Raw genomic sequence first — 56,751 nt, 5'->3', positions numbered from 1 at the left:
TCGTGTGCTGCGCGTCGGGGCAGACCATCGAGCACTGACTGCGCAAGGCAGCAAAGGGCCGAGGGGCTGCTTCGACGCGGGCCCGATGGGCCGTCGCGACAGTGCGCTCATGAAGAATGGGCCGCGTGATGCAGGCGGCAGATGCCGGTGCGGACGAGGGTCCGGCGTTCCGGCAACGCCCCGGAGGGGCAACGAAACGAGAAAAGCGGGCCTGTCGGGCGGGCTTTCCTGTGGATGCAATTTCGATCGAGGCACCGGCCCGCATTATGCGGACGGACTTCTCTCAAAATCGAAAAGACAGAGATTGAATGTTGAAACAGGCGACATGATAGCACGATGACGGACGATCGTGCAAATTGACCGGAGTCGCCCGTCTGGTGGGGGCGCCGGCGCGGCCCGCTCGGGTATGATCGGCGGCGCGCGGCGCGGCCGTACCGCCCGTCGCGACCGGGCTGAATTCGCGAGGAACCGGATGACCGAACTGATGAGGATCGCGGCGCTGTTCGCCGCTACCGCGCTGGCCGAAATCGCCGGCTGCTATCTGCCGTGGCTCGTGCTGAAGGCCGGGCGCCCGGCCTGGCTGCTGGTGCCGGCCGCGCTGTCGCTCGCGCTGTTCGCGTGGCTGCTGACGCTGCACCCGAGCGCGGCGGGGCGCACTTACGCCGCGTACGGCGGCGTGTACATCGCGGTGGCGCTGATCTGGCTGCGGGTGGTCGACGGCGTCGCGCTGACCCGCTGGGACGTGGCCGGCGCGGTGCTCGCGCTCGGCGGGATGGCGGTGATCGCGCTGCAGCCGCGCGCGTAGGCGCGGCCGCACGCGCGGCGGGGCGGGTGCCGCGTCAGGCGGCTTGCGCGGCGTCCGCTGCTTCCGCGTCGCCGGATTGGCGCCACACGCAGGCGCCCTTGACCGACTTGTCGAGTTCGTCGAGCTGCGTCTGGTGCGCGGCCAACTCGTCGTCGCTTGCTGCGATGACCGGCAGATCGAGCGCCGCAAGCGACACGCGCTGGCCGTTCGCCGCACCGCCGTCGGCGCCCGTGTCGTCGAGCATGTCGATCACGAGGCTGTCCTGGCCGCGCGTCATCGCGAGATACACCTCGGCGAGCAGTTCCGAGTCGAGCAGTGCGCCGTGCAGCGTGCGGTGCGCGTTGCTGATGCCGAAGCGGTCGCACAGCGCGTCGAGCGAGTTGCGCTTGCCGGGGAACATCTGCTTGGCCTGCACCAGCGTGTCGATCACGCCGCCGCAATGCTCGGTGAACGGCGGCAGGCCGAGCCGCGCGAATTCGGCGTCGAGGAAGCCGAGGTCGAACGGCGCGTTGTGGATGATCAGCTCGGCGCCCTTCACGAAGTCGCGGATCTGGTCGACGACTTCCGCGAACTTCGGCTTGTCGCTGAGGAACTCGGTCGTGAGGCCGTGCACGGCCAGTGCGCCCGGATCGCTGTCGCGCTCGGGGTTCACGTAGATGTGCAGGTTGTTGCCGGTGAGCCGGCGGTTCAGCAGCTCGACGCAGCCGATTTCGATCAGGCGGTCGCCCGTGCGGGCGTTCAGGCCGGTGGTTTCGGTATCGAGAATGATCTGGCGCATGTCGGATAAATCGGGAAAGAGAGGGGGCGGCCCGGATTCAGGCCGCGAGCGATTCGACGCCGCGATTCGCGAGCGCGTCGGCGCGTTCGTTTTCGGGGTGGCCCGCGTGGCCCTTCACCCAGCGCCATTCGACGTCGTGCTGCACGACGAGCGCATCGAGCCGCTTCCACAGGTCGGCGTTCTTCACGGGCGTCTTCGCCGCGGTGACCCAGCCTTTCTTCTTCCACCCGTGGATCCACTCGCTGATGCCTTTCTGCACGTATTGCGAGTCGGTATGCACGATCACCCGGCACGGCCGCTTGAGTGCCTCGAGCGCGGCGATCACGCCCATCAGCTCCATGCGGTTGTTGGTCGTGTTCGGCTCGCCGCCGAACAGTTCCTTTTCTTGGGTGCCGTAGCGCAGCAGCGCACCCCAGCCGCCGGGGCCGGGGTTGCCCTTGCAGGCGCCGTCGGTATAGATGTCGATGGTGTCGGTTGTCATGAACGTTCTTGATGGGTGGTCGGGGAGGCCGCCGGCGTCAGGCCCGGTGCGAGCACGGGCTTCTTCATCCTGATCGGGCCGACGAGACGCATGCCGCGCACGCGCTTGACGGCCGTCACCATGTAGACGGCGCCGAAGATCGGCCACCAGCGGTCGCCGGCGGCCTCCATGAAGCCGTAGCGGGCCAGCCACTGATCGGTGGCGAGCGGCGGCCGGTAGCAGCCGAAGCGGCCGCGTTCGAGGTCGAAGCCGAGCAGCTTGATCCAGTCCTTGAGCCGGATGAACGCGATCTGGTCGCGCGTGGCCGGCACGAACGGGCGGTTCGCCATGCGCCCGAACGACTGTCGCATGCCCCACAGGCTGAGCGAGTTGAAGCCGGTGATCACGAGCTGGCCTTCCGGCATCAGCACGCGCTCGGCCTCGCGCAGCAGGCGGTGCGGATCGGACGTGAATTCGAGCGTGTGCGGCATCACGATCAGGTCGACGCTCTGCGACTCGAACGGCAGGTCGAGCAGGTCGCACCAGGTCGTGCTGCGATCGGCCGGCGCATGGGCCGCCGCGTGCGTTTCGCGCGCCCGCGGATACTGATACGGCGCGCTCGCGCCGCTCGCCGGATCGAGCACCAGGCCGCGATACGGCATGCGGTTCTCGCGCAGCGCGTCGAGCTGCGGCAAGCCGAGCTGCAGCGCGTGGAAGCCGAAGACGTCGGACACGATCCGGTCGAGCTGCGCCTGCTCCCAGCCCAGCACGTAGCGGCCGGGCGGCGAGTCGGTCCAGGCGGGCCAGTCTATAATTTGACGGTCAGACATAACGATGATTGCGCGCCCATGAACGAGCTGGAATACGTGCCGGTTCCGGCATTCGAAGACAACTATATCTGGCTCGTCTCGGACGGCTGCGATGCGATCGCCGTCGACCCGGGTGAAGCCGCGCCCGTACGCCGGGTTCTTGCCGAACGAGGCTGGCGGTTGACCGCTATTTTACTCACGCACCACCACGCCGACCACGTCGGCGGTGTCGAGGCGCTGCGCAATAGCCAACCGGCCGATGCTCCGCTCGCCGTTTACGGCCCCGCGGCCGAAGCGATCGACGTGGTCACGCGGCCGCTTTCGGGCGGCGATCGCGTGACGCTCGACGCACCGGCCGTCGCATTCGACGTGCTCGACGTGCCGGGTCATACGCGCGGCCATATCGCGTATTTCCAGCGGGTCGGGCAGGGCAACGCGGTGCCGCACGTGTTCTGCGGCGACACGCTGTTCTCGTGCGGCTGCGGCCGCCTGTTCGAAGGCACGCCCGCGCAGATGCTCGCGTCGCTCGACGCGCTCGCGGCGCTGCCGGGCGACACCCGTGTGCATTGTGCACACGAATACACGCTGTCGAACATCCGCTTCGCGCTCGCGTGCGAGCCCGGCAATGCGGCGCTCGCGGCGTGGCGCGACGATGCGCAGGCGCTGCGCGCGCGCGGCGTGCCGACGCTGCCCACTACGATCGCGCACGAGCGTGCCGTTAACCCGTTCATGCGGGCGGACAGCGCGGCGATCCATGCGACGCTCGAGGCCGAGCTGCACGAAACGGTGACGGATCGTCTGGCGGCGTTCACGCTGATGCGCGAATGGAAAAACCGGTTTCGATGACGTTTTCCGGAGGACTCCAAAGCTCAAGCGGTGTCTGTAAAAATTGCTCCAAATGTAGGATTTCGCTGAGTTTTCGGTGTTTTTATTGACGTGAAGCACGCACTTCCGTAGTATCGCCTGCAATTTCCAGCCGTCGGAAGCCGAGATTTTCATGCGACTTATATTGAGTGCGATGGTGGTGCTACTCCTCGCCGCGTGTGCGAGCCAGCCCCCTGTCGCCAACAACGCCGCCGATTCGCAGGCGACGTCCAACTACCTCCGTAAATCAGCCACCGCCAAAGAAACTGTCGACGTCGACAAGCAATCCGTCGGCGACCTGACCAGTGCAGACTCCGATCTCTGGGCGCGCATCCGTCGCGGCTTCCAGATGCCCGACCTGCAGAGCGATCTCGTCGACATGCAGACGACCTGGTACACGCAGCGGCCCGATTACGTGCAGCGCATGACCGAGCGCTCGCAGAAGTACCTGTATCACATCGTCGAAGAGCTCGAGGCGCGTCACATGCCGACCGAGCTCGCGCTGCTGCCGTTCATCGAGTCCGCGTACAACCCGCAGGCGCTGTCGGTCGCGAAGGCGGCCGGCATGTGGCAGTTCATGCCCGGCACCGGCCGCACGTACAACCTGAAGCGCAACATGTGGCAGGACGAGCGCCGTGACGTGCTCGCGTCGACGAGCGCCGCGCTCGACTACCTGTCCCGCCTGCACGACATGTTCGGCGACTGGTATCTGGCGCTGGCCGCGTACAACTGGGGCGAGGGCAACGTGCAGCGCGCGATCGCGCGCAACCAGGCGGCCGGCCTGCCGACCGACTACCAGAGCCTGCGGATGCCGAACGAGACGCGCAACTACGTGCCGAAGCTGCAGGCGGTGAAGAACATCATCGCGAGCCCGCAGCAGTACGGCCTGACGCTGCCCGATATCCCGAACCACCCGTATTTCGTGACGGTCACGACGTCGCGCGACATCGACGTGGCGGTGGCCGCGAAGCTCGCGAACCTGCCGCTCGACGAGTTCCGCTCGCTGAACCCGTCGTTCTCGAAGCCGGTGATCCTCGGCGCGACCGAGCCGCAGATCCTGCTGCCGTTCGACAACGCGTCCGCGTTCGAGAAGAGCCTGAAAGCCTACAGCGGCCAGCTGTCGTCGTGGACCACCTACACGGTCAGCGAGCGTGCGCGCCCGGCCGCGATCGCCGAGAAGATCGGCGTCGACGCCGATACGCTGATGTCGGTCAACAAGATTCCGGCCGGCATGCGCCTGAAGCCGGGCTCGACGATCGTCGTGCCGCGCGGCGACGACGACGACGAGGACATCAGTGCCGACGTCGCCGAAAACGGCGTGCTCGCGATGGAGCCGGACGTTCCCGATACGCGCAAGATGCTGATCCGCGTGCGCCGCAAGCAGTCGATGGCGGCGATCGCCGGCCGCTACGGCGTGTCGGTCGGTCAGTTGAAGGCGTGGAACCGTACGCACCGCGATCTCGCGATGCCGGGCCAGGCGCTCGTGCTGCACGTGCCGGTCGGCCGTGCGGTGCCGGCGGAACCCGGTCCGGAACGGATCGCGACGTCGACGGGTGGTGCGCACATCGAGCGCGCGAGCCTGGCGGTGGGCGGCAAGTCGCACGGCGGCAAGCGCGGCGCCGCCAAGTCGTCGGCGAAGCCGGCGAAGGCCGCGCCCGCGAAAGCCGCCCCCGCGAAAGCCGCGCCGGCCAAGACCGCCGCGCACAAGGGCAAGAAGAAGTAAGCGCGGGGGTGCGCACGGCGTGGCGGCCGGTAACGCCCGCACGATTGCGCTATCATCCGACGAATTCGACGAAACGCCGTCACCGAGGTGACGGCGTTTTCGTTTGCGCGCGGCGCGGCGGCGCTGCGTCGCGCGTCTTCATATGACAAGGGGAAGCGATGTCGTCGGTGCAGGTGAGGGTGCTCGCGCTGTTTTCGGTCGGGTATTTCGTGTCGTATGTGTTTCGCGGCGTCAATCTGGGCTTCGCGCCGTTCGTCACGCACGAGCTCGGGCTGTCGGCCGCCGATCTCGGCCTGCTCACCAGCCTCTATTTCCTCGGCTTCGCCGGCGCGCAGATTCCGGCCGGCGTGATGCTCGACCACTTCGGCCCGCGCCGCGTGACGGCCGGCATGCTGCTGTTCGCGGCGGCCGGCGCGGCCGTGTTCGGCGCGGCGCACGGCATCGGCGCGATGATGGTCGGCCGCCTGCTGATCGGCGTCGGCGTATCGGTGTGTCTCGGCGCGGCGTTCAAGGCGCTCGCGCAGCATTTTCCGGTCGGCCGGCTGCCGCTCGTCAACGGCCTCGTGATGGCCGTGGGCGGTCTCGGCGGCGTGATGGTCGGCTCGCCGCTGACCTGGCTGCTCGGCTGGACGAGCTGGCGCGCGATCTGTTTCGGCCTCGCGGCGCTGACGGTGGTCGTGGCGGCGTCGATCGGCTTCGGGGCGCCCGACGCGCAGCGGGCACGCCATCAGGGCGGGCTCGTCAGCCAGTTCAAGGGCACGTGGCACATCCTGAGTAGCCGCGCGTTCTGGAAGATCGCGTCGTTTTCCGTCGTCACGCAGGGCGTGTTCTATGCGATGCAGTCGCTGTGGGTCGGCCCGTATCTGCGCGATGTCGGCGGGTTCGATGCGCCGCATGCCGCGCGCCTCGTGTCGGTGCTCGGCTTCGCGATGATGGCCGGCTGCGTCGGCTTCGGCGCGGCGGCGCGCGTGCTCGAGCGGCGCGGCGTGTCGGTCTACGCCACTTGCGGTATCGGCATGGCGCTGTTCGTCGCGACGCAGTTCGCGATCGTCGCGCGCGTGCCGTTGCCGCCGGCCGGGCTGTGGGCCGCCTATGGCATGTTCGGCGGCGTGGGCATCCTGACCTACGCGGTGATGGCCGGCCATTTTCCCGCCCATCTGATCGGCCGCGCGAACACGACGCTCACGCTCGTGATCTTCCTGCTGATCTTCGCGTTCCAGATCGGCGTCGGCGCCGTGCTGTCGCACTGGCCGGCGGTCGACGGCCGTTATCCGGCGGCCGCGCACTTCACCGCCTGGGGCGTGCTGCTCGCGCTGCAGCTCGCGAGTGCGGTCTGGTACGCGTGGCCCGCGCGCGGCACTGGCCAAGCGCACTGATCCGGCGGTACGCTGGCGGCTAGGGCGGCCCCGGAAACGGGGCCGTAGCACGTCGCGCCGCGCCGCGGGGTGCGGCGCGACCGCGATCGGACGGCCATATCAATTGAAGATAGGCCCATTTTCAGGCTATAATTTGAAAGTTTGTGCTGATCAACCTCGCACCCTAGCGCCTACCTCATACATCCCGTTCATCCGCCGCACGCCGCCTGTCGGGCGATGCCGCGAAGCCTCGTGCGCCATGCGCCGGGTTCGCGTCTCGACAACGCAGGCCGCGTCCAGCTAGCGACCGCGCGCGCCCACGCAGCGCGGCGCTCGCGCGGCAGGGTAAACAGGTCGGCAGCAGGGTGTTCCCCAAGGAGCCTCCCGTGTTGCCGTCTTTTTCTCCCGCCTTGCTTGCACTCGCCGACGGCACGGTCTTTCGTGGTTATTCGATCGGGGCCGAAGGCCATACGATCGGCGAAGTCGTGTTCAATACCGCGATCACCGGCTATCAGGAAATCCTGACTGATCCGAGCTACTCGCGCCAGATCGTCACGCTCACCTATCCGCATATCGGCAACGTCGGCGTGAACGCCGAAGACGTCGAAGCCACGAAAGTCCATGCCGCCGGCCTGATCATCCGCGATCTGCCGACGCTCGCATCGAACTTCCGCATGGACCGCACGCTCGGCGATTACCTGCGCGACGAAGGCGTCGTCGCGATCGCCGGCATCGACACCCGCAAGCTGACCCGCATCCTGCGCGACAAGGGCGCGCAGAGCGGCTGCATCCTGACGGGCTCCGACGACGAAGCGAAGGCGATCGAGCTCGCGCGCTCGTTCGAGGGCCTCGCCGGCATGGATCTCGCGAAGGTCGTGTCGACCGCCAAGCCGTTCGAGTGGAAGCAGACGGAATGGCGTCTCGAAGGCGGCTACGGCATGCAGGAAGCGCCGAAGTATCGCGTCGTCGCGTACGACTTCGGCGTCAAGTACAACATCCTGCGCATGCTCGCGGAGCGCGGCTGCCACGTGACGGTGCTGCCCGCCCAGGCCAGCGCGGCCGATGCGCTCGCGCTGAATCCGGACGGCGTGTTCCTGTCGAACGGCCCCGGCGATCCGGAGCCGTGCGATTACGCGATCGCGGCCACGAAGGAGTTCATCGAGCGCGGCGTGCCGACCTTCGGCATCTGCCTCGGCCACCAGATCATGGGCCTCGCGGTGGGCGCGAAGACGCTCAAGATGAAAACGGGCCACCACGGTGCGAACCATCCGGTGAAGGATCTCGGCGACGGCCGTGTCGTGATCACGTCGCAGAACCACGGCTTCGCGGTCGACGCCGATTCGCTGCCGGCCAACGCGCGCGTGACGCACGTATCGCTGTTCGACGGCACGCTGCAGGGCTTCGAGCTGACCGACAAGCCGGCGTTCTGCTTCCAGGGCCACCCGGAAGCGTCGCCCGGCCCGCACGACATCGGCTACCTGTTCGACCGTTTCACCGCGCTGATGGACGCGGCGAAGCAGCGCAACGCTTAACGTCATCGACGCAACCGAAGGACGGGAGATTCGCATCATGTTCGGCCACGCACTCGGCATCACGGATATCTGGACCTACGTGTTCGGCGTGATCTTCATCATCCTGCTGCCGGGGCCGAACTCGATGTACGTGCTGTCGCTCGCCGCGCAGCGCGGCGTGAAGGCCGGTTATCGCGCGGCCTGCGGCGTGTTCGTCGGCGACACCGTGCTGATGGTGCTGTCGGCCGCGGGCGTCGCGTCGCTGCTGAAGGCGAACCCGCTGCTGTTCTCCGTCGTCAAGTACGGCGGCGCCGCGTACCTGCTGTACATCGGCATCGGGATGCTGCGCGGCGCGTGGAGCAAGCTGCGCGCGCGCGGCGATGCGCCGGTCGAGGCGCCGCAGGCGGACGACGGCGAGCGGTCTTTCGACAGGCCGTTCCGCAAGGCGCTGATCGTGAGCCTGCTGAATCCGAAGGCGATCCTGTTCTTCATCTCGTTCTTCATCCAGTTCGTCGACCCGGCATTCCCGCATCCCGCGCTGTCGTTCGTCGTGCTCGGGGCGATCGCGCAATGCGCGAGCTTCCTGTACCTGAGCACGCTGATCTTCGCGGGGGCGCGGCTCGCCGAGCATTTCCGTCGCCGCCGCAAGCTCGCGGCAGGCGCGGCGAGCAGCGTGGGCGGCCTGTTCATCGGTTTCTCGGTGAAGCTTGCGCTCGCGACCATGAGCTGAGCGCCGCCGGCCGACCCACGACAACGATTACTTATTGAATTCACAAGCCATGCCAAAACGCACAGACATCAAGAGCATCCTCATCATCGGCGCCGGCCCGATCATCATCGGCCAGGCGTGCGAGTTCGACTATTCGGGCGCGCAGGCTTGCAAGGCGTTGCGTGAGGAGGGCTACAAGGTCGTTCTCGTCAACAGTAACCCGGCGACGATCATGACCGACCCGAATACGGCCGACGTGACCTACATCGAGCCGATCACGTGGGAAGTCGTCGCGCGCATCATCGAGAAGGAGCGCCCGGACGCGATCCTGCCGACGATGGGCGGCCAGACCGCGCTGAACTGCGCGCTCGACCTGCACCACCACGGCGTGCTCGAGAAGTTCGGCGTCGAGCTGATCGGCGCGTCGCCGGAAGCGATCGACAAGGCGGAAGACCGCCAGAAGTTCAAGGACGCGATGACCAAGATCGGTCTCGGCTCCGCGAAGTCGGGCATCGCGCACTCGATGGAAGAAGCGACCAAGGTGCACGCCGAGATCATGGCGGCCACCGGCGGCAGCGGCTACCCGGTCGTGATCCGTCCGTCGTTCACGCTCGGCGGCTCGGGTGGCGGCATCGCGTACAACCGCGAGGAGTTCGAGGAGATCTGCAAGCGCGGTCTCGACCTGTCGCCCACGCGCGAGCTGCTGATCGAAGAGTCGCTGCTCGGCTGGAAGGAATACGAGATGGAAGTCGTGCGCGACCGCGCCGACAACTGCATCATCGTCTGCTCGATCGAAAACCTCGACCCGATGGGCGTGCACACCGGCGACTCGATCACGGTCGCGCCTGCACAGACGCTCACCGACAAGGAGTACCAGATCCTGCGTAACGCATCGCTCGCGGTGCTGCGCGAGATCGGCGTCGACACGGGCGGCTCGAACGTGCAGTTCTCGATCAACCCGAAGGACGGCCGCATGGTCGTCATCGAGATGAACCCGCGCGTGTCGCGTTCGTCGGCGCTCGCGTCGAAGGCCACCGGCTTCCCGATCGCGAAGGTCGCCGCGAAGCTGGCGGTCGGCTACACGCTCGACGAGTTGAAGAACGAAATCACCGGCGGCCAGACGCCGGCGTCGTTCGAGCCGACGATCGACTACGTCGTCACGAAGATCCCGCGTTTCGCGTTCGAGAAGTTCCGCGAAGCCGATTCGCGCCTGACCACGCAGATGAAGTCGGTCGGCGAAGTGATGGCGATCGGCCGCACGTTCCAGGAATCGTTCCAGAAGGCGCTGCGCGGCCTTGAAGTCGGCGTCGACGGCCTCGACGAGAAGTCGACCAACCGCGACGAGATCGCGATCGAGATCCACGAGCCGGGCCCGGATCGCATCTGGTACGTCGGCGATGCGTTCCGCATCGGCATGACGGCCGAGGAAATCTTCGCGGAAACCGCGATCGACCCGTGGTTCCTCGAGCAGATCGAGCAGATCATCCTGAAGGAAAAGGCGCTCGGGGGCCGCACGCTCGCGTCGCTGACGTTCGACGAGCTGCGCTACCTGAAGCAGAGCGGCTTCTCCGACCGCCGCCTCGCGAAGCTGCTCGGCGCGACGCCGGAAGACGTCCGCAAGCGCCGCGTGGAACTGAACGTGCGCCCGGTCTACAAGCGCGTCGACACGTGCGCGGCCGAGTTCGCGACGAAGACGGCCTACATGTACTCGACCTACGAGGAAGAGTGCGAGGCGCAGCCGACCACGAACAAGAAGATCATGGTGCTGGGCGGCGGCCCGAACCGGATCGGCCAGGGCATCGAGTTCGACTACTGCTGCGTGCACGCGGCGCTCGCGATGCGCGAGGACGGCTATGAAACGATCATGGTCAACTGCAACCCGGAAACGGTGTCGACCGACTACGACACGTCCGATCGCCTGTACTTCGAGCCGCTGACGCTCGAGGACGTGCTCGAGATCGTCGACAAGGAAAAGCCGGTCGGCGTGATCGTCCAGTACGGCGGCCAGACGCCGCTGAAGCTCGCGCTCGACCTCGAGGCGCACGGCGTGCCGATCGTCGGTACGTCGCCGGACATGATCGACGCGGCCGAAGACCGCGAACGCTTCCAGAAGCTGCTGCAGGACCTCGGCCTGCGCCAGCCGCCGAACCGCACCGCCCGCGCCGAAGACGAAGCGCTCGCGCTGGCCGACGAAATCGGCTATCCGCTCGTCGTGCGCCCGTCGTACGTGCTCGGCGGCCGCGCGATGGAAATCGTCCACGAGCCGCGCGACCTCGAGCGCTACATGCGCGAGGCCGTGAAGGTGTCGAACGATTCGCCGGTGCTGCTCGACCGCTTCCTGAACGACGCGATCGAGTGCGACGTCGACTGCATCTGCGACGGCGAAACCGTGTTCATCGGCGGCGTGATGGAGCACATCGAGCAGGCGGGCGTTCACTCGGGCGACTCGGCGTGCTCGCTGCCGCCGTACTCGCTGTCGAAGGAAACCGTGACCGAGCTGAAGCGCCAGACGGGCGCGATGGCGAAGGCGCTGAACGTGGTCGGCCTGATGAACGTGCAGTTCGCGATCCAGCAGGTGCCGCAGGCGGATGGGTCGAAGCAGGACATCATCTACGTGCTCGAAGTGAACCCGCGCGCGTCCCGCACGGTGCCGTACGTGTCGAAGGCGACCAGCCTGCCGCTCGCGAAGATCGCGGCGCGCGCGATGGTCGGCCAGAAGCTCGCGCAGCAGGGCGTGACGAAGGAAATCGAGCCGCCGTATTTCAGCGTGAAGGAAGCGGTGTTCCCGTTCGTCAAGTTCCCGACCGTCGATCCGGTCCTCGGGCCCGAAATGCGCTCGACGGGCGAAGTGATGGGCGTCGGCCAGACGTTCGGCGAAGCGCTGTTCAAGTCGCAGCTCGCGGCCGGTTCGCGCCTGCCGGAGTCGGGCACGGTGCTGCTGACCGTGATGGACGCGGATAAACCGAAGGCCGTCGAAGTCGCGCGCATGCTGCACGACCTCGGCTACCCGATCGTCGCGACCAAGGGCACGGCTGCCGCGATCGAAGCGGCCGGCGTGCCGGTGAAGGTCGTGAACAAGGTGAAGGACGGCCGTCCGCACATCGTCGACATGATCAAGAACGGCGAGATCGCACTCGTGTTCACGACGGTCGACGAGACGCGCCAGGCGATCGCCGATTCGCGTTCGATCCGCATGAGCGCGCAGGCGCACAAGGTCACGTACTACACGACGATGTCGGGCGCGCGCGCGGCCGTCGAGGGCTTGCGCTACCTGAAGGATCTGGAAGTCTATGATTTACAAGGTCTTCACGCTCGCCTAAACTAAGCGGTCAGTTACCTGTCGAAGCAACACGTGCCGCGATTAGGCGGTGTTTCCAGTGCATCGGAAGCGCGCTTAATCGCGGTGATTTTTTTTATAGCCGTTTTTAGCGATTGAGCCGTTTATGAGCACCATTCCGTTGACAAAGCGTGGCGCAGAGCAACTGCGCGATGAATTGCAGCGCCTCAAGTCCGTCGAGCGGCCGGCCGTGATCAACGCGATCGCGGAGGCCCGCGCACAGGGCGACCTGTCCGAAAACGCCGAATACGATGCCGCGAAGGAAAAACAGGGCTTCATCGAGGGGCGCATCGCCGAACTCGAATCGAAGCTGTCCGCCGCGCAGGTCATCGACCCCACGGTGCTCGACGCCGATGGCCGCGTGGTGTTCGCCGCGACGGTCGAGCTCGAGGATCTCGAGTCGGGCGACACCGTCAAGTACCAGATCGTCGGCGACGACGAAGCCGACATCGATCACGGCCTGATCTCGGTCAGCTCGCCGATCGCGCGCGCGCTGATCGGCAAGTCCGAAGGCGACGTCGCGGCCGTGCAGGCGCCGAGCGGCGTGCGCGAGTACGAAATCATCTCGGTCAGCTACATCTGAAGCGGGGCGACGTGATGCCGCATCGCGTGTTCCGTCTGCTGTCGGCCGTGTGGGTCGGCAGCCTGCTGACGATCGGGTATGCGGTCGCGCCCGTGTTGTTCAAGACGCTGGAGCGGATGACGGCCGGTTCGGTGGCCGCCCAGCTGTTTCGCATCGAGGCGATCCTCGGCGTCGTGTGCGGCGTGCTGTTGCTCGCGTTGTCGAACCAGCAGGTGCGGCGCGGCAGCAGCGAATATCGCCGCGTGCGCTGGATCGTCGCCGCGATGGTCGTGTGCGTGCTGGTCGGGTATTTCGCGCTGCAGCCGTTCATGAACGCGCTGCGGGTGGCCGCGATGGATGCGGGCACCGATATCGCGAATTCGCCGTATGCGAGCCGCTTCGGGATGCTGCACGGCGTCTCGAGCGTGTTCTATCTCGTCGAGAGTGTGCTGGGGCTGATGCTGATCTGGCGTCTGCCGGCGCGCGACGCCTGAGCGGCGCGCCGGGGCAGGGCGGCACGGGAATCCGTGCCGCACCGGCGTGTTACTTGTCCTGGAACGGCCGCTTGGTGCTGGCCTGGCGCTTTTTCGCACGCTTCACGGTGCCGCCTGCGGTCACGCGCTCGTTGCCGCGCACGGTGACCTTGACCGGCCGCGGACGGCGCACGGGGCTCGCGTTCGGCGACACCTTGACGACCTTGACGGTGCGCGGCGCACGACCCTTGCGGTCGTCGGCGGCTTCGGCCGCGCTCGGCAGCGCGCCGGCACGACGGCCGCGGGTCGGGGCCGTAACCGCCGCCTCGGGCTTCCAGATCACCAGCAGCTTGCCGATGTGCTGGATCGGCGCCGCGTTCAGGCGGTCGCAGATCTCGTCGTAGATCGCGACGCGCGTGTCGCGTTCGTCGCCGAACACGCGGATCTTGATCAGTTGGTGCGCGTCGAGGTGCACCTTGATTTCCTTCAGTACGGCGTCGGTCAGCCCTTCGGCGCCGATCAGCACGACGGGCTTGAGCGCATGGGCCTGGGAGCGCAGCGCGGAGCGCTCGGCGGGAGAAAGCGAAAGGGCGGGCATGGAAATGTCGAAATCTTAATAAGGGCGCGCCGACTGGATAGCGATCGCGGAACGTTACCGCGTCAGCCGTGCGCCGAAACCACGTAAAATCGCGGCTTGGGCCTGAAAAGGGGCCGCAGCCGCGCGAAGAAGACGCGTATTATCCGCTAAAAGCGCGGCTTCACGAAGCAATTGGCAGCAATCTCTCTCTCGAATGGCAAAAAACCGCTTCAACCAGCACTGGCTGCACGACCACATCAACGACCCGTACGTCAAAATGGCGCAGCGGGAGGGCTATCGCGCGCGCGCCGCGTACAAGCTGAAGGAAATCGACGAGCAGGACAAGCTGATCCGTCCGGGCCAGGTGATCGTCGATCTCGGCGCGACGCCGGGCAGCTGGAGCCAGTATGCCCGCAACAAGCTCGCGCAGGGCAAGAAGCGCGACGCGGCGCGCGAAGGCGGCATCGACGGCACGATCGTTGCGCTCGACATCCTGCCGATGGAGCCGATCGCCGACGTCCACTTCCTGCAGGGCGACTTCCGCGAGGACGACGTCCTCCACCAGCTCGAAGAAGTGCTCGAAGGCCGCGCGGTGGACCTTGTTATTTCCGACATGGCCCCCAACCTGTCCGGGGTGGCCTCGGCGGACGCGGCGCGCATCGAGCATCTCTGCGATCTGGCGCTCGAATTCGCGCAGAACCATCTGAAGCCGGACGGTGCGCTGCTCGTGAAGTGTTTTCACGGCAGCGGCTACAGCCAGATCGTCGAGAAGTTCAAACAGCAGTTTAAGGTCGTCGCGCCGCGCAAGCCCAAGGCATCCCGCGACAAATCGTCCGAAACGTTCATTTTGGGTCGGCAACTGAAGCACCCGCGCTGATGCGCAAACGGGCTCCGGCCCTTGCCAGACAAGCGAAGCGCTATCGCGGCGGTTGTCAATGCTTATGGCAGGGGTGGTCGGACTGGATTAGAATGACCGAGGGGCGCCGCAAGGAAAATGTAGGCGCTCGTCTACGAGTGAAGGAGTGGTGCTTTGAACAACAATATGTTTTCGAAGGCAGCGGTGTGGCTGGTGATCGCACTGGTGCTGTTTACGGTGTTCAAGCAGTTCGACAAGCCCCGCGTCCAGGAAGGCGTGTCCTATTCGCAGTTCATGGACGACGCCAAGAACGGCAAGGTCAAGAACGTCATCGTTCAGGGGCGCAACCTCACCGTCACTCCGGCTGATGGCCAGAAATACCAGATCGTGTCGCCCGGCGACATCTGGATGGTCGGCGATCTGATGAAGTACGGCGTGCAGGTCAGCGGCAAGGCCGACGACGAGCCGAACGCGCTGATGTCCGCGCTGTATTACCTCGGGCCGACGATCCTGATCATCGTGTTCTGGTTCTACATGATGAGGCAGATGCAGGGAGGCGGCAAAGGCGGCGCATTTTCGTTCGGGAAATCGCGTGCGCGGCTGATCGACGAGAACAACAATGCGGTGAACTTCTCCGACGTCGCGGGCTGCGACGAAGCGAAGGAGGAAGTGTCCGAGCTCGTCGATTTCCTGCGCGATCCGCAGAAATTCCAGAAACTGGGCGGCCGCATTCCGCGCGGCGTGCTGCTGGTCGGCCCTCCGGGTACCGGCAAGACGCTGCTCGCTCGCGCGATCGCGGGTGAAGCGAAGGTGCCGTTCTTCAGCATCTCGGGTTCGGACTTCGTTGAAATGTTCGTCGGTGTCGGTGCGGCCCGCGTGCGCGACATGTTCGAGCAGGCGAAGAAGCATGCGCCGTGCATCGTGTTCATCGACGAAATCGACGCGGTCGGCCGTCATCGCGGCGCCGGCATGGGCGGCGGCAACGACGAGCGCGAGCAGACGCTGAACCAGATGCTCGTCGAGATGGACGGCTTCGAGGCGAACTCGGGCGTGATCGTGATCGCCGCGACCAACCGTTCCGACGTGCTCGACAAGGCACTGCTGCGTCCGGGCCGTTTCGACCGTCAGGTGTATGTGGGCCTGCCGGACATCCGCGGCCGCGAGCAGATCATGCGCGTGCACCTGCGCAAGGTGCCGATCGCGAACGACGTCGACGCGGCGGTCATCGCGCGCGGCACGCCGGGCTTCTCGGGCGCCGATCTCGCGAACCTCGTGAACGAGGCGGCGTTGTTCGCCGCACGTCGCGGCAAGCGCATCGTCGAGATGCAGGATTTCGAGGATGCGAAGGACAAGATCTTCATGGGTCCGGAGCGCAAGTCGGCCGTGATCCGCGAGGAAGCGAAGCGCGCAACCGCGTATCACGAGTCGGGCCACGCGGTGATCGCGAAGCTGCTGCCGAAGGCCGACCCGGTGCACAAGGTCACGATCATCCCGCGCGGTCGCGCGCTGGGCGTCACCTGGCAGTTGCCGGAGCATGACAACGAGACGTATTCGAAGGATTACCTGCTGGACCGCCTCGCGATCCTGTTCGGCGGGCGGGTGGCCGAAGAGCTGTTCATGAATCTGGTCAGCACCGGCGCATCGGACGACTTCAACAAGGCCACGCAGACGGCGCGTGCGATGGTTGCGCGTTTCGGCATGACCGATGCACTCGGGCCGATGGTCTACGTCGACGACGAGAACGATGCGTCGCCGTTCGGCCGCGGCTTCACGCGCACGATTTCGGAAGCGACGCAGCAGAAGGTCGACTCGGAAATCCGCCGCGTGCTCGACGAACAGTACAACCTCGCGCGTCGCCTGCTTGAAGAGAACCGCGACAAGGTCGAGGCGATGACGGCCGCGCTGATGGAGTGGGAGACGATCGACGCCGATCAGATCAACGACATCATGGAAGGCCGTCCGCCGCGCTCGCCGAAGAGCTCGCCGGCTGTCGGCGGCGATTCGTCGGGCGGCGGCAGCGCCGAGGTCAAGCCCGGCAGCGCGCCGGCGCCGGCTACGCCGGCGGCATAATCTCCGCTTTAGCACCGTTCACGGGCTGGTGTGGCTTCACACCGGCCCGTTTTGCATTCATCCACGCTAGTTGCTCGTGTCCGATTCCGCAGTGTCCCCGTTCATTCCCGCGCCGCTCCGGTGCGGCCGCTTCGAACTGACGTTCGAACGCCCGCTCGTGATGGGCATCCTTAACGCCACGCCCGATTCGTTTTCCGACGGCGGCCGCTTCCTCGCGCGCGACGATGCGCTGCGCCAGGCCGAGCGGATGATCGCCGACGGCGCGGACCTGCTCGACATCGGCGGCGAATCGACGCGCCCCGGCGCGCCGCCCGTGCCGCTCGACGACGAGCTCGCGCGCGTGATTCCGCTCGTCGAGGCGCTGCGGCCGCTGAACGTGCCGCTGTCGATCGATACCTACAAGCCGGCCGTGATGCGCGCGGCGCTGGCCGCCGGCGCGGACCTGATCAACGACATCTGGGGGTTCCGCCAGCCGGGCGCGATCGACGCGGTGCGCGACGGCAATAGCGGCCTGTGCGCGATGCATATGCTCGGCGAGCCGCAGACGATGCAGGTCGGCGAACCCGACTACGGCGACGTCGTGACCGACGTGCGTGACTTTCTCGCGGCCCGCGCGCAGGCGCTGCGCGACGCGGGGGTGGCGGCGGAGCGCATCTGCGTCGATCCCGGCTTCGGGTTCGGCAAGGCGGTCGTCGACGACAACTATGCGCTGCTGGCCGCATTGCCGGACACGGCACCGGCGCGACCCGACGGGCGCGCTTATCCGATTCTCGCAGGCATGTCGCGCAAATCGATGCTCGGCGCGGTGATCGGCGGCAAGCCGCCGATGGAGCGCGTCGCGGCGAGCGTGGCGGCCGCGGTGTGCGCGGTCGAGCGCGGCGCCGCGATCGTGCGCGTGCACGACGTCGCGGCGACGGTCGATGCGCTGAAAGTATGGAAAGCCGTGCGCGCAGCCGCGCGGCAACGATAAGCAAGTCAGAAAGACGAAGGAGGAAGGATCCCATGGGACGTCGATATTTCGGCACGGACGGCATTCGCGGCACGGTGGGCGACGCGCCCATCACGCCGGATTTCGTATTGCGTCTCGGCTATGCGGCCGGCAAGGTACTGGCCAGCTCGGCCGACGTCGCGGCAGGCTCGCGTCCGACCGTGCTGATCGGCAAGGACACGCGCGTGTCGGGCTACATGCTCGAAGCCGCGCTCGAGGCCGGATTCTCGGCGGCCGGCGTCGACGTGATGCTGGCCGGCCCGATGCCGACGCCCGGCGTCGCGTACCTGACGCGTGCGCTGCGTCTGTCGGCCGGTGTCGTGATCAGCGCGTCGCACAACCCGTATCACGACAACGGGATCAAGTTTTTCTCGGCTGACGGCAACAAGCTGCCCGACGACACCGAAGCCGAGATCGAAGCGTGGCTCGACAAGCCGCTCGAATGCGCGCCGTCGGACGGGCTCGGCAAGGCGCGCCGCCTCGACGATGCCGGCGGCCGCTACATCGAGTTCTGCAAGAGCACGTTCCCCGCCGCGTTCGACCTGCGCGGGCTGAAGCTCGTGATCGATTGCGCGCACGGCGCCGCGTACCAGGTTGCGCCGCACGTATTCCACGAACTCGGCGCGGACGTCATTCCGATCGGCGTCGCGCCGAACGGCTTCAACATCAACGACGGCGTCGGCGCGACCGCGCCGGATGCGCTGGTGCGCGCGGTGCGGGCGAACCACGCCGATCTCGGCATTGCGCTCGACGGCGACGCCGATCGCCTGCAGGTCGTGGACGCGACCGGCCGCCTGTACAACGGCGACGAGCTGCTCTACGTGCTCGTGAAGGACCGGATCGCGACCGACGGCAAGGTCGACGGCGCGGTCGGCACGCTGATGACGAACCTCGCCGTCGAAGTCGCGCTGCAGCGCGAGGGCGTGAAATTCGTGCGGGCGGCGGTCGGCGACCGCTACGTGCTCGAGCAGTTGCGCGAGCACGGCTGGCAGCTCGGCGCGGAAGGGTCGGGCCACATCCTGTCGCTCGACCGGCACTCGACCGGCGACGGCATCGTGTCGGCGCTGCTCGTGCTGGCCGCGCTCAAGCGCAGCGGCCGCACCCTCGCGCACATGCTCGACGGCGTCACGCTGTTCCCGCAGAAGCTGATCAACGTGCGGATGAAGCCGGGCGCCGACTGGAAGGGCAGCGCGTCGATTCGCGCCGCGATCGATGCAGCCGAAGCCGCGCTCGCCGGCAGCGGCCGTGTGCTGATCCGCGCATCGGGCACGGAGCCCGTGCTGCGCGTGATGGTCGAAGCGCAGCAGGCGTCCGATGCCGTGCGCCATGCGGAGACGATCGCCGACGCGGTGCGCGCGGCGACGACCTGACCTGCGCCGGGGCGCGTGACGGTCCGACGGACCCGCGCGCCGGCTGTCGATGAATGTGCGTACGGCGCCCTCGGGCGCCGTCGTTTCGTCTGACGCAAAGGTTTGCCTTACCTAATAGAAGCAACGTTCGGCACACGCGCTGTTCCGATCGAATCGTGCATTCGACCCCGAAATCATGGCTCTTGCCGGGCGGGCTTCCCGTCCGGCTGACGGTGCGCTACGATGCGCCCGCACGCCCTTGGGAAAGGGCGTGCCTCCCGCCCTTTCCGAGCGACGCAATTCTTGCCGCCCGCGCCGCTCCCGCGCCTCGCCGCGCCACCCCCATACTCCCTTTCAACCAGTCATGTTACTGTCACGCCAGTTTCATCGATTGTCACATTACCGTCATGAGGAGCCCCTAACCTTCGCGGTGCCGTAGTCATCCGCTCACACACTGGAGGTCTCATGAAATTGATGCAAACCGCGATTGCCGGCCTGGCTGGCGCGCTTTTCGCCGTCGCCGCCCACGCTGCCGACATCACGGGCGCAGGTAGCACGTTCGCGATGCCGATCTATACGAAATGGGCTGCGGACTACCAGCAGTCCGGCGGTTCGAAGGTCAACTACCAGGGCATCGGCTCGTCGGGCGGCCTGAAGCAGATCGTCGCGAAGACGGTCGATTTTGCCGGTTCGGACGCACCGCTGAAGGACGAAGAGCTCGCGAAGGAAGGCCTGTTCCAGTTCCCGACGGTGGTCGGCGGCGTGGTGCCGGTCGTCAACGTGCCGGGCGTGAAGGCCGGCGAACTGACGCTGTCGGGCCCGGTGCTCGGCGACATCTACCTCGGCAAGATCAAGAAGTGGAACGACCCGGCGATCGTCGCGCTGAACCCGAAGGTCAAGCTGCCGGATACGGACATCGCCGTGGTCCGCCGCGCTGACGGTTCGGGCACGAGCTTCATCTGGACGAACTACCTGTCGAAGGTCAACGACGAGTGGAAGTCGAAGATCGGCGAAGGCACGACGGTCAACTGGCCGACGGGCACGGGCGGCAAGGGCAACGACGGCGTCGCGGCCTTCGTGCAGCGCCTGCCGGGCGCGATCGGCTACGTCGAGTGGGCGTACGCGAAGAAGAACAACATGACCTACACCGCGCTGAAGAATTCGACGGGCACGGTGGTCGAGCCGAAGACGGAAACGTTCAAGGCGGCAGCCGCAGGCGCGAACTGGTCGAAGTCGTTCTACCAGATCCTGACGAACCAGCCGGGCAAGGAAGCATGGCCGGTCGTCGGTGCGACGTTCGTGCTGCTGCACGCGAAGCAGGACAAGCCGGAGCAGGGCGCGGAAACGCTGAAGTTCTTCAGCTGGGCGTTCAAGAACGGCGAGAAGGCAGCCGACAGCCTCGACTACATCTCGCTGCCGGCGTCGGTCGAGACGGAAATCCGCAAGCAGTGGAAGACGAAGGTGACGGACGCTTCGGGCAAGCCGGTCGCCGCCGAGTAAGCCATCCAGCGGTTCGCTGCCCGACCGTGCCGGTCGGGCAGTGTGTGCGGTAAAGCCGGGCGTTACGGCGCCCGGCAATCAAAAGCAGGCACCCATGTCTGATATTTCATACACGTCCTCCCGATCGCCCGACAGTGCACAGCGCGCGCCGAGCCGTCTCGGGGATGTCCTGTTCGGCGGCCTTGCGCGGCTCGCCGCGATCGTGACCCTGCTGTTGCTGGGCGGGATCATCGTTTCCCTGATCATTGCGTCGATGCCGACCATCCAGAAGTTCGGCCTCGGCTTCCTGTGGCAATCCGAGTGGGATCCCAACTCGGACATCTACGGCGCACTCGTGCCGATCTACGGCACCATCGTGACGTCGATCATTGCGCTCGTCATTGCAGTGCCGGTCAGTTTCGGCATCGCGTTGTTCCTCACCGAGCTCGCGCCCGTGTGGCTGCGCCGTCCGCTCGGCATCGCGATCGAACTGCTCGCCGCGATTCCGTCGATCGTGTACGGCATGTGGGGGCTGCTCGTGTTCGCGCCGATCTTCGCCGAATACTTCCAGAAACCGATCGGCCGCCTGTTCAAGGACGTGTGGGTGCTCGGCCCGCTGACGTCCGGCGCGCCGATCGGCATCGGCATCCTCGCGGCCGGCGTGATCCTCGCGATCATGATCATCCCGTACATCGCGTCGGTGATGCGCGACGTGTTCGAGGTCACGCCGGTGCTGCTGAAGGAATCGGCATACGGAATCGGCTGCACGACCTGGGAAGTGATGTGGAAGGTCGTGCTGCCCTATACGAAGACCGGCGTGATCGGCGGCGTGATGCTCGGCCTCGGCCGCGCACTCGGCGAAACGATGGCCGTGACCTTCGTGATCGGCAACACCAACCTGCTCGACAGCGTGTCGCTGTTCGCGCCGGGCAACAGCATCACGTCGGCGCTCGCGAACGAATTCGCGGAAGCGCAGCCGGGCCTGCATACGTCCGCGCTGATGGAACTGGGCCTGATCCTGTTCGTGATCACGTTCATCGTGCTGTCCATCTCCAAACTGCTGCTGCTTCGTCTCGAGAAGGGAGAGGGCAAGAAATGAGCGAGCCCATCATGAATTTCCCGGGGCCGGACGGCGCCGCGCTCGACGCGATGCGCAACCGCCTGCAGCGCAAGCGCAAGGCCATCAACGCGATCGCGCTCGCCGCGTCGCTCGGCGCGATGGCCTTCGGCCTGGTGTGGCTCGTGTGGATTCTCTACACGACGGTGCACCTCGGCGTCGGCGGCCTGTCGCTGCAACTGTTCACCGAATCGACGCCGGCGCCGAACACGGAAGGCGGCGGTCTCGCGAACGCGATCGTCGGCAGCTTGCTGCTGTGCGGCTTCGGCACGCTGGTCGGCACGCCGATCGGTATCCTCGCGGGCGTCTATCTCGCCGAATACGGCCAGAAGAACCTGCTGGCGAGCACGATCCGCTTCATCAACGACATCCTGCTGTCGGCGCCGTCGATCGTCATCGGCCTGTTCGTGTACGCGATCGTCGTCGCGAAGTCGGGGCGCTTCTCCGGCTGGGCCGGCGTGATCGCGCTCGCGCTGCTGCAGATCCCGATCGTGATCCGCACGACCGAGAACATGCTGAAGCTCGTGCCGAACGCGCTGCGCGAAGCGGCCGTCGCGCTCGGCACGCCGAAGTGGCGCATGGTGCTGAAGATCACGCTGCGCGCGTCGGTCGGCGGGATCGTGACGGGCGTGCTGCTCGCGGTCGCGCGGATCGCCGGCGAAACGGCGCCGCTGCTGTTCACCGCACTGTCGAACCAGTTCTTCTCGTGGGACATGAGCCAGCCGATGGCGAACCTGCCGGTCACGATCTACAAGTTCGCGATGAGCCCGTTCGCGGAGTGGCAGTCGCTCGCATGGGCGGGCGTGTTCCTGATTACGCTCGGGGTGCTCGGACTGAACGTCCTGGCGCGCTCGATCTTCTCGAAAAAGTAACGGCGGAGCAATCCGATGAATATGGCAGAAAGCCACCTGAATCCCGTCGAGCGCAACGCTGCGCCCACCGGCACGCACGATGCGGCGAACGGCCGTCCGCTCGCGCCGCTGAACGCGAAGATCGAGGTCAACAACCTCAACTTCTTCTACAACAAGTTCCATGCGCTGAAGAACATCAACCTGCGCATTCCCGAAGGGAAGGTGACGGCGTTCATCGGCCCGTCGGGCTGCGGCAAGTCGACGCTCTTGCGCACGTTCAACAAGATGTTCGCGCTCTATCCGGAGCAGCGCGCCGAAGGCGAAATCCTGATGGACGGCGAGAACCTGCTGACGACGAAGCGCGACATCTCGCTGCTGCGCGCGCGGATCGGCATGGTGTTCCAGAAGCCGACCCCGTTCCCGATGTCGATCTACGACAACATCGCGTTCGGCGTGAAGATGTTCGAAAAGCTCACGCGTTCGGAAATGGACGACCGCGTCGAATGGGCGCTCACGAAGGCGGCGCTGTGGAACGAAGTGAAGGACAAGCTGAGCCAGAGCGGCTACGGGCTGTCGGGCGGCCAGCAGCAGCGTCTGTGCATCGCGCGCGGCATCGCGATCCGTCCGGAAGTGCTGCTGCTCGACGAACCGTGCTCGGCGCTCGACCCGATCTCGACGGGCCGCATCGAAGAGCTGATCGCGGAGCTGAAGAGCGACTACACGGTCGTGATCGTCACGCACAACATGCAGCAGGCCGCACGCTGCTCGGATTACACGGCCTACATGTACCTGGGCGAGCTGATCGAGTTCGGCGAGACCGAAAAGATCTTCATCAAGCCGGTGCGCAAGGAAACGGAAGACTACATCACCGGCCGCTTCGGTTGATGACGGAGAACAACAGTCATGTCGGATAAACATCTGTCGAGCCAGTTCGATGCGGACCTGAATGCCGTGTCGTCGAAAGTGCTGGAAATGGGCGGCCTCGTGGAGTCGCAGATCGTCGGCGCGATGCACGCGCTGAACGAATTCGATCGCGAGACGGCCGAGAAGGTGATCGCGGCCGAGGAAACGCTGAACGCGATGGAAGTGGACATCGACCAGGAGTGCGGCAACATCATCGCGCGGAGGCAGCCCGCCGCGCGCGACCTGCGTCTTTTGATGTCGATTTCGAAAACGATTACGAACCTCGAACGCGCCGGCGACGAGGCCGAGAAGATCGCGAAGCGCGTGCGCCGCCTGGTCGACGAGCCGGCCGCGCGTGCGGTCAACATCGCCGAGATCAAGGTGTCGGGCGAGATGGCCGTGACGATCCTGCGCCGCGCGCTCGACGCGTTCGCGCGCCTGGATACGGTGGCCGCCGCGCAGATCGTCAAGGACGACAAGGAGATCGACATGGAGTTTCGCGCGTTCGTGCGCAAGCTCGTGTCGTACATGCAGGAAGATCCGCGCACGATCTCGGTCGGCCTCGAGTACCTGTTCATCGCGAAAGCGATCGAACGGATCGGCGACCACGCGAAGAACATCGCCGAATTCATCATCTACATCGTGAAGGGCACCGACGTGCGGCACCAGCCGCGCGACACGCTCGATCGCGAAGCCAACAGTTAATCGACTCCGTACAGGAAGAACAGAGGTGCCGATGCCCAGCAACATTCTCGTCGTTGAAGATGAGCCCGCGATTTCCGAACTGATCTCGGTGAATCTCCAGCACGCCGGTCACTGCCCGATCCGCGCGTACAACGCCGAACAGGCGCAGAACCTGATCAGCGACGTGCTGCCCGATCTCGTGCTGCTCGACTGGATGCTGCCGGGCAAGTCCGGTATCGCGTTCGCGCGCGACCTGCGCAACAACGAACGGACCAAGCACATCCCGATCATCATGCTCACCGCCCGCGGCGACGAGCAGGACAAGGTGCTCGGCCTCGAGATCGGCGCGGACGACTACGTGACGAAGCCGTTCTCGCCGAAGGAATTGATGGCGCGCATCAAGGCCGTGCTGCGCCGCCGCGCGCCGCAGCTGACCGAGGACGTCGTGTCGATCAACGGGCTGCGCCTCGATCCGGCCACGCATCGCGTCGCCGCGCACGGCGACGGCAGCGAGATCAAGCTCGATCTCGGCCCGACCGAGTTCCGCCTGCTGCATTTCTTCATGACGCATCCGGAGCGCGTGCACAGCCGCACGCAGTTGCTCGACCAGGTGTGGGGCGACCATGTGTTCGTCGAGGAGCGTACCGTCGACGTGCACATCAAACGATTGCGCGCGGCCTTGAAACCGGCCGGCTGCGATGCGATGATCGAAACCGTGCGCGGCAGCGGCTACCGCCTCGCCAAGCACGCGTAACGTATTCGGGCATGCCGTGTGCCGCGGCATGCCGTTCATTCTTTCGGACGCTGAATCATGAACATCATCTGGGCGCGCTTTCTGGTGTCGCTCGTGCTGCTCGTGCTGATCGGCGTATTGGTCGGCGTCTTCGCCGGCCCGACCGCGGGCCTTGCGTTCGTGGTCGTGATGCTGGTCGCGCAGGGCTTTTTCAGCACCTTCCATACGCAACGCCTGTGGCGCCTGCTCGATGCACCGGTCTACGGCGAGGTGCCGAGCGCGCCGGGCATCTGGGGCGAAATCTACTATCGGCTGCACAAGCTCGCGAAGCAGTGGCATGCGCAGGTGCGACAGGTCGAACAGCAGCACTCGCGCTTCATCCAGGCGATCCAGGCCTCACCGAACGGCGTCGCGATGCTCGACGACCACGACCAGATCGAGTGGTGCAACGCGATCGCCGAAGTCCATTTCGGCCTCGATGCGAAGCGCGACCTGCGCCAGCACATCACGAACCTGGTGCGCCATCCCGACTTCGTCCGCTACCTGAATGCGCAGCATTACGACGAGACGCTCGTGATGCGCGGCATGGGCGATTCGCGGCAGAACGTGCTGGCCGTGCAGGTGTTTCCGTACGGCGAGAACCGCAAGCTGCTGCTCACGCAGGACATCACCGAGCTCGAGCGCACCGACGCGATGCGGCGCGACTTCGTCGCGAACGTGTCGCACGAATTGAAGACGCCGCTCACCGTGCTGTCGGGCTTCCTCGAGACGATGCGCGAGCTGCCGCTGAACGAGGAGGATCGCGCGCGCTATCTCGACATGATGGAGCAGCAGGCGTCGCGGATGCGGCACATCGTGACCGACCTGCTGGTGCTCGCGAAGCTGGAAGGCGAGAGCAAGCCGCCGATCGATCACGCGATCGACATGCGTGCGGTGTTCGATCATCTGAAGGAAGATGCGCACACGCTGTCGAACGGGCATCACGACATCGCGTTCTCGATCGACGAGACGCTCGGGGTCACGGGGGCGCAGACGGAACTGTTCAGCGCGTTCGCGAATCTCGTCACGAACGCGATCCGCTATACGCCGGATGGCGGCAAGATCGTCGTGTCGTGGCGGCGCGAGGGCGCGCAGGGCGTGTTTTCCGTCACGGACAGCGGCTTCGGGATTCCGGCCGCGGACCTGCCGCGGCTCACCGAGCGCTTTTATCGCGTCGATCGCAGCCGGTCGCGCGATACGGGCGGCACGGGCCTCGGGCTCGCGATCGTCAAGCACGTACTGCAGCGGCACGACGCGCATCTGTACGTGCAGAGCGAGGAAGGGCGCGGCAGTACGTTCACCGCACGGTTCCCGGGCTCGCGCATCATCGCGATCCGGCCGGCCGCTTACGAAGCATGATCGCGTAGCGGCCCGGCATCAAAAAAGCAGCCCGCGGGCTGCTTTTTTTGGGGGCGAAGCGGCGCTCGACCCGCATCGCGCCGACGGCTCACGAGCAGAACTTCGCGAGTAACCCGAGCTGTGCGTTGCGGATCGTCTTGCCGGTGCGGCGGCGGCGATAGTGGCCGTCGCTGTGCATCTGCCAGGCAGACTGATTGTCGCCGAGGCACACCGACAGCCCTTCGGCGATCACGCGCCGCTTGAGCTTGCGCTCGCGGATCGGGAACGCGACTTCGACGCGGCGGAACAGGTTGCGGTCCATCCAGTCGGCGCTCGACAGATAGACGTCCTCGGCGCCGCCCGCGTGGAAATAGTAGATGCGGTGGTGTTCGAGGAAGCGGCCGACGATCGAGCGCACCGTGATGTTTTCCGACAGCCCCGGCACACCGGGCTTCAGCGCGCAGACGCCGCGCACGATCAGGTCGACCTTGACGCCGGCCTGCGACGCTTCGTACAGCGCGGCGATCACCGACGGCTCCAGCAGCGCGTTCATTTTCGCGACGATGCGCGCGCGCTTGCCGGCCTGCGCATTGACGATCTCCGCGCGGATCGAATCGATGATGCGCGGATGCAGCGTGAACGGCGACTGCCACAGCTCGTGCAGCGTCAGTTCGCCGCCGATGCCGGTCAGTTGCTGGAATACGTGATGAACGTCCTCGCAGATCTTCTGGTCGGCCGTCATCAACCCGAAGTCGGTGTAGAGGCGTGCGGTGCGCGGATGGTAATTGCCGGTGCCGAGGTGCACGTAGCGGCGCAGCGACGCCTTGCCGGCCTGCACGACGCGTCGCACGATCAGCATCATCTTCGCGTGACACTTGTGGCCGACCACGCCGTACACGACATGCGCGCCGACGGCTTCGAGCTGCGACGCCCAGTTGATGTTGGTTTCCTCGTCGAAGCGTGCGAGCAGCTCGACGACGACGGTCACTTCCTTGCCGTTGCGCGCGGCTTCCATCAGTGCGTCCATCAGCGGCGAGTCGGTGCCGGTGCGGTAGATCGTCTGCTTGATCGCGACGACGCTCGGGTCTCTCGCGGCCTGCTGCAGCAGTTCGAGCACCGGCTGGAAGCTCTCGTACGGGTGGTGCAGCAGGATGTCGCCGGCGTCGATCGCGTCGAACATCGTCGGCGCGTTGGTGATGGCGGCAGGCGTCGATGCGGTGAACGGCGTGAACTTCAGGTCGGGGCGGTCGACGAGATCGGGAATCTGCATCAGGCGCACGAGGTTCACGGACCCGGCCACGCGATAGCAGTCCTTGTCGCCGAGTTCGCTTTCCTCGAGCAGGCGTCGCACGATGTGCAGCGGCGTGTCGGCCGACACTTCGAGGCGTACCGCGTTGCCGAGGTGGCGCGCGGGCAGTTCGCCCTGCAGCGCGACACGCAGGTTCGTGATTTCGTCTTCGTCGACGAACAGCTCGCTGTTGCGCGTGATGCGGAACTGGTTGCAGCTCTTCACGACGAGTTGCGGGAAGAGTTCGCCGACGAAGCGCTGCATGAACGAGCTCAACAGCACGAAGCCGTGCTCGAAACCCGACAGCGCATGCGGCATGCGCACCACGCGCGGCAGCGCGCGCGGCGCCTGCACGATGCCCATCACGGCCTGGCGACCGAACGCGTCGCGGCCTTCGAGCTCGACGACGAAGTTCAGGCTCTTGTTCAGTACGCGCGGGAACGGGTGGGCGGGATCGAGGCCGATCGGCGTCAGCACGGGCAGCAGCTCGTCGAGGAAATAGCGGCGCGCCCATTCGAGCTGCTCGTCGTTCCACGAATCGCTCGCGTGGAAGTAGATGCCTTCCTGTTCGAGCGCCGGCAGCACGGTTTCGTGCAGCATCGTGTACTGTCGATGAACGAGCCGCTGCGCGCGTTCGACGACGAGATCGTAAGCGTGCTGTAACGACATGCCGTCGGGCGTGAGCGCGCCGGGGTTGTCGCGGATTTGTTCCTGCAGGCCGGCCATCCGGACTTCGAAGAATTCGTCGAGGTTGCTGCTGGTGATGCAGATGAAGCGCAGGCGCTCGAGCAACGGCACTTGCGGGTCGGCCGCCTGGGCCAGCACGCGCTCGTTGAAACCGAGGATGCCGAGTTCACGATTGAGAAGCGGGTAACGGACGGACATCGGCAGAGTAGGGGGGAATTCAGGCGATGAATCGAAAGGACGCTCGGAAACTCTCACGGTACGATGACGTGCTGATGACAGCAATGGTTTTTATATCGGGAAATTCTACGCCGTAACCGTTTCGTCGCATAAATGTTTCGGCTATATGGAATCGAGCAGTGTGCATGCCCGTGAAGCGTGGCAACGGCAAGCGTTCCACGCTTAAAATGTCGCCTTTGATTGATCGCCCGCGGTTGCCGGAACGGCGGCCGCGGAAGAACGCGCACGGAGCCCCCTTCTGATGGTTACAACTCCCCACTTGCTGGCTGCCGTGGATCTCGGCTCGAACAGCTTCCGGCTGATCGTCGGGCGCGTCGAGGAAACGCCGGCGGGCAGCCAGATCTACCCCGTCGACGCGCTGCGCGAGCCGGTTCGGCTGGCCGCCGGCCTGTCGAGCGACAAGATGCTCGATCGCGCGTCACAGGAGCGTGGCTGGGAGGCGCTCAAGCGGTTCGGCGAGCGCTTGCGCGATTTCCATCCCGATCATGTGCGCGCGGTGGCGACCAACACGCTGCGCGTCGCGAAGAACGCCGCCGAATTCCTCGGCGAGGCCGAGGCGGCGCTCGGGTTCCCGATCGAAGTGATCGCGGGCCGCGAAGAGGCGCGCCTCATCTATGCGGGCGCCGCGCACTCGGTGCCGGCGAGCGCCGGCAAGCGGCTCGTCGTCGACATCGGCGGCGGCTCGACCGAATTCATCATCGGTTCGCACTACACGCCGATTGTGATGGAGAGCCTCTACATCGGTTGTGTAAGCCATAGCCGCACCTTCTTTCCGGCCGGCAACGTCGACGAATACACGATGCGGCAGGCCGAACTCGCGGCCAAGCGCGAGATCCAGATCATTTCGAGCGAATACAAGAAGGCCGGCTGGGATCAGGCGATCGGGTCGTCCGGCACCGCACGCGCGCTCGCGGAACTCGTCGAGGCCAACGGCTTCAACGATCCGGGCATCACGCACGGCATTTCGCGCGGCGGCCTCGAGCGGCTCAAGCGTGCGCTGATCAAGTCCGAGAACGTCAACCGGTTGAAGCTGATCGCGCTGAAGCCCGACCGCGTGCCGGTGCTCGCGGGCGGCCTGGCGATCATGCTGGCGGTGTTCGAGGAGCTGGGCGTCGACTACGTCGATACGACCGACGGCGCGCTGCGCCTCGGCGTGCTGTACGACCTGCTCGGCCGGACGCAGCACGAGGACATGCGTGCGGTGACCGTCGAGGGTTTCATGCGCCGCTACGGCGTCGATCGTGCGCAGGCCGAGCGGATCGGCGCGCTCGCCGGGCACTTCTACGACGAGCTCGAGGAAGACGACGAGGAAGCGCGCGAGGAAGGGCGGATGTTCCTCGGCTGGGCGGCCGCGCTGCACGAGATCGGCCTGTCGATCTCGCACAGCGCATATCACAAGCATTCGGCCTATATCGCGAGCAACGCGGACATGCCGGGTTTTTCGCGCACCGACCAGGCGCGGCTCGCGGCGCTCGTGCTTGGCCATGCGGGCAAGCTCGGGAAATTGTCGCAGGCGCGCGAGGTCGAGTGGCCGCTGCTGTTCTGCCTGCGGCTCGCGGCGCTGCTGTGCCGGCGCCGGACCGACGCGGGGCTGCCCGACATTTCCGTTTCGCAGATGAAGAAGGGCGGGTATGAGGTGCGTCTGCCGAACGCCTGGGTCGAGCAGAACCCGTTGACCGACTACAGCCTCAGCCAGGAGGCGGCGGAGTGGGAGAAGGTCGGTATCCCGTATCGCGTGGTGTATACCGGCGCGTGACGGGGCGATAGCGGGCCGGAAGGCGCTCGGGCTCCGGGTGGAGCGATGCCGGCGGCGCGCCCCCTCAGGCACGACCGCACCGGCGTGCCGGCGGTCCGCTCAGTCCGACGAGCAGACGATCGCGGTCAGGAACGGGAACGCCTGCTTGACGGTTGCGTCGCTGCCGGCCTTGCGCACGGCTTCCTCGACCGAGCTCTTGGTGCCGCGCACGACGACGCCGTAAGCCCAGTCGCCGATCGGCGTGCCGTCGCCCGGACGGAAGATCGGGTCATTCGCCTGGTAGCCGAGCACGACATAGACGCCGAAGCCGTAGGCCGTCAGCGGGCGGCTCGTGCGGAACGCATTGACCGAATTGGATTCGACGTGCATCGGCTCCGACTGGATGTCGCCGGCGGCAAGCAGCGGCGCGACGAACTTGTGGCCGGTCGAATGGCAGTCGAGCGCGTCGTCGAGCGCTTTCGCCGATGCAGAGCCGGCGGTGGCGAGCACGAGCAGCGACGCGCAGAGGGCTGGCTTGAGAACGTTGTTTTTCATGCGCGGTTGCGGGTTGTTCACACGTATTATCGCGTGTTCCAGCAAGTTCCGTGCGCGGGGTTGGCGGTGTATGTGCGGGCGGGTCGATGGGGTGGTTGAGCCGGGGCCGGGCCGTACCGGGGCGAGTCCCGAAACAGGGAGCATCCCAGCGAACGAGACATGGCAAACAACGCGCCTGCGTGCCCCCACGTAGTAGGTTAGTGAACCTCAAGGCTGGGGCGAAAGCAAAACGAAAGAAATGGCACGATCTCCTGTTATTTTGTGAATTATTTGCGGATGTCTCCGCAAATAATTGTCAAACAATCGCCCGACAAGTTCTGTCCGCGTCACGAAACTGCCTTATTCCGGATAAAATCGCGCGAGCGGCAATATTCGCGACCGCAGACCGTCCTTGCCTTGCATCTTTGCGACGGTCGAACCTGAGAGACAAGGACAAGAACCGATGGCACTCGGACTGACAGATTCGGGGAGTTTGAGATACAGCGACGTCTTCGACGCGATTAACCGAGGCCTCATGCAGCACGGCCGTTTGCTGACGCTGCGCACCCCGTTGGGCGATAACGCGCTTACGCCCGTTCGCGCGAAAGGCTGGTCGAAGATCGGTCGCGATTACCGCTGGACCGTTGATGCAGTCTCCACGCGTGACGACATCGAATTGCTCGCTCTAATGCATCAGCAGGTGTCGTTGTTCATCCAGCAACCGGCAGCCGCCAATTCCGACGCGGAATATCGGCCGATCCACGGCTTTGTCTATCAGATCAGGCGATTGGGAGCCGATGGCGCGCTTTCGCTTTACCAGATCGAGTTCGCGTCCGCCTTGTTCTTCTTGGGTGAAGGTCGAGACGATTACTACTGGCTCGATTCCGACGCGGTCCAAAGCATTAGCACAGTCTTCGACAAATACCCTCAACTGCGCGGGCGCTATCGATTCAATCTCGGTAGTCAGCCAAGTACCCGCACGTATACGCGGCAAAGTGAATCGGACCTGAACTTGGTCCATCGGCTTTTGGAAGATGAGGGCTGGTACTTCTATTGGGAGCATGCGCCGGTCAAGGAGAGCGAGCCGCCAAAGACAACGCTTGTGATCGTGGACAGGATCTCGGCGCTACCGGAGGCTCATGATGTCGCGTATTCCCGAAGCAATACAGGCGATGAGATCAATGGCTTGACGCAGTGGGTGATGCAACAGACTGCTCAGCCTATGGAGTTCAGGTCTACCTCTTTCGATCAGGATCGACCGGCTTCGAGCTTCGCGGCCGGGAGCTTGATGGAAACGACTACATACACCGTCCAGCATTACCGTGACAAGGAAACCCTTAGTATCCCGGACGTCCCGGCGACAGTGTACGAACCGACGACGTTGGGCTACCCCGACTCAGACAGTGGTGCTCGCCGGGCACAGATTCGGACGCAAGCATGGGATGCGATGGCCCGTCGTTTTATAGGCGTCGGTGGGGTGCGCTGGCTCGATTCAGGTTCGCGGTTCGTTCTGAATGATCATCCTCGTCACGATGCCCCCGATTCGAAAGACCGAGAGTTTCTGGCGGTCGATATGCACTGGTTCATCCTGAACAACGTGCCGTTCGCCCGGCAGTCGGAAGCGTTTCCGTTCAGCCTGCAATCGGAGTTCGATCGTGTTCAGGCGGAATACGAGCAGGCGTCGGTATCCCGGCCTCGTGCCAACGATGGTTCGGTGGGTTTCTTCTTGATGAAGATGGAAGCGCAGCACACGGATGTTGTGTATCGCAGTCCGCTCGAGCATAAGAAGCCGACAATGCAAGTCGAACACCTGCTGGTCGGCGCACCGGACGGCGAGGAAGCGTGGACGAACAAGAACAACGAGATACGTGGCCGGTTCGCATGGGACCGGCAGAGCAAGCCAGACGACTACAACACATCGCCGTGGTTGCGGGTCATGCAAGGCGATACGGGTGACGGCTATGGTGCAGTTCACGTGCCGCGCAAGGGCGAATGGGTCGCGGTCGGTTACTGGCAAGGGGATTGTGATCGCCCCTTCGTGATGGGTAGATTGCCTGGGGGGACGACTCAGCAGCCGTGGCATTCGGACGTACTGAAATCAGGTCAACAGTCGCGCGGCTTCGGCAATACCGGTGCCTACAACGCCCTGATCCACGACGATTCCACGCATCAGGGCGGGCAGCGCCTGACGAGCTATACCGGGGGAACCTACCATCTATTTCATCAAGGGTACTTGATCGATCAGACGGGCAACACGCGAGGCGGGTATCGCGGGATTGGCTACAAGCTTCATACCGACGCATTCGGTGCCATGCGCGCTAATCAGGGGATGGCGATCAGCACGCAGCACAAGTCCCCGGACGCCGAACAACTGGACGTGCGGGAAGCACGCCAGCAACTGGCCCGTGCGGGGAATTTGGTCGATTCGTTGTCGGAAGCCAGCAAGGGGCATCAGGCGGCGGACCTCAAGACCGGTCAAGACGCGTTGAAGCATTTCACGGATGCACTCGAATTGCCGCAGACACCGGAGGCCAAGGGCGGTCGCACGGCAGGTGGCGGCACGGGCACCGCGAACGCCTTCAAGGAACCCGTGATGCTGCTGGACAGTCCGGCCGGAATTGCCGCGTCGACGCAGCAGTCGGTGCATCTCGCGGCGGACCAGCTCATCAACCTCGTCAGCGGTCAGACCACGACCGTCGCGTCGGGACAGTCGTTGATCGTCGCGGCGCTCAACTTGATCAGCATCTTTGCGCAGAACGGCGGGATGAAGGCAATCGCCGGTAAGGGCGACATCGATATTCAGGCGCATGCCGGCGTCATCGATTTGGCAGCCCAACTTGCATTGCACATCCGGTCCGTAACGGATGTTATCGAAGTCGCCTCCGGTAAGGAAATCCGGATTCTGTGCGGCGGCGCGATCATCCAGATCAGTCAGGACGGCAGCATCAATATCCACTCACCGGGCAAGATCGACTTCAAGGCCGCAAGCTATTCGTTCGCTGGCCCCGCACGGGTCGATATAACGAACCCGGCGTTCAAGGATTCGCCGACGCAGAAGCTGTCACTGAACACGTTCGCGTCGCCCTCCTCAACCGGTGTTATCCCGGTGGGAATGCCCTATAAGCTTTACGCCGATGGCGTTCTAGTCAAACAAGGAGTATTCGATAAGTCCGGGCAGTTGCCTATCGACCACCATGTGGTGACACAGAAGTACACACTTGAACTGGCGAACGGCGTCAAACATGAGATTCCCGTTCCCGGTGAGTATCGCGACGCTGCGAACGGCAAACTGGCGAATCAGGGGTTTCCGTTTCACGAAGGACTGGCTGAAGGCGAGAGTGAGGCCCCGGACCGTGCCAAACACCGGCAACATTATTTTGAACTGCTCAACCCGTCTTCGGAAGCATAGGCCATGGCGAATCTGATCAAATCCATAACGACGCCGATTGCGCTGAATCATACGAATTCAGGAAATATCACGCTGCCTTGGTTTGTGCAAAACACGGAATACAATCCGACGTGGGCTACGTTTAGGCCACTCGTGAACGGCAAAGAGGCATTTGGCGCGGTGTATGACGCGATCCACAACGCGAAGCACTCAGTCGATATTATCTGTTGGGGATTTCAGCCGTCGATGTATTTCAGGCGTGGCGAGCGTGGTGTGAGAACCATCGGGAGTCTGCTGGTACAGAAGGGCAAGGAAAATGTAAAGGTCCGGTTACTGTGCTGGCATGACGACTGGTATGTATCTCAGTGGGGTGAGAACAACATGCCGGGATACAACATGCAAACTTGGATCAAGGCCGTCACGCCAGACTGGGTATATAAGAAGCTCTCGCTAATGTCGCAAGACTACCAGACCACCGGTCAACGAATCTACGATACGTTTTGGTACTACTGCGCCAATCTGAACAACGTAAGCATGACCGGCTCGTGGCACGAATCTCTGCAGCGCAAAGTTAACTGGTTGACCCACTACCCGCTTACCTTCTCGAACGTTGAATTTGCTACGCGTGACTTCGACTTAAAAGCTCGGGTCGAAAACGCGTGGCGACTCTACATGCGCGGCAAGGACTCCACCCGAGATACGCGCACCAAGGTAATGAATGCTGGCTTAACGGCTATCGCTACGCCGACCCATCACCAGAAAATGGTGTTGATCGACTACGAGGAGCCGAGTCTTGCAACAGGGTTCGTGATGGGGCACAACATGCTCGATCAGTACTGGGACAAAGACGATCACAGCGCCAAGCGCAGTGAACCTGAGCAAGGACGTTGCGGCCCGTTTCCTTGGCAGGATATTTCAAGTCGCGTGACTGGCCCCATTCTTCAATATTTGAATGCGAATTTTTGTCAGGCATGGGACGCTGCCACGGGGCAAAGTCTTGGAAAGGCCCGCGCCGGTATGGAAAAGCGTCTGACGATGCGCGCCGGGCCAGACGCCGGAGCGAAGGTGATGGCGCAAATAGTGCGCACAAAGTCGAAGCAATCGACATCGAAGGGCGTGGTGACCGATATTGGAGCCATGTACCTCCAGGCCGTGAATAACGCGACGAAGTACGTTTTCATCCAGAACCAGTACTTCCGATGGGTACCGCTTGCCGATCAGATTAAGGAGGCGGTGAAACGGCAAATCAAAGGCGGACGCGACCCAGGTTACCACGGTCCGATTCATCTTTTTGTCATCACGAACTCCAGCGATGAGGGCGTGGGCCCCGGCTCGTTCAACACCTATCGTATGCTCGATGCACTGGGTCAGAGCAATTCGATTCCGGGTGTCGTACGCGAGCTAAACAAGCAATCGCTTGAAGTACAGCAGCAGACACTCGAAGCGAAACTTGCCGCCGAGCAAGCCGCCGAGCAGAAAATTGCTACACAGGGAGTGGATTATACGTCGTCAGCGGTGCAAGGCGTCATGACGTTCATACAGCAAAGCAGGTTGCGCCAGCAGGACCTGCAACAGCAAATCAATGAGTTGAAGCGTCAAAATCAGGCTATTGTGGACAAGACGCGCGATCAAGACAAGCTGGAAAAAGATGACACAGACAAAATCGATATTCCGACGAACGATATAACCGGACTGAAGGTTCACGTGTGCACGTTAGTCGCGCCCGATTCGCCGGCCGGCGGCTGGGTTCCGGTGTACGTTCATGCGAAGTTGATGACTGTTGACGATGCATTCACGACTATCGGTTCAGCAAATATCAATTCCCGCAGCATGGAGGGCGATAGTGAGTTGAATATCTGTACAGACCAGCAAGATATCGCGAAGTCGCTGAGGCTGCAGTTGTGGAGTTTGCATACGGGCGACGCGAGTGATCAAGAGGACCCAGTGAAAGCATTCAAGAATTGGGGGGATATTATCGTGCGCAATAAAGTTAACAAGAATCAAAATCTGCCCCCGGTTGCTTCTCTCGTCGGTTTTTTGCGCACGTCAAATGCAATCAACCGTAGCGACTGACATATGATGAAAAAATTTTTGATCGTTGTTGCTGCGCTCACGTTATGTGCTTGTACCAAAAAGGATAATTCAGTGGCATCCTCTCCTGACATGGGCGCTGTTCGCGCCAATTTGGCTTTTACATGCATACATCAGGCAGATCGTCTACCACCGCTTGATCCAAAGGCTGACAATCTGTTTCGGTATGCACGCTATCTTGAAAAAAAAGATGGGCCAAAGGATTACGATGATGTTGCCCGGTATTATCGAATCGCTGCGGCGCACGGGCACTACAAGGCGAATCAAAATTTGCAATCGCTCCTTTCGGAGGGGCTAGCGAACTCGCCGGACCCGCGCTCAGAGTCTGTCGATCTCGCCATGTCGCTTGTTAAGCAGAATATACCAAGTGGATATTATTCTGTTGGTCATTATCTAGAAATTGGTTATGGTATAAAGCAGGACTCCGAGGCTGCTCTACGTTACTTTCGAAAAGCGGCTGACCTTGGTAATCCTGAGGCGCAATATTACATTGGTGACAAGTTATTGCCGAATGATAATGCTCCTGATGTCGCGCGGCAGATGCTGGCGTGTGCTGCCGATCAAGGCTTTGGTCAAGCAGCAAGCTTGTTGGGCGTGGACCGAATGGCTGCTCAATCGTATTCCGATGCTATTGCAGAATTTCAGAAAGGTGTTGCGGCAGGTGATTCTCAATCAGCTTCCTTTCTGGAAAAAGGCTTTAGAGGGCCACCGGAATCCAATAAGTTGTATTACCTCGGACTTGCGAACGATCCCGAGCGTTCGCGTCGCTATGAGCTAATCGGCGAATTCATTGATCGTAACGATGGCCGTAATCCCAGAGTTCCGGAGATTGACAAGATCGTACCGCTTCCGCCCGCGAAGCTCCCGGCGTGGGATGGTACATTCCAATGGCAAAAGGAGCAGGACGTCGCTGTCCCGCCACAGAAGCCTTCGGACGAGATGATCAATGAGATGGCGAGGGCTCAAAATCTCGATCCGAAAACCGGCCTGCCGCTTGAACGGAAAGCCAAGCAGATTTCGCAACAAGAGCAATCGCAAAACGTTGCGGCACGTCTGCCATTGGGGGCCGTCGCGCGTACCGGCCAGCAGTGTCCGGAAGATGGCGTATGGTGTGCGAAACTGGAGGCTGGTCAGGTTGGCGACGTGGAACGCAGGTTTCTTAAGGGTGACGTGTTGCCTTCCGTCGTCGTGCACGAACCTCGACGGCTAGCGGTCCTCGACAGCATGTTGGGTACACGTCAGCGCATGGCCCCTGTTTCGTGGGAACTCGTTGCATACCTTGATCAGTCGTGACTCGGTTCCTCGCTGGAAGACTACAAGCGGATGGCCTCTTCTGTAATCGACAGGAAGATCGTTCAACGTGAACCAACCGAATGAAGCGAAGAGGCGTGCGCACCCCGTGACGTTGACAGGGTTGGGCTGGTTGCTGTTCGTCCTTGGGCTGCCGTGCTGGGCCCTTGTGAGCAGTGCACTTCATGTATTCGCTCCGTATGCCGATTGGCCCAAGATGATCGGGATGATTGGTGTACCAGTGCCGTTGCTATTCGTCGCAGCTTGGAAGTACGGCCGCGAGTACACGGGTGAAATCGGTCCTATTCTAGTGGGGTGGTGCGTGGGCGTTGGGATGGCGAGATTGGCCTTTTTAATCGGAGGCTTGGCTCCACATGGCTGACTGCGTGGCACACCTTTATTCGACCGTTTGGGGATGTGACTGAGGTAACGGCAAATGACCCGATACTTGATTCTCGATGGCGATCATACGACCGTGGGGGGAACCGTTCGTGTGAAGGCAACACCGTTTGAATTGGACGGCAGGCATATCGCGCACGAAGATGACGACGTAATTTGCCCAGCTTGCAAATCGATCGGCAAGATTCAATGCGCCGGTCCACGACTTCCAATGACAGGGCCGGATGGACGGCGCGTCGCGCTGAGCGATGACCTGTGTATTTGCAAGTGCACCCCGCCACCGAAGCTCGTTGCTTCACAACAGGCCATGTCGGTCGACGTGTGATGCCCCGCGTCGACGTAGCGGGAGCCGCTGGAACGTCAGCATATCGGGGCGATACTGGATGTAGCCTTGTGCGTACTCGCTATTGCGCCGGAGGAGTTCCCAAGACCAGGTCGATGGATCGCGGAAGGTCGCTTTGGGATATTGTTCGGCATTACGCCAGTCGGCGCGGGTGATGAAAAGACGGTGCTGGGCGGGGACAAGGCGGTCAGCCATCGGGCTCGGTTCCTGATGGAAATCGCCCCAGATGGTAGCAAAAATGATGGTAGCAATAGCCCGACGGAGCGCCAAAGAAAAAGGGGTTAGCATCAGCTAACCCCTTAATTTCCTTGGTCGGAGCGAAAGGATTCGAACCTTCGACCCTCTGATCCCAAATCAGATGCGCTACCAGGCTGCGCTACGCTCCGACGAGCCAAAGATAATAACGTCGAATGACCGCTTCGGTCAATCACGATATGCGGGTAAATGCCCCGGCCGCGAACCGGCCGCGATTTGCGACAATTCTCGTGAGATCGGCCGCCCCGCGCGCATGCGCGCGCGTTCGCCCGCCGACGCAAGGAGAACATCATGATGAACCTGATCCTGTGGCGCCACGCCGAGGCCGAAGACTACGCGACGAGCGATCTCGCGCGCCAGTTGACCGTGCGCGGCCGCAAGGACGCGCAGGCGATGGCCAAATGGCTGCGCGGCCGGCTCGAGACGAATACCGTGATCCTCGCGAGCCCGGCGGCGCGCACCGTACAGACCGTCGAGGCACTGACCGACCAGTACCGCACCGTCGACGCGCTCGCCCCGGGCGGCAGCGTCGACGACGTGCTGGCAGCGGCCGGCTGGCCGGAAGGCATCGCCCCGACGGTCGTGATCGTCGGCCACCAGCCGACGCTCGGCAGCGTCGCCGCGCAATTGATCGCCGGCGGCGACGACAGCTGGAGCGTCAAGAAAGGCGGAATCGTGTGGCTGGCGAGCCGCACGCGCGACGGCAGCCGGCAGGCCGTGCTGCGGGCCGTCCTGACGCCCGAACTGGCGTGAGGCCCGTCCGAATGGGTTTGAAGGGATTGATCATACGGTTTTGCGAGCTTTCTGCTAAAGTCAATTCGGCGACACGTCATTGAAAGGACACGGTCGTGCCACATAACGGTCACGGCCGATTACTACATTGGCGGGCATGTCGTCCTATTCCTTACGACCAGGAAAGCCTAATGCGAGAACTGCCGACGCCTACGCTCCCTTTTGCCTCGCTGCCCCTCGACACGTCGCGGCGCCACCTGCCGCGCGCCAGTGAAACCGTCACATCGGAGTATCGCCTGCGCGCCGCATGGGCGCGTACGGAAGACGAATTGCGCGAAGCCCAGCGCCTGCGCTACAGCGTGTTCGCCGAAGAGATGGGCGCGCAGGTCAGCGGCCCTTCCGGGCTCGACGTCGATCCGTTCGACGCGTATTGCGATCACCTCCTGGTCCGCGATCTCGACACGTTGAAAGTCGTCGGCACGTATCGCGTGCTGCCGCCGCACCAAGCGGCGCGTGTCGGCCGCCTGTACGCCGAAGGCGAATTCGACCTGTCGCGGCTCACGCACCTGCGCGGCAAGATGGTCGAGGTCGGCCGCTCGTGCGTGCACAGCGACTACCGCAGCGGCGCCGTCATCATGGCGCTGTGGGGCGGCCTCGGCGCGTACATGATGCAGAACGGCTACGAGACGATGCTCGGCTGCGCGAGCGTATCGATGGCCGATGGCGGTCACTACGCGGCGAACCTCTACCAGTCGCTGTCGGCAGGCTCGCTGACGGCGCCCGAGTATCGCGCGTTCCCGCACACGGCGCTGCCGGTCGACGAACTGCAGACGGGCACCGTCGTCGCGCCGCCGCCGCTGATCAAGGGTTACCTGCGTCTCGGTGCAAAGATTTGCGGCGCACCGGCCTGGGATCCCGACTTCAACTGCGCGGATTTCCTGACGCTGTTCCGCCTGTCGGACATCAACGCGCGCTACGCCCGTCACTTCCTGGGCTGAGCGGATCGAACCGCGTCGCACCTTCCGAGGCGCGGCGCGCGCAAGCGAACGCCGTCGCGTGGCCTGTGCCGCGCGACGGCGTTCGTGTATCCGATCAATGTGAGCGTATCGGGCCCTGATAATTTCAGCGACACGCGACGACCGCCGTGCCGCGGGGCGGCACGTTCGCGACGGCCGGAGGAGGGCCGTACGGCGGCGGCGCGCTCAGTGCTTGCGCCGCCAGTCGAGCAGGTGGTGTTCCGCCATCCAGTGGTGGATCATCCCTTCGCCGTCGTGGCTGCGCTTGTATTCGCGCGACTCGAAGTACGACAGCGCGACCAGCACCATCACACCGATGAACAGGCCGATCAGGCCCGCAATTTCCTCAGACGACATGGCAGCCTCCTTTCAACGGCACAGCGCCATGCGTACATAGTAGGACATGCACGGCGCAACCCTGAAACCGGATTTCCGCTAGACTCGGCGCGGTCCCGGCGTGCGATGGGCGCGCCGTTTTCTGGAGTTCTACCTGATGAGTCGTATCATGCTGGCCGTGCTGGTCGCATCCCTTCTTGCCGCCTGCAGCAGCGATCCCCGCCAGGCCCGCCGCGGCCACCCGCCCGAGGATCCGGCCGACTATCGCGGCGTGCCGACCGACATGACGCCGCCGTCGATGCTCGACGCGCCGTCGCCGAAACCCGTGCAGTAACGGTCGCTCGGCCCGCCGTCACGCGCGGGCCGCGGATGCGGCTTGCGGGTCGGCGCCAATGCGCCGCAACAGCGCCGGCAGGTAGCGCGCGAGCGTCACGCCGCGCGCCGCCATGAATACCAGCAGCGCGAACCAGAGGCCGTGATTGCCGAACGTGTCGACGGCGGCGAGCGTGGCCGCGATGAAGATCGACAGCGACACGACCATCGCGCGCATCAGCGATTGCGTCTGCGTCGCGCCGATGAACACGCCGTCGAGCAGGAAACCCCAGACCGACACGATCGGCGAGATCGCGGCCCACGGCAGGTAGCGCAGCGCGACGGCGCGGATCTCGGCCTGGTCGGTCAGACGTGCGACGATCCAGCCGCCCGCCACCCAGTAAACGAGCGCGAACAGCAGCGCACCGAGCGCCGACCAGAACAGCGTGACGCGTACGGCTTGCCGGAAAGCGTGGCGATCGCGCGCGCCGGCCGCCGCGCCGACGAGCGCCTCGGCCGCATGCGCGAAGCCGTCGAGGCCGTACGCCATGAAGGTCTGAAAATTCAGCAGCAGCGCATTCGCGGCGAGTGTCGCGTCGCCTTGTTTTGCGCCGAGATGCGCGAACCATCCGAAGGCGCCGAGCAGGCACAGGGTGCGCAGGAAGATGTCGCGATTGAGCGCGATCAGCCGCTTGAGCGCGACCCGATCGGCAAGCGCGCGTACCGCGAGCGGTGCAAGGCCGCGCGGCCGCAGCCGCCACAGCATCCACGCGCCGAGCGCGAAGCCGCACGCGTCCGCGGTGGCGGTCGCGGCGCCGATGCCGGCGATGCCCCAACCGAAGCCGTACACGTAGAGCAGCACGGCGCCGATGTTCACCGCATTGATGAACACCTGTGCGACGAGGGCGAGTCGAACGCGCTGCACGCCGAGCAGATAGCCGAGCACCACGTAGTTCGCGAGCGCGAACGGCGCACTCCAGATCCGTGCGTGGCTGTATGCGAGCGCCGTCGCGTGGACGGCGTCGCTGCCGCCGAGCGCGGACAGCGCGAACGACAGCAGCGGCGCCTGCAGCGCCACCACCGCGGCGCCGAGCGCGAACGCGACGATCAGCGCGCGCAGCAGATTCAGGCGGATCCCGGCGGCGTCGCCGGCGCCATGCGCCTGCGCGACGAGGCCGGTCGTTCCCATCCGCAGGAAGCCGAAGCCCCAGAACACGAAATTGAAGAACAGGCCGCCGAGCGCGACACCGCCGAGATATTGCGCCCCGTCGAGGTGGCCGGCGACGGCCGTGTCGACGGCGCCGAGGATCGGCTGGGTCAGGTTCGCGACGACGATCGGAAACGCGAGCGCGAGGACGCGCCGATGCGTGACGACGGCCGCAGCGCCGCCGGCCCCGTGCGGTAACGCGGATTCGGACATGGCGGATGCGTCAGGCGCGTTCCTGCACGCAGACCCACGGCGAGACGACGACCGCCCACAGTTCCGGATTGCGCGCCGCGTAGTCGGCGGCGGTCTCGGCCGGCATGCGCGCGACGAGGCCGGACGACAGCCAGCGCGTGACCTGTTCGGTGTCGTCGCTGGCGACCGCTTCCGCGACGCTGACGAGATCGAGGTCGCGCGCAACCGACAACAGCTTGCCTTGTGCGAAGAAGCGCTCGAGATCGCACCAGTCGATCTTGGCGGTCTCGCCGAGGAGTTTGGCGTAGAGCGGGCTGTGCGACGCGCCCGTGGCGGAGTGTTGATCAGAGGACATCGAGTTCTTGGAATAGCTGCGTGGCGCCACTATAAACCATCCGGCCGGGCCGGCCGAGCGAGCAGGCCGCTCACGCGTCGCGCAGCGCGCGGCGCACGATCTTGCCGGTGGCGGTCATCGGCAGGCTGTCGACGAACGCGATCGCGCGCGGATACTCGTGCGCGGCGAGCCGCGTGCGTACGTGTTCCTGCAGCGCGTGGACGAGCGCAGCGTCTCCGGCCTGGCCGGGGTTCAGCACGACGAACGCCTTGACGATTTCGGTGCGCGTCGCGTCGGGCACGCCGACGACGGCGGCCATCCGCACCGCCGGATGCGTGAGCAGGCAATCCTCGATCGGGCCCGGGCCGATCCGGTAGCCGGCGCTCGTGATCACGTCGTCGTCGCGGCCGACGAAGCGCACGAAACCGTCGGCGTCGATCGTGCCCGTATCGCCGGTGAGCAGGTAGTCGCCCGCGAACTTGTCGCGCGTCGCGCCGGGGTTGCGCCAGTATTCGAGAAACATCACCGGATCGGGGCGGCGCACCGCGATGCGACCTTCGACGCCGGGCGGCAGCGGTGCGCCGTCCGCGTCGACGATCGCGACCGCATGGCCGGGCACCGCCTTGCCGATCGCGCCTGGCTGCGCATCGAACAGCGCCGCGCACGACGACAGCACCATGTTGCATTCGGTCTGCCCGTAGAACTCGTTGATCGTCACGCCGAGCGCGTCGCGGCCCCACGCCGTCAATTCGGTGCCGAGCGATTCGCCGCCGCTTGCGACCGATTTCAGCGACAGTGCGTAGCGTTCACGCGGCGCCGCGACGGCGCGCATCAGCTTCAGCGCGGTGGGCGGCAGAAACGCGTGGGTGACGCCGTGCCGCGCCATCAGTGCGAACGCCGCGTCGCCATCGAATTTCTCGAAGCGGCGCGCGAGCACCGGCACGCCGTGATGCCATGACGGCAGCAGCACGTCGAGCAGCCCGCCGATCCATGCCCAGTCGGCGGGCGTCCAGAACAGGCGTGCGTCGCGCGGGAAGCACTGCTGCGACATCTCGACGCCCGGCAGGTGGCCGAGCAGCACGCGATGCGCGTGTAGCGCGCCTTTCGGCTTGCCCGTCGTGCCGGACGTATAGATGATCACGGCCGGATCGTCGGCGGCCGTATCGACCGGCACGAAATCCGGCGATTCGGCGGCGAGCGCCGCGTCATAGCGCAGCACGCCCGGCGCATCGGGCGCATCGTCGTCGACGCAGTAGACGGTACGCAGTGCCGGCAGTCGTGCGCGCAGCGGCGCGATCTTCGCGTAGCCGGCCGCGTCGGTGACGAGCGCGGCGGCCTCGCTGTTCGCGAGCCGGTACTCGAGCGCATCGACGCCGAACAGCGTGAAGAGCGGCACGGCGATCGCGCCGGACTTGTACGCGGCGAGATGGGCGATCGCCGTTTCGGGGCCCTGCGCGAGAAAGATACCGATTCGGTCGCCGCGCCGCAGGCCGGCGCGCGCAAAGCTGTTCGCGAGCCGGTTAGAAGCATTCTTCAGGTCGTCGAACGTGATGCGGGAGACGTCGCCTTGCGCGGTTTCGTGGATCAGCGCGAGGCGTCCGCTGCCGTCGGCCCATTTGTCGCACACGTCCACGCCGATGTTGTAATGCGTCGGAATGTCCCAGTGGAAGCGGGAGAGGAGGTGGTCGTAGCGGTCGGCGGCGGGCAGCATCGCATGGTCTCCTGGGCGTCGGCGTGGCGTCGGGTGAACGGCTTACATCAGGATTTCACGCAGACGAATTCACAATGGTGTTCGCTGATAGGGAATGTTCTGACTCGTCCAATAGTGACGGCTCAGTGCACGATTCCACAATGACGCATAAGATCAAGACAAAACAGTGGTGTGACCATGGATTTGCTTCTGATAGCTGCGGGGTTCAGCCTGATCGGAATCGGTGTGCTGGTGGCGTTTGCTCGTCATGTCGATCCGTTGTCCGGCCGTTTCACCGGACGTCTGCGCAAGCGCTGACTCGATTTTTTCCGTTTTCGCCGCGACGGCACGCGATGCGCGCCGGCGTCGCGTGTCGTCCGTCGCGCGCTCAGCGCGCCGGCAGGTAGCGTGACGGATCGATCGAGCGGCCGCCATAGCGCAACTCGAAATGCAGCGCGACGCGATCGCTGTCGCTGTTGCCCATCTCGGCGATCGATTGCCCTTGCGTGACCGACTGACCTTCCTTCACCAGCAACGCGCGGTTGTGCGCGTAGGCCGTCAGGTAATCGGCGTTGTGCTTCAGGATGATCAGGTTGCCGTAGCCGCGCAACCCGTTACCGGCATAGACCACGACACCCGGTGCGGCCGCGACCACCGGCGTGCCCGGCGAATTCGCGATGTCGATGCCCTTCGATTTCGAGCCGTCGAACGTGCGCACCACGTTGCCGGCCGCCGGCCAGATCAGCGCAATGCTCGTGGCCGGTTTCACGGCCGATTCGACCGGCGCGGAAGGGGCCGGGCGCGCGCGGCCCGCGCTGCCGGTGCCGGTGCTCGATGGCGTCGATGCGATGGCCGTGCCGGGCGGCGGTGCGACGCGCAGCACCTGGCCGACTTCGATCGCATCGGGGTTCGTCATCTGGTTCCAGCGCACGATGCTCTGTACCGACGTGCGGTTTTCGCGCGCGATCTTGTAGAGCGTGTCGCCACGCTCGACGCGATAGAACCCGGGGCCGACGGGCGCGGAGCCGCACGCGACGAGTAGCGCGGCGCAGGCGGCTGCGAAGAGTCGCTTCGTTGTTGTTTCGAACATTGAACCTCGCAAAACCCTGCCGCGCGTGACGCGGCAGGCAACACAAAACGTCCGATTTTAACGGGTTCGACCCGCGCACCGCAGTTTCGGTCGCAGGCGGGCCGCCGCGCCCCGGTTCGATGCGTGCCGAATCAGCCGGCGAGCGGGGCGACGCGGATCCGCAGCGTGGCCGTTTCGGTCGCGCCCGGTGCGAGCATGCGCAGCCCGAGGCCGTTGTGGATCGCATCGGGCAGGCCGAGCCACGGCTCGACGCAGTAGAAGTCCGAATCCGGCTTTTCTGTCCACGTCGTGACCGCGTACCACGGGATCGAGCCCGGCACGTCCAGCGCGATCTCGATCGTGCGACCGCGGCCCGGCATCATGATGCGCACCGGCGCGGACGGCTCGCCGTCGAGACAGTGGAAGCGATCGAGGATGTCCGGATTGTCGAGGCGGTAACGGGCTTCGCCCGGTTCGAGCGGGCTGATCGAGCCGTCCGCGCGCTGTTGGCAACGGCGGGTCGGCGGCAGCTCGAGGAGGGTGTCGGCCCGCTCGCCATGCGGCAGCGCGAAATAGAAATGGTGGCCGGCGTAATAGGGCAGCGGCGTGTCGCCGCGATTGGTCGTCGCCAGCGCGACTTCCAGCGTGTGCGCGTCGGCCAGCCGGTAGGTCGTTTCGAACCGGAAATCGAACGGGTAGCTCGCGCGCAGCGTGTCGTTCGCGTCGAGCGTCATCGTCAGCGCGGCGCCGTCGGCCGACGGGTGCGCGTCGAACGGCAGGTCGCGCGCAAAACCGTGCATCGGCAGATCGCGAACCACGCCGGCGGCGTCGCGCCAGCGGCCGATTTCACCGTCGACGCGGTGGCGGCCGAGGAACGGGAACAGCAGCGGATTGCCGCCGCGCACGCGGGCGAGGTTGCTCCAATCGGCGGTTTCCGGCCAGAAGATCACCGGTTCGCCGTCGACGTGCCAGGACAGCAGACGGCCGCCGAATTGCGGAGCGACCCGGACGAGCGACGGGCCGGCGTGAAGTTCGTGAATGTCGTGTTGCTGGAAGATCGGCATGGCGAATCGGGTTGGAAGTGACTGGAGCAGCGTGCGTTCCATTATCGGGCCGCGGGCGGTCGGGGAAAACCCTTCTCGGGAAATTGCGAGTTTTTAACACTGTCGACGGTCTGGATAATGCGTCTAAACCGGTGATGTTGCCGGGTCATGACACTTCGCGGAGGGGGCCATGGATCTGGCAATGGCAATGGGAATCGCACTGTTCGGCATGTTTACCGGTAGCACGGTATTATTTTTCTATCAGCTCGGCCGCTGACGGCAATTTCTGCCGGAGCCTGCAGGCCCGCCATGCAAATGGCGGGCTTTTTGCTTTCTTAATGCTTACAAATTGCAAGCGTTTGTGTGCATTGCCGCAATATCCTGCCAAATGCCTTGGCGCAGTAATCCTGGCTCGGCATAATCGGGGCGCGTTTTCAGGACGCGCATCGCGTCGTCCGCCTTCCTTCCCGCTTAATCTTCACTAAAAGGACCGACGCGTGAGCCTCTGGTTTCTGGTATTCCTGAGCGTCCTGCAGGGCGTTACCGAACTCTTCCCCGTCAGCAGTCTTGGCCATACGCTGCTCGTGCCGGCGCTGTTCGGCATGCACATCGACAAGCACGCGCCGCAACTGCTGCCCTTCCTCGTCGCGCTCCACCTCGGCACCGCGCTGGCGCTGCTGTGGTACTTCCGCGCGCGCTGGATCGCGCTGATCGGCGGCTTCTTCGCGCAGCTCGGCGGCCGCAAGAACGACGACGGGCATCTGATGTGGGCGCTGATCATCGGTACGATCCCGACCGGCATCGTCGGGCTGCTGCTCGAGAAGCGCATCGAACGCGTGTTTCACGATCTGCGGATCGTCGCGATCGCGCTGATCGTCAACGGCGTGTTGCTGTGGCTCGGCGATCGCATTCAGCGTAGCCGCGCGCATCGGCCGCCCGAGAAGATGACGTTCAAGCAGGCATTCTTCGTGGGCCTTGCGCAGATCGGCGCGCTGATTCCGGGCTTCTCGCGCAGCGGGTTGACGATGATCGCCGGCAACGCGGCGGGGCTGACGGCGGAGAAGGCGGCGGAATTCTCGTTCCTGCTCGGCACGCCGATCATCTTCGCCGCGGGCGTGCTCGAGTTGCCGAAGCTGTTCCATGCGCGCGACCAGCTCGCCGATGCGCTGCTCGGCGGCGTGCTGACGGCGATCGCCGCATACCTGAGCGTGCGGTTCCTGATGCGCTATTTCGAAGGGCGCGGCCGGCTCGCGTCGTTCGGCGTGTATTGCGTGATCGCCGGCGTGTTCTGCCTCGGCTGGTTCATGCTGCATCCGCAGCCGGTTTGATGCCGCGGGCGCCGGTCTCGCGTGATCCGGCGCGATGATCGGGTATAATTTCGGGCTCGGCTTCGTGTCGGGCCCGTTTTGTTTCGGGGGTTTGAGCGAATGTGGTTGCGGGCGGTGTTGCTGCTCGTTGCTCAAAAGCCCGATGCCGAATGCGGTCCGTGGCAGGCCCGTGTCTTTTCTCCCCGACCGCCCTTAGCTCAGTTGGATAGAGCAACGGCCTTCTAAGCCGTAGGTCACACGTTCGAATCGTGTAGGGCGGGCCAATGGAATCAATGAGTTAGCCCGGTTTTTGTGACCGGGCTTTTTGCTTCTGCGGATGGCCGGAACCAATCCGGAACCTAGTTCGCTCAACGTTGCGGCCGAACCGACTTCACGAACGCGGCATAGGGATTTTCAGCGGGCAACGGCGGCGGCGCGTCGATAGCTTGCCGTCCGCGCGGACTTAGGCCAAACGCATCGAGCAAACGAGCCGCTTGGGCGCGCGCGTCGCTCAGCGCGCGCAACGCCGGGTGCGCCTTGCTTCCGCCGGTCCCGGTCGCAATCGTCAACCCTTCACGGTCCAGCGTCTCGCGCAACTGCGCCTCCGTTGCCAATGTTTCGGCGAGCAGTTCAAGCGCGCGCAGGTCGGACGCGCTCAGTAAACCCAAACTCACGACGAGCGGCGCGACACGAACCCATTCCGCAGCCGCACGCGATGACATGCCGTCCGGCGGTGGAGGCGCGAGGGTCAATTGATCGGCCGGGATGCCTTTGAGGCGGTCAGCGCGCAAGGTCCCGGCGAGGGCCTTGGTTGCATTCGATTTGCGCGGCATGATTCCTCCCGAAAATATGATACGTCGCGGGTTACCGCTGCGCGCGACAATGGGGCGATCCATATGGTCATCAATCAGCATCTGCTATTGTTCGAGCACTGTCTATGCGGAGAATACAAATGACTTATCGCTGGCTTTCACTTTTTGGCCCCGTCGAGGAAACAAGTTCGAACAGCATTTCGTTCAAGGGCGAAACCGTTCCATATACCGATCCACAGACGGGACAACAACGGGAAGACGGTGGTATCGCAGCACAGGTTCTTTGCGATGCGCAGTTTAGCGGCGGGAAAATTCGGGGCGTAGTTCGTTTCGCAACGCTACACCCAAAGATGGGAGCCGGGTTCATACTCGCCGCGAACCCAGTAACAGGTGCGCATCTTACAGTCATGCTGGGTATGGGGCCGTTCTGCTCCGTGCGTGCATGGAATCCCGGGGATCAGCAAAACGTGCAAGGCGGTCTAACTCCGAGATGGATTGATTATCAAATGGTCGGCAGCCAAAGCAACCTTCAAGCCGAGCGTGACTATGAACTAGAAGTAAGATTCCATGGTTCGAAAATTGAAGCTAGCGTAGACGGTGTCGCATTGATAAATGTCGACATCAGGGAGACGCTCAACAGGTTAAGAACCGGGGTTTGGTTTTTGGGGCAAGGCGACATAACGGTCAGTAATTTCGAAGTAATTTCGGAAGTAAGGAATGCCTTTGTCGTTATGGAGTTCAGTGAGGTATTCAACGATCTCTATGCTCACGTTATCAAGCCCGTCTGCAAGAATGCCGATATCAACGCTGTACGCGCAGACGAGCGACATGGCCCCGGACAAATTCTGTCGGACATCGAGCTGCAAATTGCCGAATCGAGCGTTATCATCGCCGACGTCACTCCGGTAAATGCAAACGTCTTCTATGAGGTTGGCTACGCACACGCCCTACGGAAGCCGACCATTTTGCTAGCGCAAAAAGGAACCCGGTTGCCATTTGATATATCGGGATTCAGAACAATTTTCTATGACAACACCATTGAAGGGAAATCTAAAGTCGAAGATAGGTTGCAAAAGCATCTCGCCGAAATTCTCGCTCAATCGACATAAACCTCGAACGTCGAGCGGACAGGCACGTAGTCGGGCAAGTTTAAAGGACGGAAAATTTGGTTTCTCGGCTGACTTCATAAAATTTGATGCCGCGCCACGATCATCGGCGCAGTCCCCCTAGAGATTGTCCGCCCCCTACCCATCCTCATGCGAGTGCGCGGATGCCCCGCCATGGCCGTCAGGGCGGCCCGCGCGCATCGACCAAGGACCAAGCATCGGCGCGCGCGCCGACCGCTCAGAGCGCCTGCAATCGGCGCCTGTCATGACGCGCTCGCTTGCCGTGTGTACCCGCGCGAACCCCGACAGCCCAAGCTGACATCCGGGGCCGATTCCCTGCTCGCCGATGTGCCTGCGGCGCGCACATCGCGCGTTCTCGGGTACGCATGCGCTACGTTGTGCCGACTGGACGATATAACCGCGCCCGTCGAGCTTCCTCCGTGGCGTCGCATAATGCGAGCGGCATCGGCCGCCTACATGCCCGGCACGCGTGGCGGTCAAGCATGCGCACGCGCAGCATGCCAAGTTCGCCATAATGCGACGGCCGCGCGGCGGGCGTGTTACGCGCTGCCGCCCGGCTGAATTCGCGAAACGCAAATTTTCGTTCTGCTATGAAATCAACGAGTTAACGAACAGCAGGCGGCGCGCAGGGGCGGCGCAAGCCGCCGATGCACGCCGCCTGTCTGTAGCTAGTCCCCGTAGCCTGCGACTTCGGCCAACAGGTCGCTATGCGGTCGCGAACGGCGCGTTTCCCACTTCTGACGCGGCACGAAGCTGAACAGCGGTTCCAGCGCCGAATCTACGAGCATCCGCGCCCGCGATACCAGTTCCTCGCTTGAAATGGAACCGTCATGAACAAGAGCGCGGACGCCGCGTTGTGCCTCGGCGATTTTCGCGCGAGCCGCTTTGATTTGGGGCATGTTCGTCGTGACGCTGTCGACGCGAGCGCCCAGCCAGTTTTTCTCCGTGAATACGTCGGTCCGAACTGCGGCGCGCAACAAATCATCGGCGCTCGACAATTCGTCGAGCGCCTCGCCGACTGCGGGCGGCGCGGTGCATTCGAGTTCGGTCAGGATGCGTTCGCGCGCGCCGTTATCGGCCATAGTCCAAACCGCGAGGCGACCGCGCGTTTCGAGCATCGACTTTTCAGCTTCGTAGCATGCACCCTTCGCGGCAGCGAAGGCAACAGCCGCGCGTTCGGCCTCATTGGTCAACGCGGACCGTTCGCGTTTCCGGTCCGGCAGCGACTTGAGTTCGCGCGCCAGTTCCGCTCGGCGCTCGTCAACCTTGGCGCGCTGTTTCGCCTCAAGTTCGCCGGTGAGGCCGGCATCGTTAGCGAGCGCTTCAAGGGCTTCGAGGCGTTCGGGCAAGGGACGCTTCAACGGATTCATAGCTATTCTCCAAAAGGGTGCGTTAGCGCGGGATCAAGACGATGTAATCTTCGGGACGAATTTCGACGCGGTACTTCACCGGGCCGGGCTTTACGACTTGGTATGGCGTCCGGCCGTCCGGACCGGGCCAAAGGAGAATGCTGTAACTGCAATGCGCGGCGTCAAAATGCAACCGCTCCAGAAGCTTTTTCGGTACAGACACTTTCATGATTTCGCACTCCTATTTACTGAGGTAAAACACCTTCACAGTGCGGACTGCCCCGCGCCTACAAATCTTCCTGCATGTCCGACGTGTTGTCGCCGTAGAACGCCGCTGCTTGTCGGGAACCGTCCATTGCCGAGCGCCCGCTCCTGCGTTCGTCGCCGTCGTTCGAACCTTGCAGAGCAGCACGCTTGCGCTTCACGTGGTAAGCGGTCAGCACCGCGTGCGCGACAATGTCGAGCCCCGGTTTCCCGAAATTCCCGTTTTTTCCCGAAACGGGAATTCCCGGGCCGGCCCGCTTTTCCCGAAATTTCCCGCCGCCCCTATAAGGGGCGGGGGATTTCGGGAAGGGTGGCAGGGACACGGCAGGCAGGTCATGTGCGCCATAACCAACCGTCCTTAACGGCGTATATGCCGCGAGTCACAAGCCCAGTAATCGCCTCTCTGGCTCGCTCGTTCCGCCGCTTCGGTTCACACGTCAAACGCGCTGCGACAATCGCTACGGCGGGTTCAATTTCGAGGCAGGGGCGGCCGAACGGCGCGTCGCCCTTGTTGAATTCGCGCGAGTCGCGCAGCGGTTGCGCGAGCGCATCCATCGCGATGCGCTGATTGCCGCCTTGCGGCAGCTTCACGCGCTCCACCCCGGCGACACCGTCGTCCGGCGCGACGACGCACGACGTAACCGGTTCGCCGTCTTCGTCCTCGCCGAGGTCCACAACGCGAAGCGCGAAGGCGTAACGCTCGCCGTCGGCATCGTCCTTCGATTTCGCGACGGTCCATTCTCGGCGGCCATCGATACGCGTCACTTCGAGGGCGGCGTCGAGCGCCGCGAACAGCGACGAATGCCCGCGCAGCCCCTTGGCCGCATCTTTCCCCGTGTGATGCACGACGAGAACGGCGCCGCCGATACTGTCTTGCAGGATTTTGAGCTTCGAGATGATTTCGCCCATATCCTTCGAGCTATTCTCGTCCGCACCGGACGCAGCGCGATTCAACGTATCGATTACCAGCAACCCGGCACCGCCGCCGGCCTGAACGGCTTCCAACAGGTCGGATACATCCGCCAAGTTGCGGACGTCGAAGGGTTGCGTAACGAAGTGCAGCCCTTCCGGCAGCGGGCGATGGTTGCGTGCGCTCCACGCCTTCGCACGTTTGCTCAGGCCGGCTTCACCTTCGAGGGCAATGTAGATAACAGGTGCCGGCGTGACGCGGTAACCGAACCAATCTTCACCGCCCGCGATTGCAGCGCAAAGGTCGAGCACGAGAAACGACTTACCCGAGCCGCTCGGACCATACATCGCAACCGTCCCCTGCGCTGGAATCACGCCTCGCACGAGCCATCGCTGCGCCGGTGCGTTCATCAAGTCATTTGCCGTTTGGAGCCGGTAGCCCTGTGCTGCGACAGGCGCAGAGCGCTTAACGAGGAAGTCCGCACGAGCTACTTCAGCGGCATGCTGCTCGCGCGAGCGCCGAATTGCGTCGTCGGTCACGGTATCGCCGATATAGTCGGTGCCCATTAGAAGCGGCCCTCCCGCAACTGAGCAAAAATCCATTCCTTTGCGGAGGCAACAATGTGTTCCGTAACCCATGCCTCGTGCTGCGCCCACGCTGCATCACCCATCCGCCGGCGGCATCGTTCGCGTTCGGTCTGAATCATCTTGTTGATGCGAGTTTTGATAGCTTCGGCTTCGCTCATTACGCCCCCCGCTTCTTGAGCCAGCGGGCGACTTTGCGGCGGTCGGACGTGGTGAGGTAATAGACGCCGCGCAGCACTTCGATTCCGTCACGGTCGGTGCACGCGACTCGCGCGCACGGCACAGCGAGTCCTTTCGCACGCAGGCCCGCAACGAGGTCGGGCGCGTTGCTACAGCCGACAACGGTGTCCAGTTCCTCTCGCGGCATCGGACGGCGTTGCAGCACAGTCAATGCGCGAAGCTGACGGGGGTTGGCGGTTCCGGTAAACTCGCTTTGACGTTTGGCGCTCGATTCGGCTTTGCTGGGTCGGGCGTTTTTCATTATTGGCCCCCGGTCAGCTTTTCGAAGGAATCAGCCGGCCAGAACAGCCGACCGTTCTGCGCCTTCACCGGGCGAATGGAGAAGTAAGCGCCGGTTTGACAGTAGCGCTTGCGGATGGATTGCGGCCGGATCGAAAGGAGCTCGGCCAGTTCCTCCGTCGTGAGCGGGCGGCGCGCCTGAGTCGCCGTGAGAGGGGTTGTTGTCATTTCCGTATCACCATCCCGCCGTCATGTACGGCGTTGAGTTGAGGTGATACGTATTGGATTAGCGGAACTATCCTCCCCCGCAAGACTGCCCCGTTACCCCAAAATGGGGGAGTGCTGCTACGAAGTTACGCGTCGGCAATCTCGCCGTCGCGCCTTAGGCGATCCCACGCTTTATCGAACACGCTGCCCGTGAATTCAGGGAGCAGTGCGCGAACCGCACTTTTAACCCCAGCTTTGCCGGGCGTTTGTTTCGGCAGCGATACTGGGTTATGGCCGAGATCACGGATTACCCGCAGAATCTCGTTTTCCTGATGGCGTTGCCGGGCGAGCGGCTTCATCGCTGGGTCCGCCGGCTGTGCCGACTCGGCATGCGGTCGTGGAAATCTATAGGAAGTACGCGGCTCATGCGCCGCCAGCCACGCGTTCAAATCGTCCCAATACGCTTCCTCATAGAACGAACGCGCGCGTGTTCCCGACGAGTATTGATACTTCGCCCGTTCCCCCGGGCCATATGTGGCAAGGTCGCCGCGCTCGGCCGCAGCAATGAGTTTCACAACCATTTGTTCAACGCGTTCATCCGTGCCACAGATGGCTTCGGCGGCTTCCTGCAGTGTGAACCGACCGGCCGCCTTTTTTTCGGCCTCTTGCTGTGCGTATTGCTCATTGAGCGCCGACGTGCTTGCGACATGCTCAAGAGTGGTGCCTGTTTCCGATATCGTAGCTACGACACGCGCAGCGAATTCTTGCAGGTCGGCCGAGTTCATTCCGATTGACGAGATGCCGACCTTTTGGCCCAACTCCAACGGCTCGACGAATACATATTCGCCCGGCCGTCCATAATCGTCTTCGGGGCGTTCCGCTATCGAAATAGCGGCTTCGCCCGTCTTCAGTAGGTCGTCTACCTGAGCCGGATAGAGGGCCACGGTTTGATACGGCGCGGGGCACACATACACGAACGGATTACTCGGCGTCCCGTTTTCGGCATCCCATTTGTACCGGGCGAACTTGGTACTGCGCGGCGGCGCGCATCGTAGGCAGGTCGGCGGCTGGGTCTTGCCTTGCGGAATGCGATACCCGTCTAGCACGTCGCTCAGGATGCGGCGCGGCGTCCATGCTTCGCCGGTCAGAGCCGAAAGCAACGACGCGGCATCGTCGAGCGTATTCCAGCGCAATACCTTATCGAGCGGACGCGTGCCGCTTGTAAAATCGAACGTAGCCATGCTGCGCGCCTCCCTGAAGGCCGTTCGTGGTTAGGCGGTTTCGATGCGTCTACATCGAAACCGCCGCCACACCGATTCTAATGGCAGTTACTTCACCGTATGCAGACCCGGTTGCGCAGATGTCGCATCGAATGCGACACCCCCCTGTTGGAGCATCCATGCCTCGATTTTGTCGTGCCACATGCGCAGGAGGTCGAGCGGGCGGCGACGGTAGTGTTTTTCGGCAATAGCTGACGGCTTGTGACCTTGAATTTGCGCAACGACGCCAACCGGGCACTCGACCCATTCTGCCAGCGTCCCGAACGAACGCCGGAGGCCGTGCAGGCTCAGATGAGGAAGGCCGGCTACTGCTAGCGCTTGGTTATGCGCGATGCGCGGCTCGGCAATCTTTCCGTCGGCCGATTTTTTGCTCGCGAAAACCCAAGGGGAGGGCGACCATGATTCGCCCTTTGCGGTCAGATCACGCATTTGACGGACGTTAGGCGGCGTGTCGTTCAAGCGTTTGAGTTCCCGCAGGATGCCCGCGAGGTACGGCGTAAGAGGGATGACGCGCGAACCTTCGACCTTGTCGGCGATGGACAGGCTGCGCCACTGGAAATCCACGTCGGCCCATTTGAGAGCGGCCATTTCCTCGCGGCGCGCGCCCGTAATAAGCAGCGCTTGCAGATAAGTCGCAATGACCGGGTTGCCTAGCGTGCGGACGGCGTTGAACCAAGCTGATAGCTGTTCCCGTTGCAGGCAATCGTCTTTCGCCTTGGTGCGCGGCACAGCGGCGCGCACGGCGCGAGCGGCGTATGCGTTCGATGCAATCAGCCCGGAATATTCCGGCTTGTCGCCGCACCAACGGATGAAGGCACGCAGCTTGCGGTAGCTTTGCTCCGCGTTCGTCGGGCGCGTCTGCGCCTCGGTTTCGAGCCATGACGCGATGACCGCAGCGGTCAGGTGCGACAGCTTCAACTCCATGAGCGCGGCGAGCGGCCCGGCAACCGTCACGCCTTTTCCGCGCTTTCTCGGCTCGCCCCCAGCATGGGCCAGCTTCTCATGGTCAAACAGATGGCGCTCGCTCCATCGTGTCCGGTTTGCGTCAAGATAAGCCGCCCACGCTTCGCGCATGGTCACATCCTGGCGCTTGGCTTCGGCTTTTCGCGCTTCGTAGGCGGCGGCCTGTTCTGCCGCCTGTTCACGCGGATCTACGCCGCTGTCGAGAAGCGTTTTCAGGCGGCGTGCTTCAACGCGTGCTTTCTCGATGCTCCACGCGGATGGGTCTCCAATCGTGATGCGCACAAGAGAGCCGCGCAACTTCGCTTGGAGCACATACCGTTTTGTGCCGCCTGCGTTTGCGCGGAGGCCAAGACCGGGCGCGCCGCTGTCCCACAGGAAGGCTTCGGATTTTCCTTCGGGGCAGGTGTGTGCCGCTATCTTGCCCGCCGTGAAATTGACCTTTGCCATTGTCGCTTCCCTTGCGTAGGGTGGATTCCGGAACCCGTCCGGAACCCGATTCTGGCAATTCTGGTCAACCTGTGTCAACGGGTAGGTGAGGTGATATTTGGATGAAATCCTTATCTGGAGCGGGTTTCAAGGATTTTTTTGCAACGTTCTTCAACGCCGAGAAATGTCCACTTTTTCGGCCTTCTAAGCCGTAGGTCACACGTTCGAATCGTGTAGGGCGGGCCAGTAAAATCAATGGGTTAGCTCGCGTTTCGAAACCTATGCTTGCTCATCAAAAACTCCGTGTAGGCGCTGTGTAGGTGTTGGCGGTCAACGCAGATGGCGCTCAATCTACTTCAGAAGGGGCCCCAAGAATGAGAAGAACACAGTAGTCTGGGGCAGGGCAGCCATCGTCCGTCCGTTCCGCTTCAGATGTGGTGACCCTGAACCAGAATTAGTCCCGGTCGGAAGTGGAGATTTCCGGCTTGGTTGAGTTGTCAGGCGAGGCGGATTCC

General features: G+C 63.9%; 53 protein-coding genes and 3 tRNA genes. 32 read left to right on the top strand and 24 right to left on the bottom strand.

All coding sequences use genetic code 11. From position 1 onward, the window contains the following. Positions 1-472: 472 nt before the first annotated feature. Positions 473-805, top strand: a complete 333-nt coding sequence (locus tag WT53_RS04915) for a YnfA family protein (protein WP_034206941.1) — start codon at positions 473-475, stop codon at positions 803-805. A gap of 34 nt (positions 806-839) precedes the next feature. On the opposite strand, the gene dnaQ is transcribed toward WT53_RS04915, so the two are convergent. The 3 genes from dnaQ to WT53_RS04900 are packed head-to-tail and all read right to left on the bottom strand — an operon-like array spanning position 840 to position 2,873. Continuing rightward, on the bottom strand, positions 840-1,583 hold the full coding sequence (gene dnaQ / locus WT53_RS04910) for a DNA polymerase III subunit epsilon (protein ID WP_034206942.1): 744 nt from the start codon (positions 1,581-1,583) through the stop codon (positions 840-842). A gap of 37 nt (positions 1,584-1,620) precedes the next feature. Then, the gene (gene rnhA / locus WT53_RS04905) at positions 1,621-2,064 is read right to left on the bottom strand and encodes a ribonuclease HI (RefSeq protein ID WP_034206943.1); all 444 of its coding nucleotides are present in this window, start codon (positions 2,062-2,064) and stop codon (positions 1,621-1,623) included. After that, entirely contained in the window at positions 2,061-2,873 is an 813-nt protein-coding gene (locus WT53_RS04900) for a class I SAM-dependent methyltransferase (protein WP_034206944.1), read from the bottom strand. The genes rnhA and WT53_RS04900 overlap by 4 nt, the downstream gene beginning before the upstream one ends. A gap of 18 nt (positions 2,874-2,891) precedes the next feature. On the opposite strand from WT53_RS04900, the gene gloB reads away from it, so the two are divergent. The 8 genes from gloB to WT53_RS04860 all read left to right on the top strand — a co-directional run bounded on the left by gloB (position 2,892) and on the right by WT53_RS04860 (position 13,407). Beyond that, a complete protein-coding gene (gene gloB, locus WT53_RS04895) occupies positions 2,892-3,698 on the top strand; it encodes a hydroxyacylglutathione hydrolase (protein WP_034206945.1) in 807 nt (268 codons plus the stop codon). Between the two features lie 151 nt (positions 3,699-3,849). Further along, positions 3,850-5,439 (top strand): transglycosylase SLT domain-containing protein, encoded by a 1,590-nt coding sequence (locus WT53_RS04890; protein WP_034206946.1) that lies wholly within the window; start codon positions 3,850-3,852, stop codon positions 5,437-5,439. 158 nt (positions 5,440-5,597) lie between these two features. Continuing rightward, positions 5,598-6,815 (top strand): nitrate/nitrite transporter, encoded by a 1,218-nt coding sequence (locus tag WT53_RS04885; RefSeq protein WP_080747752.1) that lies wholly within the window; start codon positions 5,598-5,600, stop codon positions 6,813-6,815. Positions 6,816-7,180: 365 nt separating this feature from the next. Then, positions 7,181-8,326, top strand: coding sequence for a glutamine-hydrolyzing carbamoyl-phosphate synthase small subunit (gene carA, locus WT53_RS04880; protein WP_034206947.1), 1,146 nt, complete (start codon positions 7,181-7,183; stop codon positions 8,324-8,326). Between the two features lie 37 nt (positions 8,327-8,363). Then, on the top strand, positions 8,364-9,035 hold the full coding sequence (leuE, locus tag WT53_RS04875; protein ID WP_034206948.1) for a leucine efflux protein LeuE: 672 nt from the start codon (positions 8,364-8,366) through the stop codon (positions 9,033-9,035). Positions 9,036-9,084: 49 nt separating this feature from the next. Next, positions 9,085-12,339, top strand: coding sequence for a carbamoyl-phosphate synthase large subunit (gene carB, locus WT53_RS04870; RefSeq protein ID WP_034206949.1), 3,255 nt, complete (start codon positions 9,085-9,087; stop codon positions 12,337-12,339). A 118-nt stretch (positions 12,340-12,457) separates the two neighbouring features. Then, positions 12,458-12,934, top strand: coding sequence for a transcription elongation factor GreA (gene greA, locus WT53_RS04865; RefSeq protein ID WP_034206950.1), 477 nt, complete (start codon positions 12,458-12,460; stop codon positions 12,932-12,934). A 14-nt stretch (positions 12,935-12,948) separates the two neighbouring features. Then, positions 12,949-13,407, top strand: coding sequence for a DUF4149 domain-containing protein (locus WT53_RS04860; protein WP_006497614.1), 459 nt, complete (start codon positions 12,949-12,951; stop codon positions 13,405-13,407). 49 nt (positions 13,408-13,456) lie between these two features. Here WT53_RS04860 and WT53_RS04855 read toward each other — a convergent pair whose 3' ends face one another. After that, on the bottom strand, positions 13,457-13,984 hold the full coding sequence (locus WT53_RS04855) for a YhbY family RNA-binding protein (RefSeq protein WP_034206951.1): 528 nt from the start codon (positions 13,982-13,984) through the stop codon (positions 13,457-13,459). 193 nt (positions 13,985-14,177) lie between these two features. Between WT53_RS04855 and WT53_RS04850 the strand changes: the two genes are divergently transcribed. From WT53_RS04850 to phoR, 11 genes are all read left to right on the top strand, one after another. Beyond that, positions 14,178-14,840: an RlmE family RNA methyltransferase gene (locus tag WT53_RS04850; protein ID WP_034206952.1), complete on the top strand. Its 663-nt coding sequence runs from the start codon at positions 14,178-14,180 to the stop codon at positions 14,838-14,840. 153 nt (positions 14,841-14,993) lie between these two features. Then, on the top strand, positions 14,994-16,889 hold the full coding sequence (ftsH, locus tag WT53_RS04845; protein WP_034206953.1) for an ATP-dependent zinc metalloprotease FtsH: 1,896 nt from the start codon (positions 14,994-14,996) through the stop codon (positions 16,887-16,889). 76 nt (positions 16,890-16,965) lie between these two features. Beyond that, positions 16,966-17,859, top strand: a complete 894-nt coding sequence (folP, locus tag WT53_RS04840; protein WP_034207873.1) for a dihydropteroate synthase — start codon at positions 16,966-16,968, stop codon at positions 17,857-17,859. A 32-nt stretch (positions 17,860-17,891) separates the two neighbouring features. Then, complete coding sequence (gene glmM, locus WT53_RS04835; RefSeq protein ID WP_034206954.1) at positions 17,892-19,247, top strand: phosphoglucosamine mutase; 1,356 nt, start codon at positions 17,892-17,894, stop codon at positions 19,245-19,247. 444 nt (positions 19,248-19,691) lie between these two features. Next, positions 19,692-20,726 carry a phosphate ABC transporter substrate-binding protein PstS gene (gene pstS / locus WT53_RS04830; protein WP_034206955.1) on the top strand — a complete coding sequence of 345 codons (1,035 nt, stop codon included), beginning with the start codon at positions 19,692-19,694 and terminating at the stop codon, positions 20,724-20,726. A 94-nt stretch (positions 20,727-20,820) separates the two neighbouring features. Continuing rightward, positions 20,821-21,804, top strand: coding sequence for a phosphate ABC transporter permease PstC (pstC, locus tag WT53_RS04825; RefSeq protein ID WP_034206956.1), 984 nt, complete (start codon positions 20,821-20,823; stop codon positions 21,802-21,804). Continuing rightward, the gene (gene pstA, locus WT53_RS04820; RefSeq protein ID WP_034206957.1) at positions 21,801-22,694 is read left to right on the top strand and encodes a phosphate ABC transporter permease PstA; all 894 of its coding nucleotides are present in this window, start codon (positions 21,801-21,803) and stop codon (positions 22,692-22,694) included. The genes pstC and pstA overlap by 4 nt, the downstream gene beginning before the upstream one ends. A gap of 15 nt (positions 22,695-22,709) precedes the next feature. After that, positions 22,710-23,558, top strand: a complete 849-nt coding sequence (pstB, locus tag WT53_RS04815; protein ID WP_034206958.1) for a phosphate ABC transporter ATP-binding protein PstB — start codon at positions 22,710-22,712, stop codon at positions 23,556-23,558. 18 nt (positions 23,559-23,576) lie between these two features. Then, positions 23,577-24,281 carry a phosphate signaling complex protein PhoU gene (phoU, locus tag WT53_RS04810; RefSeq protein ID WP_034206959.1) on the top strand — a complete coding sequence of 235 codons (705 nt, stop codon included), beginning with the start codon at positions 23,577-23,579 and terminating at the stop codon, positions 24,279-24,281. Between the two features lie 31 nt (positions 24,282-24,312). Continuing rightward, positions 24,313-25,014 carry a phosphate regulon transcriptional regulator PhoB gene (gene phoB / locus WT53_RS04805; RefSeq protein ID WP_006750313.1) on the top strand — a complete coding sequence of 234 codons (702 nt, stop codon included), beginning with the start codon at positions 24,313-24,315 and terminating at the stop codon, positions 25,012-25,014. A gap of 57 nt (positions 25,015-25,071) precedes the next feature. Further along, a complete protein-coding gene (gene phoR / locus WT53_RS04800) occupies positions 25,072-26,391 on the top strand; it encodes a phosphate regulon sensor histidine kinase PhoR (RefSeq protein WP_034206960.1) in 1,320 nt (439 codons plus the stop codon). 88 nt (positions 26,392-26,479) lie between these two features. On the opposite strand, the gene ppk1 is transcribed toward phoR, so the two are convergent. Next, the gene (ppk1, locus tag WT53_RS04795; protein WP_034206961.1) at positions 26,480-28,543 is read right to left on the bottom strand and encodes a polyphosphate kinase 1; all 2,064 of its coding nucleotides are present in this window, start codon (positions 28,541-28,543) and stop codon (positions 26,480-26,482) included. A gap of 280 nt (positions 28,544-28,823) precedes the next feature. Between ppk1 and ppx the strand changes: the two genes are divergently transcribed. Further along, positions 28,824-30,338, top strand: coding sequence for an exopolyphosphatase (gene ppx, locus WT53_RS04790; RefSeq protein ID WP_060258703.1), 1,515 nt, complete (start codon positions 28,824-28,826; stop codon positions 30,336-30,338). 99 nt (positions 30,339-30,437) lie between these two features. On the opposite strand, the gene WT53_RS04785 is transcribed toward ppx, so the two are convergent. Next, entirely contained in the window at positions 30,438-30,872 is a 435-nt protein-coding gene (locus WT53_RS04785) for a hypothetical protein (protein ID WP_034207874.1), read from the bottom strand. 442 nt (positions 30,873-31,314) lie between these two features. Between WT53_RS04785 and WT53_RS04780 the strand changes: the two genes are divergently transcribed. The 4 genes from WT53_RS04780 (at position 31,315) to WT53_RS31845 (ending at position 38,344) form a co-directional block, all read left to right on the top strand. Continuing rightward, complete coding sequence (locus WT53_RS04780) at positions 31,315-34,260, top strand: type VI secretion system Vgr family protein (protein ID WP_034206963.1); 2,946 nt, start codon at positions 31,315-31,317, stop codon at positions 34,258-34,260. 3 nt (positions 34,261-34,263) lie between these two features. After that, the gene (locus WT53_RS04775; protein WP_034206964.1) at positions 34,264-36,312 is read left to right on the top strand and encodes a phosphatidylserine/phosphatidylglycerophosphate/cardiolipin synthase family protein; all 2,049 of its coding nucleotides are present in this window, start codon (positions 34,264-34,266) and stop codon (positions 36,310-36,312) included. 3 nt (positions 36,313-36,315) lie between these two features. After that, positions 36,316-37,623, top strand: coding sequence for a sel1 repeat family protein (locus WT53_RS31850; RefSeq protein WP_257127815.1), 1,308 nt, complete (start codon positions 36,316-36,318; stop codon positions 37,621-37,623). A 433-nt stretch (positions 37,624-38,056) separates the two neighbouring features. Then, complete coding sequence (locus tag WT53_RS31845; RefSeq protein WP_080747754.1) at positions 38,057-38,344, top strand: PAAR domain-containing protein; 288 nt, start codon at positions 38,057-38,059, stop codon at positions 38,342-38,344. Here the strand turns inward: WT53_RS31845 and WT53_RS33790 are convergent. Together WT53_RS33790 and WT53_RS04760 are read right to left on the bottom strand one after the other, a co-directional pair. Beyond that, positions 38,315-38,557 (bottom strand): transcriptional regulator domain-containing protein, encoded by a 243-nt coding sequence (locus WT53_RS33790; RefSeq protein ID WP_179948990.1) that lies wholly within the window; start codon positions 38,555-38,557, stop codon positions 38,315-38,317. The genes WT53_RS31845 and WT53_RS33790 overlap by 30 nt on opposite strands. 114 nt (positions 38,558-38,671) lie before the next feature. Further along, a tRNA-Pro gene (locus WT53_RS04760) sits at positions 38,672-38,748 on the bottom strand. Between the two features lie 160 nt (positions 38,749-38,908). Here WT53_RS04760 and sixA point away from each other — a divergent pair. Further along, positions 38,909-39,370: a phosphohistidine phosphatase SixA gene (sixA, locus tag WT53_RS04755; RefSeq protein ID WP_034206967.1), complete on the top strand. Its 462-nt coding sequence runs from the start codon at positions 38,909-38,911 to the stop codon at positions 39,368-39,370. 170 nt (positions 39,371-39,540) lie between these two features. Beyond that, positions 39,541-40,347, top strand: coding sequence for a GNAT family N-acetyltransferase (locus WT53_RS04750; protein WP_034206968.1), 807 nt, complete (start codon positions 39,541-39,543; stop codon positions 40,345-40,347). Positions 40,348-40,551: 204 nt separating this feature from the next. Here the strand turns inward: WT53_RS04750 and WT53_RS33785 are convergent, their stop codons facing one another. After that, positions 40,552-40,722, bottom strand: coding sequence for a hypothetical protein (locus WT53_RS33785; RefSeq protein WP_179948992.1), 171 nt, complete (start codon positions 40,720-40,722; stop codon positions 40,552-40,554). Positions 40,723-40,858: 136 nt separating this feature from the next. On the opposite strand from WT53_RS33785, the gene WT53_RS33780 reads away from it, so the two are divergent. Continuing rightward, complete coding sequence (locus tag WT53_RS33780; protein WP_095211771.1) at positions 40,859-41,035, top strand: hypothetical protein; 177 nt, start codon at positions 40,859-40,861, stop codon at positions 41,033-41,035. A gap of 18 nt (positions 41,036-41,053) precedes the next feature. On the opposite strand, the gene WT53_RS04740 is transcribed toward WT53_RS33780, so the two are convergent. The 5 genes from WT53_RS04740 to WT53_RS04720 form a co-directional block, all read right to left on the bottom strand. Beyond that, positions 41,054-42,433: an MATE family efflux transporter gene (locus WT53_RS04740; RefSeq protein ID WP_034206969.1), complete on the bottom strand. Its 1,380-nt coding sequence runs from the start codon at positions 42,431-42,433 to the stop codon at positions 41,054-41,056. Between the two features lie 10 nt (positions 42,434-42,443). Next, positions 42,444-42,767, bottom strand: a complete 324-nt coding sequence (locus WT53_RS04735) for a DUF2288 domain-containing protein (RefSeq protein ID WP_034207875.1) — start codon at positions 42,765-42,767, stop codon at positions 42,444-42,446. Positions 42,768-42,837: 70 nt separating this feature from the next. Further along, positions 42,838-44,457 carry an acyl-CoA synthetase gene (locus WT53_RS04730; protein ID WP_060258694.1) on the bottom strand — a complete coding sequence of 540 codons (1,620 nt, stop codon included), beginning with the start codon at positions 44,455-44,457 and terminating at the stop codon, positions 42,838-42,840. Between the two features lie 367 nt (positions 44,458-44,824). After that, on the bottom strand, positions 44,825-45,526 hold the full coding sequence (locus WT53_RS04725; protein WP_034206971.1) for a peptidoglycan DD-metalloendopeptidase family protein: 702 nt from the start codon (positions 45,524-45,526) through the stop codon (positions 44,825-44,827). Positions 45,527-45,657: 131 nt separating this feature from the next. Continuing rightward, positions 45,658-46,569, bottom strand: a complete 912-nt coding sequence (locus tag WT53_RS04720; protein WP_034206972.1) for an aldose epimerase — start codon at positions 46,567-46,569, stop codon at positions 45,658-45,660. A gap of 476 nt (positions 46,570-47,045) precedes the next feature. On the opposite strand from WT53_RS04720, the gene WT53_RS04715 reads away from it, so the two are divergent. Both WT53_RS04715 and WT53_RS04710 read left to right on the top strand, forming a co-directional pair. Next, complete coding sequence (locus WT53_RS04715; RefSeq protein ID WP_034206973.1) at positions 47,046-47,876, top strand: undecaprenyl-diphosphate phosphatase; 831 nt, start codon at positions 47,046-47,048, stop codon at positions 47,874-47,876. 186 nt (positions 47,877-48,062) lie between these two features. After that, positions 48,063-48,139: transfer RNA gene (locus WT53_RS04710), tRNA-Arg, on the top strand. A gap of 84 nt (positions 48,140-48,223) precedes the next feature. On the opposite strand, the gene WT53_RS04705 is transcribed toward WT53_RS04710, so the two are convergent. Next, complete coding sequence (locus WT53_RS04705) at positions 48,224-48,769, bottom strand: phage terminase small subunit P27 family (protein WP_257127814.1); 546 nt, start codon at positions 48,767-48,769, stop codon at positions 48,224-48,226. A 38-nt stretch (positions 48,770-48,807) separates the two neighbouring features. Between WT53_RS04705 and WT53_RS33355 the strand changes: the two genes are divergently transcribed. Next, entirely contained in the window at positions 48,808-49,776 is a 969-nt protein-coding gene (locus WT53_RS33355; RefSeq protein WP_156447857.1) for a hypothetical protein, read from the top strand. A 686-nt stretch (positions 49,777-50,462) separates the two neighbouring features. Here the strand turns inward: WT53_RS33355 and WT53_RS04695 are convergent. The 9 genes from WT53_RS04695 to WT53_RS04665 form a co-directional block, all read right to left on the bottom strand. After that, positions 50,463-51,164, bottom strand: coding sequence for a hypothetical protein (locus tag WT53_RS04695; protein ID WP_060258682.1), 702 nt, complete (start codon positions 51,162-51,164; stop codon positions 50,463-50,465). Between the two features lie 22 nt (positions 51,165-51,186). Continuing rightward, positions 51,187-51,372 carry a hypothetical protein gene (locus WT53_RS33350; protein WP_156447856.1) on the bottom strand — a complete coding sequence of 62 codons (186 nt, stop codon included), beginning with the start codon at positions 51,370-51,372 and terminating at the stop codon, positions 51,187-51,189. Between the two features lie 58 nt (positions 51,373-51,430). Beyond that, positions 51,431-51,730 carry a hypothetical protein gene (locus tag WT53_RS33775; protein ID WP_179948991.1) on the bottom strand — a complete coding sequence of 100 codons (300 nt, stop codon included), beginning with the start codon at positions 51,728-51,730 and terminating at the stop codon, positions 51,431-51,433. A 10-nt stretch (positions 51,731-51,740) separates the two neighbouring features. Next, positions 51,741-52,883: a helicase RepA family protein gene (locus WT53_RS04690; RefSeq protein ID WP_257127813.1), complete on the bottom strand. Its 1,143-nt coding sequence runs from the start codon at positions 52,881-52,883 to the stop codon at positions 51,741-51,743. Continuing rightward, on the bottom strand, positions 52,883-53,062 hold the full coding sequence (locus tag WT53_RS33770; protein ID WP_060258679.1) for a hypothetical protein: 180 nt from the start codon (positions 53,060-53,062) through the stop codon (positions 52,883-52,885). The genes WT53_RS04690 and WT53_RS33770 overlap by 1 nt, the downstream gene beginning before the upstream one ends. Beyond that, the gene (locus tag WT53_RS04680; protein ID WP_060258677.1) at positions 53,062-53,382 is read right to left on the bottom strand and encodes a hypothetical protein; all 321 of its coding nucleotides are present in this window, start codon (positions 53,380-53,382) and stop codon (positions 53,062-53,064) included. The genes WT53_RS33770 and WT53_RS04680 overlap by 1 nt, the downstream gene beginning before the upstream one ends. Then, positions 53,382-53,588 carry a DNA-binding protein gene (locus WT53_RS04675; RefSeq protein ID WP_060258674.1) on the bottom strand — a complete coding sequence of 69 codons (207 nt, stop codon included), beginning with the start codon at positions 53,586-53,588 and terminating at the stop codon, positions 53,382-53,384. The genes WT53_RS04680 and WT53_RS04675 overlap by 1 nt, the downstream gene beginning before the upstream one ends. Positions 53,589-53,713: 125 nt before the next feature. Beyond that, complete coding sequence (locus WT53_RS04670; RefSeq protein ID WP_060258670.1) at positions 53,714-54,808, bottom strand: hypothetical protein; 1,095 nt, start codon at positions 54,806-54,808, stop codon at positions 53,714-53,716. Between the two features lie 87 nt (positions 54,809-54,895). After that, positions 54,896-56,257, bottom strand: coding sequence for an integrase family protein (locus WT53_RS04665; protein ID WP_060258667.1), 1,362 nt, complete (start codon positions 56,255-56,257; stop codon positions 54,896-54,898). 156 nt (positions 56,258-56,413) lie between these two features. Between WT53_RS04665 and WT53_RS33340 the strand changes: the two genes are divergently transcribed. Beyond that, a tRNA-Arg gene (locus WT53_RS33340) sits at positions 56,414-56,482 on the top strand. The last annotated feature ends 269 nt before the right edge of the window (positions 56,483-56,751 follow it).

The organism is Burkholderia sp. MSMB2157WGS, assembly GCF_001532755.1.
In the GTDB taxonomy this organism is placed as follows: domain Bacteria; phylum Pseudomonadota; class Gammaproteobacteria; order Burkholderiales; family Burkholderiaceae; genus Burkholderia.
The sequence above is the reverse complement of the archived record's forward strand: the minus strand, read 5'-3'. Positions and strand labels throughout refer to the sequence as shown.

Coding starts and splice junctions, on each gene's coding strand:
- WT53_RS04690 (WP_257127813.1), bottom strand. CDS start 52,883: ATGGGCACCGACTATATCGGCGATACCGTGACCGACGACGCAATTCGG.
- WT53_RS04720 (WP_034206972.1), bottom strand. CDS start 46,569: ATGCCGATCTTCCAGCAACACGACATTCACGAACTTCACGCCGGCCCG.
- carB (WP_034206949.1), top strand. CDS start 9,085: ATGCCAAAACGCACAGACATCAAGAGCATCCTCATCATCGGCGCCGGC.
- phoU (WP_034206959.1), top strand. CDS start 23,577: ATGTCGGATAAACATCTGTCGAGCCAGTTCGATGCGGACCTGAATGCC.
- sixA (WP_034206967.1), top strand. CDS start 38,909: ATGATGAACCTGATCCTGTGGCGCCACGCCGAGGCCGAAGACTACGCG.
- WT53_RS04780 (WP_034206963.1), top strand. CDS start 31,315: ATGGCACTCGGACTGACAGATTCGGGGAGTTTGAGATACAGCGACGTC.
- phoB (WP_006750313.1), top strand. CDS start 24,313: ATGCCCAGCAACATTCTCGTCGTTGAAGATGAGCCCGCGATTTCCGAA.
- WT53_RS04890 (WP_034206946.1), top strand. CDS start 3,850: ATGCGACTTATATTGAGTGCGATGGTGGTGCTACTCCTCGCCGCGTGT.
- pstB (WP_034206958.1), top strand. CDS start 22,710: ATGAATATGGCAGAAAGCCACCTGAATCCCGTCGAGCGCAACGCTGCG.
- WT53_RS04775 (WP_034206964.1), top strand. CDS start 34,264: ATGGCGAATCTGATCAAATCCATAACGACGCCGATTGCGCTGAATCAT.
- glmM (WP_034206954.1), top strand. CDS start 17,892: ATGGGACGTCGATATTTCGGCACGGACGGCATTCGCGGCACGGTGGGC.
- WT53_RS33355 (WP_156447857.1), top strand. CDS start 48,808: ATGACTTATCGCTGGCTTTCACTTTTTGGCCCCGTCGAGGAAACAAGT.
- WT53_RS04675 (WP_060258674.1), bottom strand. CDS start 53,588: ATGACAACAACCCCTCTCACGGCGACTCAGGCGCGCCGCCCGCTCACG.
- WT53_RS04855 (WP_034206951.1), bottom strand. CDS start 13,984: ATGCCCGCCCTTTCGCTTTCTCCCGCCGAGCGCTCCGCGCTGCGCTCC.
- WT53_RS04900 (WP_034206944.1), bottom strand. CDS start 2,873: ATGTCTGACCGTCAAATTATAGACTGGCCCGCCTGGACCGACTCGCCG.
- ppx (WP_060258703.1), top strand. CDS start 28,824: ATGGTTACAACTCCCCACTTGCTGGCTGCCGTGGATCTCGGCTCGAAC.
- gloB (WP_034206945.1), top strand. CDS start 2,892: ATGAACGAGCTGGAATACGTGCCGGTTCCGGCATTCGAAGACAACTAT.
- WT53_RS33785 (WP_179948992.1), bottom strand. CDS start 40,722: ATGTCGTCTGAGGAAATTGCGGGCCTGATCGGCCTGTTCATCGGTGTG.
- WT53_RS04735 (WP_034207875.1), bottom strand. CDS start 42,767: ATGTCCTCTGATCAACACTCCGCCACGGGCGCGTCGCACAGCCCGCTC.
- WT53_RS04740 (WP_034206969.1), bottom strand. CDS start 42,433: ATGTCCGAATCCGCGTTACCGCACGGGGCCGGCGGCGCTGCGGCCGTC.
- WT53_RS04725 (WP_034206971.1), bottom strand. CDS start 45,526: ATGTTCGAAACAACAACGAAGCGACTCTTCGCAGCCGCCTGCGCCGCG.
- WT53_RS04670 (WP_060258670.1), bottom strand. CDS start 54,808: ATGGCTACGTTCGATTTTACAAGCGGCACGCGTCCGCTCGATAAGGTA.
- WT53_RS04730 (WP_060258694.1), bottom strand. CDS start 44,457: ATGCTGCCCGCCGCCGACCGCTACGACCACCTCCTCTCCCGCTTCCAC.
- dnaQ (WP_034206942.1), bottom strand. CDS start 1,583: ATGCGCCAGATCATTCTCGATACCGAAACCACCGGCCTGAACGCCCGC.
- greA (WP_034206950.1), top strand. CDS start 12,458: ATGAGCACCATTCCGTTGACAAAGCGTGGCGCAGAGCAACTGCGCGAT.
- WT53_RS04705 (WP_257127814.1), bottom strand. CDS start 48,769: ATGCTGATTGATGACCATATGGATCGCCCCATTGTCGCGCGCAGCGGT.
- WT53_RS04665 (WP_060258667.1), bottom strand. CDS start 56,257: ATGGCAAAGGTCAATTTCACGGCGGGCAAGATAGCGGCACACACCTGC.
- WT53_RS31845 (WP_080747754.1), top strand. CDS start 38,057: ATGACCCGATACTTGATTCTCGATGGCGATCATACGACCGTGGGGGGA.
- WT53_RS04695 (WP_060258682.1), bottom strand. CDS start 51,164: ATGAATCCGTTGAAGCGTCCCTTGCCCGAACGCCTCGAAGCCCTTGAA.
- ppk1 (WP_034206961.1), bottom strand. CDS start 28,543: ATGTCCGTCCGTTACCCGCTTCTCAATCGTGAACTCGGCATCCTCGGT.
- WT53_RS04885 (WP_080747752.1), top strand. CDS start 5,598: ATGTCGTCGGTGCAGGTGAGGGTGCTCGCGCTGTTTTCGGTCGGGTAT.
- WT53_RS33790 (WP_179948990.1), bottom strand. CDS start 38,557: ATGGCTGACCGCCTTGTCCCCGCCCAGCACCGTCTTTTCATCACCCGC.
- WT53_RS04750 (WP_034206968.1), top strand. CDS start 39,541: ATGCGAGAACTGCCGACGCCTACGCTCCCTTTTGCCTCGCTGCCCCTC.
- WT53_RS04680 (WP_060258677.1), bottom strand. CDS start 53,382: ATGAAAAACGCCCGACCCAGCAAAGCCGAATCGAGCGCCAAACGTCAA.
- pstC (WP_034206956.1), top strand. CDS start 20,821: ATGTCTGATATTTCATACACGTCCTCCCGATCGCCCGACAGTGCACAG.
- WT53_RS31850 (WP_257127815.1), top strand. CDS start 36,316: ATGATGAAAAAATTTTTGATCGTTGTTGCTGCGCTCACGTTATGTGCT.
- WT53_RS04785 (WP_034207874.1), bottom strand. CDS start 30,872: ATGAAAAACAACGTTCTCAAGCCAGCCCTCTGCGCGTCGCTGCTCGTG.
- phoR (WP_034206960.1), top strand. CDS start 25,072: ATGAACATCATCTGGGCGCGCTTTCTGGTGTCGCTCGTGCTGCTCGTG.
- WT53_RS04860 (WP_006497614.1), top strand. CDS start 12,949: ATGCCGCATCGCGTGTTCCGTCTGCTGTCGGCCGTGTGGGTCGGCAGC.
- WT53_RS33780 (WP_095211771.1), top strand. CDS start 40,859: ATGAGTCGTATCATGCTGGCCGTGCTGGTCGCATCCCTTCTTGCCGCC.
- WT53_RS04850 (WP_034206952.1), top strand. CDS start 14,178: ATGGCAAAAAACCGCTTCAACCAGCACTGGCTGCACGACCACATCAAC.
- pstA (WP_034206957.1), top strand. CDS start 21,801: ATGAGCGAGCCCATCATGAATTTCCCGGGGCCGGACGGCGCCGCGCTC.
- WT53_RS04915 (WP_034206941.1), top strand. CDS start 473: ATGACCGAACTGATGAGGATCGCGGCGCTGTTCGCCGCTACCGCGCTG.
- leuE (WP_034206948.1), top strand. CDS start 8,364: ATGTTCGGCCACGCACTCGGCATCACGGATATCTGGACCTACGTGTTC.
- WT53_RS33770 (WP_060258679.1), bottom strand. CDS start 53,062: ATGAGCGAAGCCGAAGCTATCAAAACTCGCATCAACAAGATGATTCAG.
- pstS (WP_034206955.1), top strand. CDS start 19,692: ATGAAATTGATGCAAACCGCGATTGCCGGCCTGGCTGGCGCGCTTTTC.
- WT53_RS33350 (WP_156447856.1), bottom strand. CDS start 51,372: ATGAAAGTGTCTGTACCGAAAAAGCTTCTGGAGCGGTTGCATTTTGAC.
- rnhA (WP_034206943.1), bottom strand. CDS start 2,064: ATGACAACCGACACCATCGACATCTATACCGACGGCGCCTGCAAGGGC.